Genomic DNA, 57,671 nt, shown 5'->3' on the forward strand with positions numbered 1-57,671 from the left:
TAAAACAGGTTTTTCGTGATAGACGGTAACGGTTACACTGAAAAAAATTTCCATCCCTCATAGTCACTTCTAAAACCAAAAATTGTCGAAGATTTTTATTTGGAACCATATAGCCATGATTTCCATCCCTCATAGTCACTTCTAAAACCGTGGAATATTCCATGTTTATCCGTGGGAAGACCCCAAGCTCTTATTTCCATCCCTCATAGTCACTTCTAAAACTCTACCGTAGATTGTAACTAAACTAACCGCTGCGGGAAATTTCCATCCCTCATAGTCACTTCTAAAACATTATAACCAACCGCTGCGGGAACGAAAGAGAGAACGTACCAAAATTTCCATCCCTCATAGTCACTTCTAAAACGAATATAAACAAACCCCAACCTACATCAAACGGCAAGAAGCAAATTTCCATCCCTCATAGTCACTTCTAAAACTCATCGCTATGGTATGTTAACATACCCCCGAATGTATTTCCATCCCTCATAGTCACTTCTAAAACAAGATTTTTCGAAATCAAAGACGACATCGCTACAAAGGTAGTATTTCCATCCCCCATAGTCACTTCTAAAACATACGCACAAACCCTTGCAAAAAACACACTCAATGAATTAGAATTTCCATCCCTCATAGTCACTTCTAAAACGAGGGTTTAATTCCTATGCCGATGGTAGCCTCGCATACTGGAAATTTCCATCCCTCATAGTCACTTCTAAAACGTCACATAGCACCATACACGATTTTACAAGGACGGTATGAATTTCCATCCCTCATAGTCACTTCTAAAACCTGATGGGAAACGCAACTTTGAAGTCGTGGAGTACCAAAATATTTCCATCCCTCATAGTCACTTCTAAAACAAAAAATATTGTGGTTCCAATTATATATCCATGATAGAAAATTTCCATCCCTCATAGTCACTTCTAAAACTGTATAATGGAAAGGAGGGATAGAGTGTGAACGTAAAGATTTCCATCCCTCATAGTCACTTCTAAAACGAGTTTAATCTATTTATTTTAATTGCAGGGAGGGCTTTATTTCCATCCCTCATAGTCACTTCTAAAACATGATTGGGACGTTGGAAGAAGGTGCTTTTGGTTTGGTTTGATTTCCATCCCTCATAGTCACTTCTAAAACATTGAAGAAATTCAACAACAACTTCAGTCTTTGAATTTCCATCCCTCATAGTCACTTCTAAAACTTATTTACATCATAGAAAGGGGGTGAAGTTGAATGGATTTCCATCCCTCATAGTCACTTCTAAAACTTATTTTAAAAAATAAAAATAATAAATATATTTAAAAAAATTTCCATCCCTCATAGTCACTTCTAAAACCTGTCAACGGCCAGCCAGCTATAAGCTCAACAAAAGTGCAATTTCCATCCCTCATAGTCACTTCTAAAACAAAGACAAGATACCAGAAAATTTGGTGACAGGAAGAAAAATAACGTAATTTCCATCCCTCATAGTCACTTCTAAAACATACATTCCGAGTGACAAACTCAGGCAGGACAGAATTGAGAATTTCCATCCCTCATAGTCACTTCTAAAACTCGTCAGATATGCATGAATACTATATCATATTTTTTGTTACAAGTCAACGTTACATTCGTAACAATAGAAAAGTTTCAATTTATGCGTGTTTTCGATTTCCTCGTTTCTTAGCAAGGAGCTCGAAAACAGAGACAGTTTTGCCTGTTTACTTAATAGTTACAAATATCTTTACAAACATATCGTATTTTAAGGCATATCCAATATGTGTTAACACAGTATGAAGTAAAAGAGGGAGTGTTCTTTTTTTGTCTTTTGTGTATGTATTGATTTAAAATTACTAAAAAGTTTTTATTATATAAAAAATGATGATAGAAGTTATAATCTGTTACAAAAAACAATTTATTATAGCGAATGAATAAACGTTCGCGTAAGTACACTCTTGAATTTGAGTACAAATGCAATCTTACAAATGCAATATAAAGTTATATGTTAATAATAAATATACAATGTAATGCATAAAAATTTATTTTAGACAATTTTAGTTTTTCCAAATTCTTTAATTGATATCGTTCGGACGAAGCTATAGATTCTACTTTAAAACTACCCTTCAAAGCCTTAGACAGCCTGGTGCAGTTCAGTACAATAAAGGAACATCTGTTCCTCAACTGAAACAAAAACATCCCTTGGCTTTTCACCAAGGGATGTTTTGCGGTCTTTGTATAGTTTACTTCAGATAATTCTCAAACCAACCCACAATTTCCTTCAACCTTCTCAACCTATGCAGCGGCTTACCACTCCTGCTCAGGTCGTGGTTTTCTCCTTTGAATATCACTAATTTTGCTTCAACACCGTGGTATTTGAGCGATGTGAACATTTGAATTGCTTCTACAAGCCAGCAGCGGTAGTCTTCGTTCTGAAGGAACAAGCACGAAGGCTCACAAGTTACTGCAAGAATAAGTAAGTACACGTGGAGAAAGTGCATATAAGATAAGAAGGTAAGCAGGCGAGAAGCTCTTGGGTCAGAAGGAATAGAGAGGTTTAAAGTGTGCATTATTAGGAGACAGAACTTGAGGAACTGTACGGTTGGATGTTGGTGATGGTGATGAGTGATAAAGAAGGAGTAGTACATGATATATGGTATCATCCAGAAAGTTTACATAAATTAAAATCATTGAGGGAAACATAAAGAAAAACAATCGGACTAGGTATGTGATACAAGGTAGTGGGGGTTTGGGAAATATGAGATACAGAGGAAGTGGGATGGTGAAAATGTGCAAGGAGAAAAGTAAAAGCCAAACGATAGAAAGAGTAAATTCGATAGTTAAAAGATTCAATAAATTGAGCGGATGGCGACTAAGGATGACGGTATACCGTATCTTTATGCAAACACGGTTGGATAAAGCCATCTCATAAATATTCTTAATTCCAAGTGTTTTCGAGTTTTTTATCCAACATATTTTTGATCTAAAAAGTTTGTATTGAAATATTGACAGATTGAAAAAGACATTTTATAATAAAAATCAATCACAACCAATCATATATAATCACAAACAATCAACAAAATGAGCTTAATCAAGAAAGGGTGATAATATGTTTGCAGAAGAAAGAAAAAGCAAGATTGCAAGGATAATAAAAGAAGGCAAGAGTGTCAGAGTTAATGAGCTTGCAAAATTATTTGGTGTTTCGGAGTCTACTATTCGAAGGGATTTGAATGAGCTTGAAAGTTTGGGAATAATAAAAAGGACCCATGGTGGCGCTATTAACAGTTTTGCTGCAACTTTTGAGTTGTCGTTTGCTGAAAAACAAGATAGATTTGCGAAGGAAAAGGAATATATAGGAAAACTCGCTGCAAGATATATAGAAGATGGAGATACCATAATTCTGGATTCTGGAACCACAACTCAGTATATAGCAAGAAGTATAACAGCTAAAAATGTAACTGTTATAACAAATTCAGTAACTATTGCTTACGAACTTTCAAACAGAGAGGATATTGAAGTAATTATGACAGGAGGAGTAATAAGATCCAAAACAAAAGCTCTGATTGGTGATATTGCACAAAATACCTTGAAGCAGTTCAGATGTAACAAAGCATTTATTGCAGCAAACGGTATTTCTCTTGAATTTGGTGTGACAACTCCGACCTATCTGGAAGCTGCCGTAAAAAGAACAATGATCGAAAATGCAAAAAAGGTATTCTTAGTTGCAGACAGTTCTAAGTTTGGCCAGGTTTCATTTGCTCTGATATGCCCCATTGAAAGGCTGGATTATATTGTTACCGATAAAATGGATGAAAGTCAAAAAAAGGAGTTTAGAGCCCTTGGTGTTGAAGTTATCACAGAATAAATAATAAGGTGGTGTTGAAATTGATATACACCGTTACTTTGAATCCTGCGATTGACATAACAATATATTTAAACAGGCTTGAAAAAGGACAGATAAACAGAAGCAACGGCTATGTGATAGACGCCGGTGGCAAGGGAATAAATGTATCCAAGGTTATAAAGGTACTTGGTGAAGAGTCGGTTGCTTTGGGTTTTCTTGGCAAAGAGAATAGCGGGTGGTTTTTGGAGTATCTTCAGAGGTTTAGTATAGAAAATGATTTTGTATTTGTAAATGGGCTTACCAGGACAAATATAAAGATTGTTGAGCTTGGTGATGGACAACACACAGATTTAAATCAGCCTGGCTTTGAGATAACTGAAATTGACAAGCTTGCCGTATTCGAGAAGATTGAATCCAAAGCTCGATATGGTGATATTTTTGTTCTTTCCGGCAGTCTTCCTACAAATGCTGATAGCAAAATGTATTTTGAAATCATCAAAAGCTTGAAACAAAAAGGAGTAACTGTAATATTTGACGCAGATGGACAAGCCTTAAAAGAAGGGATTAAGGCAAAACCGGATGTAATAAAACCCAACATACACGAGTTTAAAACTCTCTTTAATGTAGATGAAAGCGATACAAATTCCATTGTAAAGGCTGCAAAGAGCTTAGTTGCAGAGGGAATAAAAGTTGTTTTAATTTCTCTGGGTGCTAACGGTTCAATTTTTGTAACTGAGAATTTAGTGCTATATGCAAAACCTTTAAAAGTTGACGTAAAGAGCACAACTGGCGCAGGTGATTCAATGGTTGCAGCAATTGCTTATGGTTTTTCAAAGAAGATGTCCAAGCAGCAGTTGTTTAAACTCGCCTGTGCTTGTGCAACAGCTAAGGTTGTAGAAGAGGGTAACAAGCCACCTGAAATGAAACAGATAGATTATTTCTTTGAAAATGTGGAAATAGAAAGACTGGGGTGATTTGATGGAAATAAAACAGCTGTTTTCACCAAATCGTGTGTGTTTTGATTTAAAGTCTAAAACAAAGGAAGAGATTATTGAGGAATTGATTGATATTCTATACAAAGATGGTAAGCTAACAGATAAAGAAAGCTTCAAAAGAGCTGTTATGAAAAGAGAAGAGGAGTTTTCAACTGGAATAGGAATGGGAATAGCAATTCCACACGGAAAAGACAGATCTGTTTTAGAGCCTTGTATAACCTTTGGTATATCCAGAAATGGAGTTGACTTTGAGTCTATGGACGGGAAGCCGGCTCATATTTTCTTTTTGATTTCAGTTCCTGATAACGCTGATGATACACATCTTCATGTATTGAGTCTTATTTCAAGAAAGCTGATGCATGAAGATGTTAGAGAAAAACTATACAATGCTAGTTCTTTTGATGACATTATCAAAGCTTTTGAGTAAGACTAAGTTCGAAACTGCTAACTTAAAAAGGAAAGAAGATTATTTCATTATCTGTTTGTAGATATTAAGTGAGAAGTTTTGATGTCGAGCGAATCTCTCAGGGAGCTTTAGGAGACACTTTTGAAGTTGAGGACGTAGACTTCAAGGATTATAAAGACAGGGAAGCGGAAGAATTTGAAGTGTGCAAAAGAAGAAAAAGCTAAGGTAAGGTGTGAAGAACTCTGTTCTTAATGAGGCAGGATTTACAACGGAATAAAAAAATCCCATTTTGCTTTTTGTGGATTTCCGCGGATTTGATACGGATTGAGTTTTTGGGATAAGAGGAAGAAAAGAGCGTGTTCTTTTGAGTGGGAAAGTCTGAAGGTGTGCTTACAGTCTTTGCAGAAGTATTGTTGGTTGACGTACTTATCGTGACTGTTCTTATGAATGTTGGTTGAACCACTTTTTGGATGGAAAGGTGTTGAGTTTCGCATAGCGAGACATTTCATTGTTCTTAAATGCTGGTCAGGGGGGGTTGTACTTATAAGAAGATGGTACGTCCTTGGGAAATTTCCAGTACTTTTAGTTAACACCATCTTAAGTTAAAAAGGAGGGGTTAAAGATGAAGATTGTAGCGGTAACTTCTTGTCCGACCGGGATTGCCCACACGTATATGGCGGCAGAAGCTCTTCAGTTGGCGGCAAAAGAACTAGGGGTGGAAATAAAAGTTGAAACAAGAGGATCTGTTGGAGCTGAAAATGAGATAACAGCAGAGGATTTGAAGCAGGCCCATGCAGTAATTCTTGCTTGTGACACAAAAATCGATGAAGAAAGGTTCCAGGGATTGCCGATTGTACGGGCAAGTGTAAAAGATGCTATAAAAGACCCCCAAGCGCTTATCAAAAAGGCAATGAATATGGAAAAAAAGGATTATGTTGATGTGGTATTTGAAGCAAAAAAAGAAGCCAAAGAAAAGGCAACGGGTGCGTACAAACACTTGATGACCGGTGTCTCCTATATGATTCCCTTTGTTGTTGCAGGCGGTATCTTAATTGCTATATCCTTTGCATTTGGCATCACAGCTTTTCAGCAGAAAGGAACACTAGCAGCAGCGCTTATGGACATAGGTGGTAGTGCGTTCTCTATAATGGTTCCGATACTGGCAGGATATATTGCATTTTCAATAGCAGATAGGCCAGGGCTCGTACCAGGAATGATAGGCGGACTTTTAGCAAACAAACTCGGTGCAGGATTTTTGGGTGGCCTTGTAGCAGGTTTTGCAGCTGGTTATTTAGTTGCTTGGCTCAAAAAGACAATAAAACTTCCGAAAACAATGGAAGGATTGATGCCGGTTCTGATTTTACCGGTACTTTCAACATTGATTATAGGTTTGGGTATGATATATCTAATTGGTGAACCTGTTGCAGCCTTGAATAACGCAGTGACCGAATGGCTCAAGGGTATGAGTAGTGGTAGTGCCGTTTTACTTGGAATCTTTTTGGGGCTTATGATGGCATTTGACATGGGAGGACCTGTTAACAAAGCTGCATATACATTTGCGGTATCAACGCTGGCAGCGGGCCAACCATCAACAGTAATGGCGGCTGTAATGGCAGCTGGTATGACGCCCCCACTAGGACTTGCACTTGCAACTTTGATAGCAAAAGATAAGTTTACAACTGAAGAAAGAGAAGCAGGAAAAGCTGCATTCTTCCTTGGACTTTCATTTATAACCGAGGGTGCAATTCCATTTGCTGCGGCTGATCCGCTTAGAGTTATTCCATCTATTATGATTGGCTCAGCTGTAGCATCTGCACTCAGTATATTGTTCAGTTGTACGTTAGCAGTGCCTCATGGTGGGATATTCGTATTAACAATACCTAATGCAGTCGGCAATGCATTATTATACGCAGTGGCAATTTTGGCGGGTACAGTTTTAACAGCCTTTATAATTTCTGCTTTGAAGCCGAAAAGAGTATAAAGAGTATAAAGTGGGTAGGGTGTCCTGCCCTTTCTTCCCACATAATTGCGTGATACCGGTAACTTCCAGTGATGAAAAACAATAAGGCAAAGGTAACACAACTAATATCATAGTTATTCGCCCTTATGAGATTTAACACTACGCAAAAAAGCCTTTCATATTATTTGGAATACCAACAATGTTTTTCTTAAACTCATGCTTGGCTCGTACAAAGTCTATGAATAGGAAAAACTTTAATTGACATTAGTTGTTTTCCTAAGTTTCACAAACGATTCATTTAAATATTGCTTGAACCAAACTTAGGGCAAGAAGGAATTGTGTTTTGCATAGTGTGAAACCTTATCCTATTTATGAAACATCGATGATCGAGAGTTTTTCACTCATAAGAACGTAATGCTGTTTTCAAGGGTTTTGAATTCCTTTAGTTGATAGCATCAACCGTACGGAGGGAAAATTATGGTTGAAGCAAAGGTAACGTTGCAAAATCCATCAGGACTTCACGCAAGACCTGCTAGCATATTTGTTACTCAGGCAACCAGGTTCAAAAGCGATATTCTTATAGTCAAAGATGGCAAAGAAGTAAACGCAAAAAGCATACTAAACATTTTAGCGATGGGTGCTAAAAAAGGCGATGAGATTATTTTAAGAATTAAAGGTGAAGATGAAAAGGAAGCTTTAGATACTTTAGTAAAACTTCTTCAAAGTTTAAATGAGTAGAAGGAATGGAGGTCTTAGTACGCTATGCTCACTGGAATACCTGTGTCGGAAGGATTTGGAATAGGAAGAGCTATAGTTATTAAAAAAGAGATTAATATAAAGTACTACAAGCCAAACAGTACAGAAGAAGAGATAGAAAAGTTTAAAGAAGCTATTGAGAAAGCTAAGCAAGAGATTTCAGAGATAAAAGAACAGGCAGAACAAAACCTTGGTGCGAATAAAGCAATGATATTTGATGCCCACCTTTTGATTCTCGATGACCCTGAATTTGTTAAAATGGTAAAAGAAAAGATACAACAAGGAACAAATGCTGAGTGGGCAGTTGCCGAGACGGCTGAGTTCTATGCGAATTTACTTGCGAGTTTAGACGATGAGTATATGAAAGAAAGAGCAAATGATATTAAAGACGTTTCCGAGAGGTTGATTAGAATTCTCCATGGTGCAAGTGCTTTGTATATAGATTTAAAAAATATCCCTGAAGGAAGCGTTATTATAGCTGAGGATTTAACACCATCCGAAACTGCCCAGATGGATAAAACAAAAGTGGTGGGTTTTGTTACGCAGCAGGGTGGAAAGACTTCTCATGCAGCAATAATCGCTCGAACATATGAGATTCCTGCTGTAGCAGGTGTAAAGGGAGTGCTTGAGTATGTAAAAGATGGTGATATAGTAATTGTGGATGGTTATCAAGGTATAGTTCTAATTAACCCTGACCAACAGGTAGTTGAAGAATATGAAAAAAGAATGAAAGAGGAAAAAAAGAAGAAAGAGGAATTAAAAAGACTTGTCGTCTCCGAGGTTAAAACAGGAGATGGCAGAAAAGTAAAAGTATATTCAAATATCGGCTTTCCTGAAGAGGTTGAAATAGCATTAAAAAATGGTGCTGAGGGGATCGGGCTTTTTAGAACAGAGTTTTTGTTTATGAACAGAAATTCACCACCTTCGGAAGATGAGCAGTTTACTGCATATAAATATGTACTTGAGAAGATGAAAGGAAAACCTGTTATTATAAGAACTCTAGATATTGGTGGTGACAAAAATATTTCCTATTTAAACATAGAAAATGAGCTTAATCCATTTTTAGGTTACAGAGCGATTAGGCTTTGTTTAAATAACAAGGAATTATTTAAAACTCAACTAAAAGCGCTTTTGAGAGCATCCGTATACGGGAATTTGAAGATTATGTTTCCTATGATAACTACTGCTAATGAGGTAAAGCAAGCAAAAGAGATATTGCAAGAAGCGAGGGATGAACTTAAGAAGAAAGGAATTGACCTTTGTGATAAAATTGAGGTGGGTATAATGATTGAGACTCCCGCTGCAGCTCTTGCCTCAGATATTCTTGCGGATGAAGTTGACTTTTTCAGTATAGGGACAAACGATCTCATTCAATATACTCTTGCAATAGATAGGACAAACGAAAAAGTTTCTTATTTGTATGATCCATTAAATCTATCTGTTCTGAGATTAATCAAGATGACGGTTGATAACGCACATAAGAAAGGAAAAGAGGTTGGAGTTTGTGGCGAAATGGCTTCTGATGAGAAAGCTGTGCCAGTTTTAATTGGCATTGGAGTGGATGAACTTAGTGTAAATCCTTCTAAGATTCTAAGAGTAAAAAAGAAAATAGAAAATACTAATTATATCTCAGAAAAGGAAAAACTGGAAGAATATCTTTTGGGAAACTAAAAAGATAAGGCTGTTTTCAGATCTTTTAAAAGTACAGGTCAAGAGGACTTAGAGACAACCTAAAGTTTTAGGCAAGCGCGACTTTTTCATATTCACTTATTCCTCCGATAAAAAAACATCCCTTAGTTATGACTCAGCCAAGGGATGTTTTATAATCTTAATAAACATAGCTCACTTGATATACTTATCAAACCAACCCACAATTTCCTTCAACCTTCTCAACCTATGCAGCGGCTTACCACTCCTGCTCAGGTCGTGGTTTTCTCCTTTGAATATCACTAATTTTGCTTCAACTCCGTGGTATTTGAGCGATGTAAACATCTGGATTGCTTCAACAAGCCAGCAGCGGTAGTCTTCATCAGAGTGGATGAAAAGTGTTGGTGTTTTAGCTTTGTCTGCGTATTTCATCGGTGAGTGCCACCAGAGTTTTTCAAAGTCACTCCATGGTGTTGCTAATTGCTGGTCTTCGACAAAGAAGTATCCAATATCCGTCGTTCCGAATTTGCTTATCCAGTTTGAAATGCTTCTTTGGGAAACTGCCGCCTTGAATCTATCCGTGTGGCCGATAATCCAATTGGTCATAAAGCCGCCGTACGATCCACCAGTTACTCCTATCCTATTCTCATCAATGAATTCGTATTTTGCTATTGCCTCATCCACAAATTGCATGATATCTTCGTAGTCTATTGTGCCGTATTTTCCTCTGATGTCTGCGAATTGATTGCCTCTTCCGTCACTACCACGCGGATTGCAGAACATGACAACGTATCCTTCACTTGCAAGTAGCTGCATTTCGTGCATGAAGACTTCTCCATAGGCTGTCTTCGGTCCACCGTGGATTTCTAAGATGGCAGGGTATTTCTTCCCAGGTTCGAAGTTGAAAGGTTTCATGACCCAACCTTCGATGGGTGTACCATCTTTTGTGTTGAACGTGAACCGCTCAGGTCTTGATATGTACCTTTCTTTTTGCACCCATTCGTTGAACTGGCTGATTTGTTTTTCTTGTTTTCCAACAAGCTCGTAGATTTCTTGAAGTTTCATATTTCTCAAGCCAACGAAGAACACCTGGCCATTTACAACATCAAAACCATCGACCGAACCAGTTTCGAATGTGAGCTGCTCAATCTTCCCAGAGAGGTCTATTCTGAAAAGCTGAGCATCGTGCCATTGCGTGCTCACAAAATACAGGTACTTACCATCAATTTTAATAGCTCTGTTCCGACCAAATCTGCAGTCGCTGTTCACACTGTTGCCGATGCTCGCATCAAAATCGGGCGCTATCGGTTCTACCCGATTGCTTGAGATATCGAGTATGTAGAATTGCGGATTTTCGTTTATTCCATATCTTCGCATGTCACTTCCAGCGAAGATTACCTTCCCATCCACAAACTCAGCAAGTTCGTACATGAAGTGGTCGTGGTGAGTCAATTTAATCGATTCATCTTTTTGCGCATCGTAAAGGTACAAATCATTGGGCATTTTCATGACGTCTTTGAAGGTGTTGGAAACATACAGGACAGTATTTCCATCGGGGCTGTCAGAGATGTACTCTACGTTGGAATATTCGTCGGTGATGGGGCTGATTTGTTGGGTTTGAATATTGTATTTGAAAAGTCTCAATCGTTTCTTGTTCGTAAACCCAGAACCGTTTGCCCAGAAAGGTATTTCATCAACGACTTCGTAGTCTTTTTCTTCTTTCAAAGATTTGAGTAGCTTTTCTTTCTCTTCATCGCTCAATTTCCAAAACTCACCAAGTCTGTGGTCGTACACTGCTGTGAATAGAAAGACCTCATCGTTCAATTTCTTTAAGCGCTCGACAAAGAACGGCAGTTCGAAAGTGCGCTTTGCTTCCCCACCTTCAACGGTTATTTCGTAAAACGGTGTTACTGGCTCACCGTTTTCTTTCCTCTTTCTGTCTTTTTCCTCTCTCCATGAGACAAAGAGAATCCTTGAGCTATCCAACCAAATTGGTGAGCTGTCTTTGTTTGAAGATGTGAGCTGCGAGAGTGTACCTTTCTGAATATCGTAAATCCAGATGTTAGAGGTATAACCATTCTCATCTTTGTTCATATCATGAACAACAAAAGCAAGCTTTTCACCATCAGGAGAAAGTGTTAATCCAGAAATAAACTTGAATTTCAACAAATCATCGAATGTTATTTTTTCCACAAAAGCCACCCCCAATTAGTTCGTTGTTCGTACTATTATACCATATTTTCTCGCAAGAACAAAAAATGCTCAGAGTACATCTTATTGATTCACATATCGCTCTTTAAGCGTTCGCACATTCTTGAAAACAAACTGACGGACTGTTAAGAAAAAAAGGACGGTTGAAAGCACCGTCCTTTTTGAGCGTTTTCCAAAAATTTTGCACAAGAATGTGGCGCAAGTTTTTTGGATATGAGACGTTTCAAATGCGCAGAATTTTTTCACTGCTGATTTTTTGCTTCGCCAGAGTCGATAATTTTTACTGTTTCTTCTTCTACGTCTTTTAATTCATTGTAGATGTTGTATATCTTATCAAGATTTTCTAAAAACAACTCAACTAACTTGGGATCGAAGTGTTTTCCAGCTTGTTCTTGAATGATCTTTACTGAATCTTCAAACGAAAATGCATTTTTGTATGGTCTTTTCGTAGTTAACGCATCGAAGACATCTGCGATTGCAACTATTCTGCCTTCTATACTTATCTCCTCGCCTTTCTTTCCTCTCGGATAGCCGCTGCCGTCCCATTTCTCGTGATGGTCAGCTAGTATGTTTATTGCTGTTTGCAGGGCTTTTTCACTTATAAATTCCTGGCTGTTCTGTGCGAAATTTTTGAGGATCATCTCACCTATACCGACGTGCTTTTTCATTATTTCCCATTCATTTTCATCGAGTTTTCCAGGCTTGAGCAGTATTCTATCTGGTATGCCAACCTTTCCTAAATCGTGTAACGGAGAGAATTCGTATATTTCCCTAACCAGCTTGGGTTCCAACTTTAGTGCCTGCGCTAATATTCTGGAATATTCTGCAACTCTTTTGATGTGGTTTCCAGTTTCGTTGTCTCTGTACTCCACAAGGTCAAGGAACGACCCACCAAGGTTGGCTATTATTTTCTGGAGAGTCAACGCGTGGTAAAGCTTGGGAGAAACCAACAACGATATTATGTAAAACAGTTTTCCATCTTCCTCTGTGAAGTGGTTTGGTTCGCTGGCGGACAAAAATAAAAATCCTATCACACGATTGTTTACAACAGCAGGTACTGTTATATTCGACAAAAATCCCTCTTTGACTATGAGCTTTGCACTTATCGAGTCGACTGTTCTTAAATCTTTTATTATCCTGTATTTTATATCTTCTTTAATTATTCTTCCAAGGGAAGTCTCATCCAATTTCTGCGCAAAACCTTTGTCAAGAAATGGTACTTTGTCTTTTTCTACAAAATACACGCTTTCGGCAATGGCTAAATCCCCAGAAACTAAAGCAAATGAGAACCTTCCTGCATCGAAGAAACCACAAACATGTTCGCCTATTACTTTTACGTAGTCCTCGAGTGTCTCGACGTAAGGAAGTGACCTGAAATACTGGACTATATCGTAGCGTAAATTCGCTTCTCTTACTAATTCGTTTAAAATTGCATCTTCTTCAGATACTTCTGGTTCGATTTGTGGAATCTTATCTATGTACAGCGATTCATAAGTATTTTTAATTGTATTGTATGTCTTGGAAGCTTGTGAAATAACTTGCCGGTAAATTAACTCGAAGAGAAAGTAGATGAAAGCAAACAAAAAGAAATAAGACGCCAAGGACCACATGAAACTTCTGAAGCGGTTTGTCAGCATCTTTTGCTCATAACTGGTCATGTGCTTTGCAAATTCTCTGATTTGCTCAGCAACGACTTCCATTTGGTTTGACTTTAAAGCATTTTCGAAAACTGTGTAGTCGTATTTATATTTTTTCATATAATCTATCAAATCCGCTGCGAATGATTTATCAAGAACAGCACGGTTGATTATCCTGAACGTTTCTTTAATCTGCTGGTATTCTTTATTGGCTTTCAGTTGAAATATACCAGCTACAGATATGCTTAATAACAGTAATATGGCAAGTAAGAAAAGTGCTCTTCTAATCTTCTCCAAATTCTTGAACACAGACTTTTTCTTGTTACCTTCAGATTTTCTCATCATATTCTTACCTCCATCGGATTGTGTTACCTACGAAATATCCGTATCTTACTTAACTCAAAGCGTACTGCTCATTCTTAAAAAGTAAGGCAAAAAAGATTTTTTTAATTATACCACAAGATAGTGCAGAAAAATATTTATGTTTATTTAACATACGTTGAGTGAGAAATTCAAGAACACACGAAATCCAATAAATTTCTGAAATAGCTATATCCAATCGCATAAGCATAAAGGTACACAAGCAACGTTATCCCCAACCTCCAGCCACTTATCTTGTTGAATTTCTTCACTATCGAATTCACACTTTCCACCGGTTGCCTTTTGCTTTTCTCTTCTTTTCTCTCACATACGTCCACTACCAAGCTTCCTCTGTATCCTTTGTCTCCTATTACCTGTTTGCTTTCTATCGCTTTCTTCAAGCATCCACTTTTCTTTAGCTTTTCTCTCAACGATGTTAGTTCATGCTTGCTTCCTGGATGATACCATATGTCGTATACTACACCTTCTTTATCGCTCAACACCATCACTAAAACTTTGCAGCTTTTCAAATTCAATCTGTTTTTGATAAGGCACACTGTATAATTTCCTTCTTACCCAGAAACTTTTGCCTGACAGCCTTCTTATTTTATGTACTCTTGCTCTATTTGTACTTGCTACCGGCATTATTGTTCCATCAACTATCAGCCAATTTACCTTCCCTAACCTATCTTGTGCTTTATACCTCAGCTACTGCTGCAGTAACTTGTGTTCTCTTTGTGTTCGTTCTTTTCGAAAGATGTTTTATGATTTCACCTAATAGCCTTGCTACTTTGAATACTGGTGATGAGATAACGTATGAAAGCACATACAACGTAGCAATCTGGGCATCTGTTAGTTTGGGTTTTCTACCAGTACGGTTTTGCCCTTTCAAAACCTTCCTCTCAAACAGTTGGAATTCGTGAAAGATTGTGTGGTATAATTTTTCTAAGTACCTCCCTTGGGGTGATTTTTCGGTTCAGATATATTTTACTTTTCCCAAGGGAGGTTTTTACTACCTTTCTAATTTCTCACTCAACGTATTTGTTACTGAGTATTATATAATATAACTTTAAAGAAATGCAATAAGAAAAGTTCGTAAAACAAACTTTTAGTAGTTCCAATCTTACCTTTAAACAAAAAAGCCCATCCTGTGTCGGATGGGCTATATTTTTATTTCACATATCTTTTCCAATTTCTCATCTGTAAATGCGGATAATCCGGGAAATCCTTCCAACTTCCGCCCCACTCTATGCCTAAGCTCTGAGCTATTTTGCCACATTTGTTCCATAGCTGGTAATCATTCCAAACCGCTTTTCCATCGGTCAGTGGTACGAAATCGGCAGCTAAGCCGTGGCAGTGTGGGGAGTCTTTGAGCATCGTTACAACCTTGTTTTCGATTTCCTTAATCGGTCTTAATCCTGCCTTTCTTCTTGCTTGGTTCACCACTTCAAGAGGTGCCCTGCCTTGCAGATAGAGAGCGTACTGTTCTTCTTTGCTTCGGTACGTGTTGTAAATCAATACTTCTATATTTTCCATTCTGCACTTTTCAACAAACCGTTCGACAAGAATTCTAAATTCTGGCTTTAACTTTTGCAAACTCCTGTCCATGGTTTCACCCAAGAAGATGTATCTACCAATGCAAAAAGAAAAAGCCCGTCCACGTTCGGTATGGGACGGGCTTTTTGCTTTTTTGCGTACTAAATTTTCTCCAGCTCTGCTTTTAAACTTCTCAGTATTTCTTGGTAGTTTGCTTGTGCAGTTTCTACTTTGTCCATAAGCTTTTCCAATTCGCGCGTGAAGTTTTCGCTGACGAATTTGAATTTTTCTTTGTCTGAATTGAAGAACTGGTAGACCCTTTCTCCCAGTGGGGTTGGGAGCAAGAAACCATTTCTTTCTATCACATATCCTCGTTCAAGCAACCTACTCACGATTGTTGCGTACGTGGAAGGCCTGCCAAGTCCACGCTTTTTCATTTCTTCAACGAGCGAACCTTGTGTGAATGGATAGACCTTTGGAACCGCTCGAATGAATTTGTTGTTAGAAACGTCGATGCTTCCTTCCGGAACCTTCACAAGTTTTATCGGGAAGACTTTATTGAATCCTTCTTCTACAATATCTTCGTATACTTCCATCTCTTGCGTCTTGTTGACTACTTTGAATGTAACGTCGTAACCTTTTAGGATAACGTTCTTCATTTGAGAAGCGATGAAACGCTTGAATATGAGGTCGTAGATAGCAATGTGGTCTTTTGTGAATCCTTCAAGTTCGCCAGAATAAATCATGGATTTGATATCTTCAATATCCAAGGCTCTTGTTGGCCTGATACATTCGTGTGCGCCACCTTCGCCCCAAGTTCTTGGCTTGAAGAATGTTTCACCGAAGTTTTCTGAAATGTACTCTCGTGCGACGTTGATACCAAAGTCGGAAACGCGTGTTGAATCTGTTCTGTGGTATGTTATAAATCCGCGTTCAAAGAGGTCTTGTAGCACTTCCATCGTTCTGGAGACCGAGAGTCTGTATTTTTCCGATGCATCTTTCAAAATCACGTCTGTTGTGTAGGGAGGTAGAGGTGCTTTATCAATTGTTTTTTCTTCACCTTTTATTACTTCAGCTGTTTTTATTTCGTTATAGAACCTTTCAGCTTCTTCTTTGTTTTCGAATTCAAATTTCAACTCTAATCCGTCTTTTGAAATTGTCACGAGATATTTTTTCTGCTGACTTTCTTTTGCTCGTTCTATCACCCATCCAAGGACAGGAGTCTGAACCCTTCCAGCTGACAGGTTGCTGCGTCCAAATGTTTTTTGGAGCAGTTGGGATAGTTCAAATCCGACCCACCTGTCCGATATTCGCCTGACAACCTGCGCTTTTACGAGGTCTTCATCGACGTCCCTATGCTCCCGCAGTGCGTTCAAAATCGCACGTTTTGTAACTTCATGAAATTCCATACGCTTTATATTCATCGCATACACACTGCACAAGTTTTTCAAATCCCACGAGATCTTTTCACCTTCGGTATCAGGGTCAGTTGCGATGAGTATCTGCTCAAATTCTTTGCTTGCCTCTCTGATTGCATCAACGATGTTTTCTTTCCCTTCGATGGTTTCGTATATAGGGACGTATTTAACACGGCCGTTGGATGCATTTTCTAATACTCCGAAATAACCTTCCTCTTTGTTTAGGTCGAATACATGCCCGAAGGACGCGGTGATGACAACGTATTTGTCTTCGGTTATCACTTCGTATAGTTCATGCCCTTCGAGGCTTCTGGAAATTGGCTTTCCAAAGAAGTTCGCAATGGTTCTTGCTTTGTGCGGTGATTCAACGATAACAAGCACAGGCTTCAAGAAGTCGTCTCGTCTGCCTTCTTTCTTCCTCACACGTTCTCTATCGCTGTTGATTTGTTCGATGATACTTTCCAAATCAACGCTTTGTGCATCTTTGAACACGACATCCGAGCTGAACCACCAGCGCAGTTTTCTGATGAGGTTGTTGAAGACTTTCTTGTCGTCCACAAGTAAGTAGCTCAAACCCTTCGAGATACCACCAACGAAGAGTCTTGAAGTACGGCCTGAGGCTTGGAGATAACCGGTGACGTCAGCCACCACCAGATACCACTTGCCATCCTCTTGCCTAAGTGAAATATCGTCAGCGGATTTTATCTTTGAAGCAACCTTTTCTGAAAGGATGAAATTCTTAATCTCTTCTCTCAGTTTCTCAACACGTTCTTTTGGCGGATTTGCAATATTCCCAAGTTTACTGAGCTCTTTCATCCACCTATCTACCGTTGGTGTCCAGTTTTCCAATTCTCTATCCCTTGCTATAAGAGGTCTTAGTGTGGAAAGAGCAAGGAGGATGTGCTTTACATTTCCTTCCAAGTCCAAGCTCACTACGATTTTCGGAACGCCGTAGAATACGGCGTACCGAATTATTTCTGGAAGGTCCAAACCTCGTGCTAATGGGTTTCTGTAAGAAGAGATGCCTATCAGCACTTGTATTTCTTTATTTTTGTACTTCTCCAATATTTCTTCCGAGAAATTTTCATAGCTTTCGCTTGTGATTCCAAATCTTTGGAAAAGTGCTTTTAATTCGTCAACTTTTTCTTTTCCGTAGTCCGAAGAAACAAAAACAAGCCCACCATCACCGAATTGCTTTATCTTTTCAACGAGTACGCTTTCCAATTTGGCTTGGTCTGGACCGACATGCTCGTAGATATCCTCTACGTTTCTTAAATAAAACACTGGCCTACCTACGTCGAATGCAAGAAGTTCTTTGAAGAGTTTTATCCTTTCTGATTTTGGATTGCTCGTAGCTGATGACACAACCATTACACCTTTCGCTTTCTTTGAAATTCTTCTCACTTGCTCTCTTAATGAGTTAATCTCTTCAGTATTTTCTTCTGTGATATTTCTTCTCATTCTAATGTATTTCATCGCCAATTCAATATCCCTTGGCTCAAAGCCAAGCAAATACAACGCTTTGTCTATGTTCTTCGCTGTCTTCAAAAATGAATCCACATCGTCGACGAAAATGAAGCTGAAATCTCTGGGGATAAGGTCGACATTTTTGTAAAGGAACATGGACGTAGTGACAAGGACTTTGAATTGGCCATTTGCAAGTCTTTCTTTATTCTGGTCCTTTTCTTTCTTCGACTCTTCTATTCCAATAACGAGCAAGTCTTTATCTGGAACTTTGCCTTTTAGTTTTTCATAGCTTTGCAAAAGCAAAAGCCTTGTAGGAAGGACGATGTACGATTTTTTGTTGTGCTTTGCAAAGTATATTGCGGAGGCAAAACCCCAGGATGTCTTACCAATGCCGGTTGGTGCAAGAAGTGCAAATGACCTTTTCAAAAGCAATTTTTTCGCCCAGAATTTTTGCAATTCCCATGGCTCAAATCCTACGTATTTTTTGAATGTCTCTTCCCATTCGGTGTACTCTTGGTTTAGGTTGCAGAACTCTTTCAACCCTTCCAGATTACTTAAACGGCAAAGGGCTCCCTTGCCATCTATTTCTTCGCTTAAACACTTTTCGCAAGGAAGCCCTTTAATTAACCTTATTGAAGATATGTCACCACTGCAGTTCGGACAGAGGTTTTTGAATACAGCTTCTAATGTCGCATTCATTGACTGATTGTCCGCCATTTTCACACCTTCACTCCCCAAGCGACAAACCTATGTTGTGTGCACCGAGCAGTGGTGTTATCGAAGCGATAATCACCTGACCAGAGAGGTTCGATATGAACTTCTCAAGAAGATGAGTATCAAGCACGTTGAATGGTTCGTCAAACAAGAAGACAGGTTCGTAGTGCTTTGTCTCTTCAATCAGTTTCTTGAACGCAAGCACTATTGAGAGGTAAAGCAAACGTTTCTGACCTTCGGAAGCATAGTGTCTTGCAAGAAGCTCTTTGTAGTACAGTAAATAATCATCCTGAGAATGCGGACCTATTGTTGTTACCTGCTCGGCTATGTCTTGGTCAATGTAATCCAAGAAATTCTTTCCTTTGAAATCACTTTTGTATTCTATCCTAAAGATTTTGTCCAAGTATTCTGAAAGTTCTTGAACCATCTGTTCTCTTTTTTCCACAATCTTGTCAGCCATAATCTGCAGATCTTTAGCTGTTTCAATCAAGTATTCTCTGTTAATCATCGAAGGATCTTGTTTTAGATATTCATTCCTTTCATCCAAAAGTTTTTCATATGCACGAAGAGTTTCGTAATAGTCCAGGTCAAGCAAAGAGAATATCTCGTCAAAGAATTCCCTTCTCTGAGCAGGACCGCCATCTACCATGGAGTAATCCCTGAAACTGAACGGGATAGCGATAAAGACTTCCTGAATATCCCTGAATCTTTTGACCTTCGAACCATCGAGGTAAGCAACCTTTTCCTTCTTGTCATCTTCTTGCACGTAGACGATCTCTATCGTGTGCTTTTCATCACCGCTGACTATCCTACCTTTAATCTCGAAGTGCTTCTCTCCCATCTTCAAAATTTGGTAATCTCTCGCGCCTCTGAAAGAGCGGGGGTTGGACAAATACGCAACGGCCTCCAAAACGGAGGTCTTACCTGAACCGTTAGGACCATAGATAACGTTTATCCCGTCACTGAATTGAACAGTATGCTCCGAAAAGTTCCTGAAGTTTTTCACCGTGAGTTCTTTGATAACCATCTTTTTCTTTTCCATCCCTGTCACCCCCATACTCGAAAGTTTATCCGCTTATTCATTCCGAAACATATTTTAGCATTTTTATTCAAAAATTCAAAATGCGCACGAAATCTTGAGTTCTAAGTCTCTCATAAATCCGTGCGCTCCAAACACTTAACTTTCAGACTCGAATGATTTTTGAGCAATCTGAAATATTTCTACACCAAGATTTTGAAGGTATATTACCAAAAACTTAACCAAAGTGTTGAATCCCAATAGCTTAGGATAAAGAGGAAAGATTAGAAAGGCTGGACTCCAAACTTTACAGTACGTTAGCAAGACTATTCACATGGCTCTTCAAACGTTTAAAAATACCGGGCATCTCTGCCCGGTGCTGTTTTTTATCTAGCAATTCTGCCTTGTTGATAGCCCATGCTCGTTCTGAATATGTATTGTAACAAGAGTCCATTTTGTGCATATTCATATGATGCGATTTTTACTCCTTGAATATACACTCCCGTCTGTATTCCGCCCATCTGTCCTTGACCTTCAACCATCCATCTAAGCCCTATTTCAGGTATGCTTAGTATTTCGCCTTTCAGTAACTGCGGATTTATGTAGTTTGGTCCTATTAAGTCCGTTCCCAATACCTTAGACCGAGAGCTTGTGTAGTTTGTGATAGCAGCGCTGTCGAATGAGTAGATTCCATCGGAGACTTGTTTGTCGAAATTTATATTGACCTGAAAGTAGGTCATTATCATCCCCGTCATTCCTTCGATTATCGCGCCTTGGTAAGTGTAATTATTTCTGAGAATTTCTTGCGAAAGTCGGGAAATTGGGAATTGGACATTCGTTATTTTTATCAAATCCAATTGTCCAACTGATGAGCTTGTACCGGAAGTGTTTTCAAGAAAACCACTTGAAACCAATACTCCTTCTTTGCTGAGAGTATAGTTGTATCTGGTAAATCCGTAATAATCTCCGCTTGCGTAGGCAAAGTAAAAACCACCGTCTGGTAAGTATCCTCCTTGGACTTCGACACCCACAGGTGAAACACGTGCGATTTGTGAGAGAAATTCAGCGAGCGATTCTAATTCAGCAAACTGGATTTGTGCAATCTGTGAACTGAAATCGATGTTCCCTCGAAGGTCAAATGTGATACGCCATTGCAAACCAGCAACAAATCCGCTATTTTTATCAATACCTACCACTATTTTTACGTTATATCCTTGCGTGCTGTATGCATCTACCCCTTTTGTACCTGTTCCTACCTGCTCTTGATATACGAAAACCGTTCCCACTTTAACCCAGTCGGGCGGTTTTGGAAATCTACCGTAGGCTTTGTAGTATTCTTGGATATAGAGTGGTAGTGGTTCAACGCTCTGAGCAAGCAAGCTTACTGCGACAAATAGGAAAATCAAAAGTACCGATATTTTTGCGACCTTCCCTACCATGCTCTCCACCTCCACGTACTTCAAAGTGGCTCTTCTAATCATTTAGACCAAATTTTTCTGCGAACCGTTCTTTGGGAACATGAAAAAGATAAAAGCCAGTGGCTTTTGACCACTGGCTCTGGAAAATGTTCAATTATTGAATTATTGTTCGGTAGTAGTTCCACCCTGAGCTTGCTGTTTGTAGAGGTACTCGCCTATCTTCATGCTTTCTCTCTGCAAGTCGTCGAATAGTATCTTGACTTTTGCGATGTCATCTCTGTTGATTGCATCTTTCAAGTCTCTAATGATTTCTTCGAGTCTGTTCTTTGTATCTTCTGGTATCTTGTCACTGTTTTCTTTGAGCACTTTTTCAATGTGGTATGCAAGGTCGTCTGCTTTGTTCTTGAGTTCGACTTCTTCACGTTTTCTTCTGTCTTGTTCTTCGTACATCTGAGCTTCTCTAATCATTCTTTCGATTTCATCACTGCTGAGCTGGTGTCTACCTGTGACAACCATCGATTGTTCTTTACCAGTTCCGAGGTCTTTTGCAGAAACGTGCACTATACCATCTGCGTCGATATCGAATGTGACTTCGATTTGTGGTACTCCTCTCGGTGCTGGTGGAATGCCTACGAGTTGGAAGCTGCCAAGGAATATGTTGTCCCTTGCCATTGCACGTTCACCTTGGTAGACTCTGACTTCAACGCTTGTCTGTCCGTCTTCAGCTGTTGTGAATATCTTGCTCTTTTTAACTGGTATGGTCGTGTTCCTTGGAATTATTGGCTCGAGCAATCCACCTTTGACTTCAACACCAAGTGTCAGCGGTGTAACGTCTACAAGCACAACGTCTTTGTCTTTTGCACCTTCTGTTCCAGCCAAAATGGCAGCCTGTATTGCAGCACCGATAGCAACTGCTTCGTCTGGGTTGACGCTCTTGTTCGGTTCTTTTCCGAAGATGTCCTTGATGAATTTCTGAACCATTGGAACTCTTGTCATACCACCGACAAGGATGATTTCATCGATGTCTTGTGGTGATAGTTTCGCATCGCTAAGCGCCCTTTCTATTGGTTCTCTTGTCTTTTCAACGAGGTCTCTTGTGAGCGATTCGAACATAGCTCTTGTAAGTTTCATTTCAAGGTGCAACGGACCTTCAGCCGTTGCTGTGATGTATGGCAAGCTTATGTCCGTTTCAAGTTTTGTAGAAAGCTCAATCTTTGCTTTTTCCGCAGCGTCTCTGATTCTTTGTAATGCCTGCTTGTCGTTTCTCAGGTCTACTCCGTGCTGTTTTTTGAACTCGTCGATTATGTAGTCCATTATCCTCTGGTCGAAGTCGTCACCACCAAGGTGGTTGTTACCGCTTGTTGCGATAACCTGAATAACACCTCCACCGATTTCCAGTATGGAAACGTCAAACGTACCTCCACCAAGGTCGTAGACAAGAACTTTTCTTTCGCCTTCCATCTTGTCAAGACCATATGCAAGTGCAGCAGCCGTTGGTTCGTTGATGATTCTGAGCACTTCCAGTCCAGCTATGATACCAGCCTCTTTTGTAGCTTGTCGCTGAGCGTCGTTGAAGTAAGCTGGACAAGTAATAACTGCCTTTTTAATTTCACCACCGAGGTACTCTTCTGCGTCTTTTTTGAGCTTTTTGAGTATGAGCGCACTGATTTCTTGTGGAGTGTACTCTTTGTCATCGATCCTCACCTTGTAGTCTGAACCCATCTTTCTTTTGATAGATTTTATAGTCCTGTCCGAGTTCAAAATGAGCTGACGTTTCGCAGGTTCACCGACAAGAATCTCTCCAGTTTTCGTAAACGAGACTATAGATGGTGTTGTTCTGCTACCTTCTGCGTTTGGAATGACCTCAACGGTTCCATCCGGTTTCATCCACGCAATGACCGAGTTGGTCGTTCCAAGGTCAATTCCAACAACAAACTCCTTCTTTGCCATATATATCCACCTCCGTTATATTTTTGTTTTCTTTTGCTTGGCAGTTATATTCTACCAGATTAGCACTCTTTTGTCAAGAGTGATAATTGAAATTTTTAAAAAATTCGTCCTGGGAATTTGGACGGTGTAAGTCGTTTGTACCTTTATTAATTAGGCGATCAGCCTATGTAGAACACTTTGTCTATTCGGTTTAGCCAACCGTTTAGATATCTTGGATTTTTGATGCCAAGCTGTTTGGCATGTTGTCGAAAGGCAAGTCTGAGCTGTTCAATTACCTGTGGGAACTCGGGATCGGAATCTCGTAGGATGATGAGTTTGCTTTTTGGTACTATAGAATAAGCAATGGAAAAGGCTTTGTTGCCAAAGAGAACACACATGTGCATGAGAGCAACCTGGAGTCTAACACTATGGTACTCATATAGTTTGTTTGGAACATAGTAGCGAACGTAAAGGATGTTGAAGGCGTCTTTCCTTGTAACTCTGAAGACGTCTATATCTGGGTTGTGCTTTGAAGAAATCCCATACTTTGTAAAACCACCCAGCTCATCAAAAGTGAGTTCGTCTCCTTCGTAGTCAACCACACTGTAGATTACGTATTCGACTGTTCTATCTCTTGCCAGTGCTTGTTTTATCCTTTCCAACTCTTCATGCATTTGGTTGTACCGTTCAAGTATTGTTGATGTGTCGTCTTGAATATCAGTTTCAAAATCAGTCTTGCTAGAAACAACGCTTTCTTCGGTTTCTTCAGAGGGACTTTCTGTTGATGAAATATACAGTGCAGCAGTGGCAAGCTCAGTAGGTTCGGCTTGGGCTTGCGAGGATTCGTTGTTTAGGAAGATTAAAATAATTGAAAAGATGATAATTAGGCTTCCTGTGATTATTGCATAAAAAAGGATATTTTCAAGCTTTTTGGAATCGCCCACTCTTTAACCTCCGAACATGCACAATTTGGAGTTTTTCAGTATTTAAGATTATACCATAACACGCAATGTTGGAAAAAACTGAACGATTCTTCCTCACACAAGGTCAAAAGTTATATAGGGCCACGTGGAGCAGCCATGTGACCCAAAAAACTACGAAAGAAGGCGATAGTATGTTGAACCGTGGCAAGTTTAAGGTTGTTTTTGGAGTTTTAGCTATTATTTTCGCTGTTGTCTTGGTGTTCTTTTCTTGTGTTCCTGTTACCCCGCCTTCTGCTTCCAAAGAGGTGGTCATCCAGACATCAAGGCACGGGCATATTACAAATGCGCACCTTGTGTATGCAAGAGATGGGTTAACAGGGACATGGACGAAGTTGACGGGAACGAACGGTGTCTACAAGTTCACCGTGAACGATCCAAAAGGTATCTATTCCATAGCTGTTGCAGAACCTGAGTTTGGCTATTCAGAAAAGACGGTCTACTTATTTCATGCAAAGCTCAGTGAGACTAACTTTATCCCCGTGGATGTTGGAAATCCAACTGATGAAGACGCTGCTACGTTGACCATTAACGTACCAGCTCAATATTCAGGAAAGCAACTGAGCGTGTTCTTTTCACATGAACACAGATTTCCCGAAGTAGAAGATGGAAAAGCAGTAGCTTTCGGATTGCCAAAAGCAAAAGGTGATTTAGTGATTTTTGTGGGTAGTCCGTGGAGTGATGAAGGTATAGAAAAAGTAGCGATCAAACGCAGTTTCATGCTTGATTCGGATAAGAGTTTGGATATTACGGAAGCTGACTTGAAAGTTATTGAACCTTTAGAACCTTTTGAAGGTATTTTTACGGACTGGCTCATCGGCGGAAATTGTTATGTTTTTGGTGGATACAAGATACCAAGTTCGTTGAAGAGCGATAAAGATCTGTATGTCTTCAGCTATACTGATTATTCAGTGAAGCGTTTTTCTTATTCTGAATACAGAAAAGACTTCCCAACAACTACACCGTTCGCAACAAGTTCCATTAATCCTGCGAATTATCCTACCACTCCTTTTAGTACTTCAACTACATCTAACAGTGTGAAAGTCACTGTTAGTCCTTACTCCCCCGGAATTAGCGGAATAGACACGATTTTGTACAGTTTCATGCTTTATTCATACACTGGTGTCAATGAAGGGGGCTGGCCTAACAGGGATGTAACGTATGTTGTAGATTTATCAAGTGGATATCTTGCCGAACTCACAAATAACGAGTATACATTACCTATCATAGGCGGCGATTTTGCAGAGTTTGATATCGATTTAGCTAAAAGTATAATTGTTGATGAGTCATTTTACCTTCCTAATTACATTGCTTCGAACAAAACATTGAAAGACTATTTCATTCCAGTTGACGGATTGAAGGTACTGGAGAAATTTAGGTAATAATCAAAGAAAAGCGGCATCGCCCAACGATGCCGCTTGCTTGTTTTTATCTTATTTTCTTGAATTATACGCCTTTATCCCTTCTCCAAGTATTCTTACAGCGTCTGCAAGTTTTTCTGCTTCAAGTACGTAAGCTATCCTTATCTCGCTCATTCCAGCTCCAGGTGTTGCGTAGAATCCGCTGAGTGGTGAAACCATGGTGGTTTTGCCGTCCACGTTGAATTCTTTTAGCATCCAGATGATGAAGTCCTCGGCGTTATCTACGGGAAGTTTTGCAGACAGGTAAAACGCACCTTCTGGTTTGTGGACTACGACACCGGGGATTTCTTTCATAGCTTCGTAGGTTGCATCTCTTCTTTTTTGGTATTCATCGCGCACTGAGTCGGTATAATCTTCTCCGAGCGTGAGCAAGCCTATGGCTCCAAACTGCGTTGTTTCCGCTGGGCAAAGTCTTGCTTGAGCAAATTTGAGTGCGTTTTTGTAGAATTCTTTGTTTTTGGTGACAAACGTTCCTATTCTTGCACCACATGCACTGTAGCGCTTGGATATGCTGTCAACCATTATTACTTGTTCTTCGATACCTTCGAAATGGAATATCGATACGTGCTTTCTGCCATCGAATGTGAATTCTCTGTAGACTTCGTCGGAGATTATAACCAGCCCGTGTTTTTTTGCAAATTCAACGATTGTTTTCATTTCTTCGTACGTGTATACGGTCCCTGTTGGATTGGACGGGTTTGAAAAGAGTATGGCTTTTGTTTTCGGGCTGACGACTTTTTCAAATTCGCTCAGTGGTGGAAGTCTGTAACCGTCTTCTGGATGAGCTGTGACAGGAACGAGTTTGACGTTTAAATAGGATGCAAAGCCGAGGTAGTTCGCGTAAAATGGTTCGATGGTTATAACCTCATCACCCGGGTCACATACAACACCGAGGGCAAACATTATAGCTTCACTTCCGCCGTTGGTAACCATTATCTCATCTGGTGTGACGTGTATATTGTGCCTTGCGTAATATTTTGAGAATGCTTCTCTTAATTCCAGCAAGCCTTGCGAATGAGTGTACGCCACAACTTCGGGTTTGTATTTTTCTATGTACTCATACCAAACCTTCGGGGTTTTAATGTCCGGCTGGCCGATGTTTAGATAATAAATCTGGATACCCCTCTTCTTCGCCTCATCGGCGTACGGTACTAATCTTCTTATCGGACTTGCTGGGGTCTCTATTGCCCTTTTTGATATCTTAGAAACCATGCCAAATTCCTCCTTGTATTTGCTGTTATATATATACTAATTCATTACTTAGAACTTCTGGCATGTCCAGTGGCTCAGAGTGAAGCAGTTCAATTAAAGCATATTCTTCGGTATACGAAATATCAAGTATGGTAACCCCTATATAGCTCAGTTGTTGCATTCTTTTGCCGTACGAAAGGAAATCAATCTTTAGTTTTTGCTTGTATGCTCTTTTTTTCTCATGTATACGTCCCTCATTGTGCGCTCGCTCGATAGCCATTTCCACCGCTTTTGAATACGCATCTATGAGTCCTCTAACACCAAGCTTCACTCCACCGAAATACCTCGTCACTACGACTGCCACGTTGAGCAGTTGGTGTTTCCGAAGTGTGTTTAACATCGGTAGACCTGCAGTTCCAGAAGGCTCACCAGCATCTGAGGAAAATTCGATGATGCTACCGCTCGAAAGTACCCTGTAAGCTGGGCAATTGTGCGTTGCATCTGGGTATTTTTTGTTCATCTCACTGATGAACGATTTTGCCTCTTCTTCCGATTGAACCTCACAAATAGTAGCGATAAATATTGAACGCTCTATATTTATCTTGGCCTCAATTATTCCTTTAACAGTTTTGAATCTATCAAGCTCCATTTTGATTCCATATACACCTGCCCGGTATCAAGGTTATAGAACTTCGCAGCTAAGTTGTTATTATCGATTTCAAGAACAAGAACGCTCCTTGGAGAGTTATTCTTTGGTAGGGAAGTGCTGCCTGGGTTTAGAACGTATTTACCGTTTATTTCTTCTACCTTCGAGACGTGCGTGTGGCCATGGATGATGAACTGAGCATGGCTATTTTTTGTAAATTCCGCAATATCGTTTTCTTCAAAAAGCTCGCCGTGGACAAGTATGAATAAGAAATCGCCAAAAGATTCCATAGATATCCTGGGCATCTCTGGTATTTCGAGCACTTTCAAATCGATATCTGCATCGCAGTTCCCTCGTATGTAGTTGATTTTGTATTTCCTGAGTTTGTCAACCAATTCTTTGGGGTTGTATCCCTCTGGAAGAGGGTTCCTTGGGCCATGGTAGAGTATGTCACCCAAATGGAAGATGCTTGTGAATGAAGTTAGATCGAATAATTTCTCTATTTCTTCCCAAGCCTTCACCGACCCGTGCGTGTCACTTACTATCAACACTTTCATCCGTTCCATGCTTCCATCCTCCTGATTCGTGTGCGTTTTTCTTTTCGCTATTTGATTTGTCTTCCTTTTTGGCTTTCGATTATTTTTCTGTACTTATTTACCGTTCTGCGCGATATTTGTATGCCTGCCGATTTGAGAACGAGTGTGATATGAAAATCTGTAAGATTGTCGTCCATATTGAGGAGTTTTTCAATCTCCTGCAGGACGATCTTTTTATTGATTGTTCTTCCAAAGAAGAACCTCAGCGGAAGTATCCCAAATGGGGTGCTGACGTACTTATTCCTTACTGCCCTGCTTACAGTTGAAACGTGCAATCCGAGAAGTCTTGCCATGTATCTCATGGTGAAGACCTGTGGATATTTCCTGTAACCCCTTAGGAAATACTCGTTCACCTTCCGTATTTCTTCGCAAATCTTTGCGATGGTCTCTTCTCTCATATGCAATGCTTTAGCTATTATCGGATCTCTCACGTCTATTTTCCTTACCTCAACCTTCTCAGGAGTCATTATCACATCGGGCTCGATGTACGCTTGATCTTCGTTAAATGTATGTTGGGCAATTTCTTCAGAGAATTCTGTGAGAATCAGCTCAACCATTTTTTGAGCATGCAGAAGGTCTATCGAAAATTTTTCGGTTAGTTCTTCTGGTGTTATCCTTAACTTCCCCGTACTGTCAATGTTGTAGATTATGTATTCAGCTATTTGTTCTTCTTGATCAGACAATCCAAGGTATGGCAACAACTTAACTAAGACCTCGTGCAGGTCTTCCGCATGTGGGTGATATGTATCATCCAATTCCACCACAGGTAGATACTTTTCGCGCAATACATGGTAAGGTGCCTCGAGTATGTTGAGATAGAGTTTTTCTGTTCTTGTGAGTAAAAGCTTCTGTTCTAACCTTGGACCTTGAGATTGACTATTTCTTTTGCTATCTGGCATGCTAACCTCACATTATTTTTTAAAAGTTCAATATTCGCTCGCAGTGTTTTGTAGTTGCTCAGCTCAGCTACGCGGGAAAGAATGTACGGTGTGACCTGTTTACCCGTGATGCCCTTTTCTTCGCATTCTTTCAAAGCCTGCTCTATGTACTTTTGAACTTCGCTTTCTTCAATTGCATATTCTTGAGGGATTGGATTGGCAACTAAAACCGCCCCTTCTATTCCAAGTTCCTTCTTTGTTAGATAGATCTTCGCAACCTCATCTGGTTGTTGGACTACATGTTCCAGCGCAAAAGAAGATAGCCCTTCGTAGAATATTGGGAACTTATCGGTTCTGTATCCAAGAACAAGTATCTGGAAAGTCTCCATGAACTCGACGGTCTTTTTTACATCGAGTATAGACTTACAACCGGCGCTCACAACAACCAGATCCGTTTTCGCCATTTCCGTTATGTCCTGCGAAACATCCCAATCACCTACGTGTACACCTCCGATTCCACCTGTTGCAAAAACATCGATACCTGCCATCTTTGCTATGCGCATCGTCGCACTGACCGTTGTTGCTGCACTCTTTTTCATCGCAACCACGTACGGTATCTCACGCGTGCCTATCTTCAGTGGTTCATCGTTCAGCATTTCATTGATTTCTTCCTGAGTCATTCCTACGATGATTTCACCCTTAAGTACTCCTATCGTGGCTGGAACAACACCGTTTTCGGCGCATATATCTTCCAAAAGCTTTGCTGTTTCGACATTGTGAGGATAAGGCAAGCCATGTGCTATTACCGTGCTTTCAAGAGCTACAACTGGTTGACCATTTTCAAGTGCTTCTTTAACTTTCTTTTCGATTCTTAATTCTACCATCTGAATCTCACTCCTAAATTTTTCGAGTATTTTTCTTGCTTTCCCGTTGTTAATTATAGCATATGCAAAGATGTTGGGCAAAGATTAGGAAGTTAAAAAAGGAGCCGAACCACTCGGCTCCATACTGCACTCGGAATTTATCCAATTAGCATATTACTTTACATTAAAAATCGTTCTGAACTCACCTAAGTTTTTTACATTAACAACCAGCTCGTATTGCCCGGCAGGAAATTTGCCAAGTTCTATCGTTTTTGTTGGTGTTGTAAACGCCTGAGTTACCATATCACCGGGACCTGGCTTGTAGAATGTTCCTGTCAGGGTTATTTTTCCTGGATTATTTCCAACTGGATACACGATATCCGGTTCATCCAGTTCGATTCTGTAGCCACCCGTTGGGAAAGTACCAGCTATGATTTGGAGAAGTACAACATCATCTTTTGATATTGTTTCACCTTCTGAAATAGCTCTGTATCCGCTTTGTGTTTTGACCAAAAGCACCATTCCTGCTTCTGATTTATCACCAAAGATTGGCACGTTGACATCACCACCTGAAGTTTGTTTGGATTGCTCAACGATCTGGTTGTCGACGTACAATGTATAATTGGAAGGCATGATAACGAGGACAAGAGGTAAGCGAAGGTACAGCTTGTCACGTTCTGCTTTGAGCTCTTCGACGTATTCTTTTTTACCATCAGCACTAACAGCTCGGATTTTGAAAGTGTTTTTTGTTTCCTGAACATTTACAGATTGGAATAGCCAAGCTTTCAAGATATAACCTTTGCTTTCTTTATCCTCATATAACTTGATGTATTGCACAGAAAACGTTTTAGTTCCAACAGATTTAAAAAGTGGGTCTGGGAAAGTGACAGTTAATTTCTTGACAATAAACTGAGTGTTTTGTGCTAACGATACAGTAGAGAACGCAAACAGCAGCATCAAAATCAGCACTCCAACCAAACCGAAAAATTTCTTTCCTCGCATTTGAGCACCTCCTCCTTGTTGGTCTTTTAAATACCGTTTCATCTTTTTTCTCGCTTTTTCAGTTCCTGAGCATACTTTTCCATCTTTTTTTCGTACATCACTTTATCAGCCGTTTCGTACGCTTTATCGAAATCATCGAACGGAGCTGTTCCGTACGAAAAGCCTAGGTTGAGTTCGTTACGACAGTCGTTGTACAAGCGAATGATGATTTTATGCACATCTTTTTCCTCTACCGAATTAAAGATCAGACAGAACTTGTCTCCTCCCAACCGTATAAAGTAATCTTCACTTCTAATGTGCGATTTCACAATCTCAGCGAACCTTTTCAAAACTTGGTCACCATAAACATGGCCATACTTGTCGTTTATAAGTTTAAAACCGTCAAGATCAAGAAGTACGAACGTTCCCTTCTTTGGAACAAGGTCTATTACCTTTCTATTATACACCCCTGTGAGTGAATCAATAAGGTTTTCATTTTTCAGTCTTTCGTGAGAAGCAGAAATCTTTTTGAATCTTCCCATAGTTACAGTCCCCACGTACACTAAGAAAACAAAGCGACCGTAGTGGATCATGAGTTCATTTGATTTGTTGAATGAAAGCACGTACAAAGTTTCGATACCAGTCATCACCAAAAACGAAATAGGAAATACGAAATCAAGGATTTTGTACCTAAAAACAAAAAATAAAACAGAAAAGATAAGAGCTAATGAATAAAGTTCTGAAAGCGTACTTGCAATGTGAATGTATTTTACCTTAGTGGAAAATAGAGCCAATGCAAGCAAGACCACAGGGAAATATTTCAAGAATGCCTTTAGCTTTCTGTTAATTGCTTTATCAGGTACTGAAAGAGTCCTTATGGCAAAAAATAGGTAAGTAATAATAAAAGGTGAGGCAGTTACTCCCAACTCTTCAAAAATTAAATACATCTCGGGACTCCCAGAACTCTCACGATAGACAAACTGAATGAGGGAGGCTATCATGAAGCTGGAAGCTATCATCAAATAGCGATAAACAAGCTTTTCATCTCTGCTTAAGCTTTGATAAGCAATAATCAGTAAGTATAGTATTAGAGCAGTCATTCCTATCCCAATAAGAGTTATATTATTTCTAAACAAATCTATCAAAGCAGCTCTCTGGACGGCTACTTGCGGAATTGTGGCATACGGTTGTCCATATATCCCAGCTCCGACCAAACCGTAGAGTGTAACCTTTATCTTATTAGCAGACTGTTGACAAAGTATAACTTGTTCAAGTATAATCTCTTCAAAAGAGGATCCTTTCCAAACAGGATCCTCTTTTTTTACACAAATAGTAGGAGGAATATACATGCTGACCATCAACAAAGATAAATCACGCAGAGAACAAATCGAATCCGTCTCCATCGAGCAACTCGTCCCTCATGACCACCTCGTCAGAAAAATCGAATCCGCCATCAATTTCGATTTCATCTACGACCTTGTCAAAGACAAGTACTGCCTCAATAATGGCAGACCTAGTATTGACCCCGTTGTGTTAATTAAAATTACCATTATCCAATATATGTTCGGCATAAAATCCATGCGTCAAACCATAAAGGAAATACAAACAAACGTCGCATACAGATGGTTTCTCGGATTCGGGTTTTCTGATACCATCCCTCATTTCAGCACGTTCAGTAAAAACTACGAACGTAGGTTCAAAGGAACCGATTTGTTTGAGCAAATCTTCAACAAAATACTGCAGCAAGCAATCGAGCATGGCTTGGTAAATATGGATGCCGTGTTCATGGATTCAACACACATCAAAGCAAGTGCGAACAAGAAAAAGTACGAGAAGGTATTTGTAGAGGAGCAAACCAAGACATACAAACAAGCTTTAGAAGAAGAAATAAACAAAGATAGGCAAAAACACGGATTGAAGCCTTTGGATTTCACACATGAGAAAGTAAAACTGAAGGAAATAAAAATAAGCACGACAGACCCAGATAGCGGGATGATAAACAAAAATGAAAAAGAACACCAGTTCGGATATTCTGCACACATAGCATGCGATAAGAACGGGATAATACTAAGCTGTATAACAACACCAGCAAATGTCCACGACAGCATGGTGTTTGAGAACTTATTCAATAAAACAAAAAAGAACGCTGGCAAATCGAAAAGGGCAGCTTTGGATGCAGGATACAAGACTCCACCGATATGTAAGCTATTGATGGACGAAGGTATAGTCCCGTGCATGCCATACACACGTGCACAACACAAAGAAGGGTATTTCAAAAAAAGACAATTCGTATACGATGAATATTACGATTGCTACATATGTCCACAAGGGCAGATATTAGAATACTCAACAACAAACAGAAAAGGGTACAAAGAATACAAATCGGATCCGAAGGTATGTGAGAAATGTGAAGATTTAGGTAGATGTACAAGCAGTAAGAATCACACGAAGATAATCACCCGACATGTATGGGAAGAATACATGGAAGAAGTAGAGTATTTAAGGCACACGAAAGAATGTAAAGAGTTGTACAAAGAAAGAAGCAAGACGATAGAGAGGGTATTTGCGGACTTGAAGGAGAAGCACGGTATGAGGGTGACGATGCTGAGGGGGATAGAAAAGGTGCACATGCAAGTGTTATTGACTTGCACATGTTTTAACATGAAAAAATTAGCGAATTGGATATGGAAAAAGGGGAAGGGAGGTCCAGGGAAGGGCAAAAATTTGGAAGTTTTATTAGAATTTTTCTCAAAAGTTGTATTGGCGATAATAAAACCCCACCTTTCGTTTATCGAAAAGTGGGGGTTTGTCAACAATCTGATCTTATTAGTTCTATTCTCTTGCAATAGTACTTTTGGCACTCTAACAACACGAGACCTTGGCCAAAGATTGCCAGTCCCATCACCAAACGAAACAACATGGTAACCGTTGATGTAGACATCCATCTTCGTTGCCAAGACTTTTTGAAAAACAATATAGTTATTAACCCCATCGAACTCGAAGGTTCCATTCAAAACGATTTTGGAAGGTTTGTGAAATTCGTAGTACTTTCCCAGCTCCTGATTCCATTCAATAACTGTTCCGCAAGGTGCATTAACTATTCCTAAGGTGATGTAAAGTACGAAGAAAAGCGAAAAAGACAAGAGTATCAAGAGTACAGCTCTGAAACGAAAAGAACTCCTGAAGTTGTTCTTAGCAAGCACTTTGACTTCCCCCACTATTCCACCCCGACTCAGCTCTTCAAGAAAGTCCCTTTAAAACTTCTTATTTTGTCGTGGTTTGCTACCCCTCGATTGTAATTATACCACTTCTTACCTTGATGGGACATTGTTCATACATTCTTAACATTTTTGAGTTCACTAGAAAAACTTTCTGATATAACATTAAGAGCTGATTTTCTTTTTGACAGAAACCAACAAAAAATAAAAAAGCCTCTGCGATATACAGAGGCTTTTTTGAGCATATAGGAATCCTGGGCACTACCTACTCTCGCAAGGGGTCGCCCCCTTACTACCATCGGCCCACGGTGGCTTAACGGCCAGGTTCGGAATGGAACTGGGTGTTTCCCACCGCGGTATCGGCACCCAGGGTCATTCAAAAGTGCATAGGGTCAAGGTGAAGGAGTCGGCCTATTAGTACCGGTTGGCTCCACACATCGCTGTGCTCCCACCACCGGCCTATCAAGGTCCTCTTCTCGGACCGGCCTTGGAGGCCTCATCTTGGAGCGCGCTTCCCGCTTAGATGCTTTCAGCGGTTATCGCTCAGGAGCGTGGCTACCCAGCGTATGCCCTTGGCAGGACAGCTGGTACACCAGAGGCTCCCTCACCCTGGTCCTCTCGTACAAAGGGCGACCCTCCTCAAGCCTCCTGCGCCCGCAGCAGATAGGGACCGACCTGTCTCACGACGGTCTGAACCCAGCTCACGTACCCCTTTAATAGGCGAACAGCCTAACCCTTGGGACCTGCTTCAGCCCCAGGATGGGATGAGCCGACATCGAGGTGCCGAGCCTAGCCGTCGATGTGAACTCTCGGGCTAGACTAGCCTGTTATCCCCGGGGTAACTTTTGTCCGTTGATCGACGACCCTTCCACTCGGAGTCGCCGGGTCACTAGGACCGGGTTTCCCCTCTGCTCGACCCGTCGGTCTCGCAGTCAGCCCGGCTTTTGCCCTTGCACTCTTACGGTGGATTTCCAACCCACCTGAGCCGAGCTTTGCGCGCCTCCGTTACCCTTTAGGAGGCGACCGCCCCAGTCAAACTGCCCACCTGGCACTGTCCCTCGCGTGCTCTCCACACGCGTAGGTTAGAACTCCGCTGCGACGAGGGTGGTATCCCACCGGCGGCTCCCCGCACCCTGGCGAGCACGGTTCTCAGCCTCCCACCTATCCTGTACACGCCGCAACAGAGCACAATACCAGGCTACAGTAAAGCTCCACGGGGTCTTTCCGTCTAGCTGCGGGTACTGGGCATCTTCACCCAGACTGAAATTTCACCGGGTCCCCTGCCGAGACAGTGCCCCAGTCGTTACGCCATTCATGCAGGTCGGAACTTACCCGACAAGGAATTTCGCTACCTTAGGACCGTTATAGTTACGGCCGCCGTTTACCGGGGCTTCGGTTCGGAGCTTGCACCCCTCCCCTTAACCTTCCGGCACCGGGCAGGCGTCAGTCCCTATACTTCCTCTCATCGAGTTTGCAGAGACCTGTGTTTTTGGTAAACAGTCGCCAGGGCCTTGTCACTGCGGCTACCTCGGCCTCCCCCAGTTTCCACCTTGCGGCTTCCCCTGGGTTCAACCTACCGTAGCACCCCTTCTCCCGAAGTTACGGGGCCAATTTGCCGAGTTCCTTGGCAAGGGTTATCCCGCTCCCCTTAGCTTTCTCAGCCCGCCTACCTGTGTCGGTTTGCGGAACGGGCACCCACGTATCACTACACGCGGCTTTTCTTGGCAGTCTGGCGTCAGTCCCGTTGAGCCCGAAGGCTCTCCCCTTCACGGCTCAGCTCAGGCTGCGGACTTACCTACAGCCCTCTTCGCCTAACCGCTTGGAGGGATTTGCCACTTATCCCCGGAACTTAGCCTCCTGCGTCCCCGCTTGCAGTTTCGATACGCAGGTGGTACCGGAATATTAACCGGTTTCCCATCGGGTACCCCTTTCGGGTTTCCCTTAGGTCCCGACTCACCCTGGGCGGACGACCCTTCCCCAGGTACCCTTAGGCTTTCGGGGGGATGGATTCTCACCATCCTCTCGTATACTCATGCCTGGATTCTCACTTCCGCCTCGTCCAGTAGCCCTCACGGGTCTACCTTCTCCCTACCGCGGAACGCTCCCCTACCAACCAGCTTCCGCTGGTTCCGTGGCTTCGGAGGGTGGCTTCAGCCCCGCACATTTTCGGCGCAGTGCGTCTCGACCGGTGAGCTGTTACGCACTCTTTAAATGATGGCTGCTTCTAAGCCAACATCCCGGTTGTCTAGGACGCACCACATCCTTCCTCTTCACACTTAGCCACCTCTTGGGGCCCTTAGCCGACGGTCTGGGTTGTTCCCCTCTCGTCCGCGGAGCTTATCCCTCGCGGGCTCACTCCCGGCATCTAGTGTGGTGGCATTCGGAGTTTGACAGGGTTCGCAGGTAACCCCACTAGCCCTATCAGTGCTCTACCTCCACCACAGAACTGCCGAGGCTGCACCTCAATGCATTTCGGGGAGAACCAGCTATCACCGAGTTCGGTTAGCTTTTCACTCCTACCCACAGGTCATCCGAGGATTTTTCACGATCCACCGGTTCGGACCTCCAGTGGGTTTTACCCCACCTTCATCCTGCCCATGGGTAGCTCACCCGGCTTCGGGTCTACCGTACCTGACTTCCGCCCTCTTCGGACTCGCTTTCGCTTCGGCTCCGCCTCTACCGGCTTAACCTCGCCAGGTACGGTAACTCCCAGGCTCATTAATCAAAAGGCACATCGTCACCCTCGCGGGCTCCGACTTCTTGTAGGCACGCAGTTTCAGGTCTCTTTCACTCCCCTTCCGGGGTGCTTTTCACCTTTCCCTCACGGTACTGGTTGCGCTATCGGTCGGCAGGTAGTATTTAGCCTTGGAGGGTGGTCCCCCCTGATTCACGCGGGATTCCTCGAGTCCCGCGCTACTCGGGATCACAGCCACTCCTGCGCGTTGCGTTTCGCCTACGGGGCTATCACCCTCTACGGCCAGCCTTCCCAGACTGTTCGGCTACACAACGCCTCAGAGCGGTCTCAGCCTAGCTGTGTCCCACAACCCCAGCACTAAGGCTGGTTTAGGCTCCTCCCCTTTCGATCGCCTCTACTCAGGGAATCTCGTTTGATTTCTTCTCCTCCGGGTACTGAGATGTTTCACTTCCCCGGGTTTCGCACCCTTTCGGGCGCACGGGATTGCTCCCGTGCAGGTTGCCCCATTCGGGAATCCTGGGATCAACGCTCGCTTGCAGCTCCCCCAGGCTTTTCGCAGCTTGCCACGCCCTTCCTCGCCTCCTGCCGCCTAGGCATCCACTGCGTGCCCTTAGTACCTTCACCTTACCCTATGCACTTTTCAATGACCCTCCACCCATTGGTGGAGACAAGGGGATTCGAACCCCTGACCCCCTGCTTGCAAAGCAGGTGCTCTCCCAGCTGAGCTATGTCCCCACCCATGGTGGGCTCGGGAGGAATCGAACCTCCGACCTCACGCTTATCAGGCGTGCGCTCTGACCATCTGAGCTACGAGCCCGATCACTCAAATCCGAATAGCAGCCACCAACCTCTCCTTAGAAAGGAGGTGATCCAGGCGCACCTTCCGGTACACCTACCTTGTTACGACTTAGCCCCCCTCACCACGTTCACCCTCAACGGCGCCCCTAAGGGTCACCGTCTTCGGGTGCCCGCGACTCGGGTGGCTTGACGGGCGGTGTGTACAAGGCCCGGGAACGTATTCACCGCGGCGTGGCTGATCCGCGATTACTAGCGATTCCGGCTTCATGTGGGCGGGTTTCAGCCCACAATCTGAACTGGGGGATGGTTTCAGGGTTTTGCTCAGCATCGCTGCCTCGCTTCCCGCTGTCCATCCCATTGTAGCGCGTGTGTCGCCCAGGACATAAGGGGCACGAGTATCTGACGTCATCCCCTCCTTCCTCCGGCTCGTCGCCGGCAGTCCCCTTAGAGTGCCCGGCCTTACCGCTGGCAACTAAGGGCAGGGGTTGCGCTCGTTGCGGGACTTAACCCAACACCTCACGGCACGAGCTGACGACGACCGTGCACCACCTGTGCTGGCTCCCTACCTTACGGCAGGGTCCCTCACCTTTCGGCTCGGTACCACCAGCATGTCAAGCCCTGGTAAGGTTCTTGGCTTAGCTTCCAATTAAACCACACGCTCCACCGCTTGTGCGGGCCCCCGTCAATTCCTTTGAGTTTCACCCTTGCGGGCGTACTCCCCAGGCGGCTCACTTATCGCGTTCGCTTCAGCACGGAGACTTCCGTCCCCACACCTAGTGAGCATCGTTTACGGCTAGGACTACCCGGGTATCTAATCCGGTTCGCTCCCCTAGCTTTCGTGCCTCAGCGTCGGTTACGGCCCAGCAGACCGACTTCTCCACCGGCGTTCCTGCTGATATCTACGGATTTCACCCCTACACCAGCAGTTCCGTCTGCCTCTGCCGCACCCAAGCCGAGTAGTTTCCAGCGCATACCCACAGTTGAGCCGTGGAATTTTACGCCAGACACACTCGGCCGCCTACGCACCCTTTACGCCCAGTGATTCCGGGTAACGCTCGCCCCCTACGTATTACCGCGGCTGCTGGCACGTAGTTAGCCGGGGCTTATTCGTCGGGTACCATCAGTCCTTTTTCCCCGACAAAAGGAGTTTACACCCCGAAGGGCTTCGTCCTCCACGCGGCGTCGCTGGATCAGGCTTTCGCCCATTGTCCAATATCCCCCACTGCTGCCTCCCGTAGGAGTAGGGCCCGTGTCTCAGTGCCCTTGTGGCCGGCCATCCTCTCAGACCGGCTACCCGTCGTAGGCTTGGTAGGCCGTTACCCTACCAACTACCTGATGGGACGCAGGCCGCTCCCCTGGCGCCTTTCGGCCTCTACTCTCCCGAGTCTACGGCGGTTTACCCGCAGTTTCCCACGGCTATCCGCCTCCAGGGGGCACGTTCCTACGCGTTACGCACCCGTCCGCCGCTATGCAGCCTTCGGCAAAAGCCTCCAGCTGCACCGCTCGACTTGCATGTGTTAGGCACGCCGCCAGCGTTCACCCTGAGCCAGGATCAAACCCTCCAAGCTAATCCTTGTCAGGCTCAACCCTGCTCTTTTCTTTTTTCGGTGGCTGCTATTCGTATTTCAATGACCGGACTCTTTTTTTACCTTCATCGAGTCGCTGCTGTGCGCTTTGCTAATTTATCACACTCTATTAGTTTTGTCAAGACCTCAAATTTTTCCGCTTAATTTTTCTTAAGCGTTCTTAAGCGTTACTTAATTTACCACATGCTTTTGATTTTGTCAACTGCGCTTTTTGTTTTCCTTTTTGCCTGTCTTTTTTCAGACGGCGAATGCCATTTTACTATGGTTTGTGTTAACTGTAAAGTCAATCTCAGTAACGGATTATCCGAATCTTCTGTTACACATTCCAAACACTTTCCTATTCCTCAGGCGTTTCGAAAGACTCTAGAATTAGCTTGTTTTGATTCTTGTAAGAAGCCATTATTATTTTGTGCCTTATTTAGGCAATTGGTGTATAATTTTTCCGAAAGTGGTTTTCCTGCACTAAGGAGTCAACTATGCAAAATTAAATTTTTGTTTTGAGTGTGAGATAGCATAATCAATATTGAACTTCTCTTTCTTTCTCAACATTGCGTACAACGTTCGCAATAACTTGTGTACTACTGACATTATCGCTTTTTTGTACGGTAAACCTTGCTGCCTTTTTCGTTCATAGTATGTTCGGAAATATTCGTTGTGAATCACTACACTCACTGCCATTAGCCATAGTATTCGTCTTAGGTGGGCATTGCCCCTTTTCGATATGTGTCCTTCTACTTTGCTTTTGCCTGATTGGGCAATGCTTGGATCGAGTCCACAATACGCAATGAGTTTTTTGTATGTACTAAATCTTGAGATATCTCCAACTTCTGCCAAGAAATGCATCGCGCTGTTTTCACCAATACCTGGTATTGACGTGAGTATCTCGATATCAAGGTTTATCGCACTACATTCGCAATATTCTTTCATCATCTTGTCGTATTCTTCAAGCTGTTGCTGTAAAAATTGTAGTTCTTTGATATTTTGCACAAGAATCTTTTCTTTCATCGGCCAATATTGAGCAATCGAGTTATTAGCGAGTTCTTTAAGTTTTTGAGCATTAAGTTTTGTACTTCTGCCACGGTCTTTGGAAAAGAACACATCCAGATTACGAGCCTTTTGAATAGCCTTGGCAGAAGGGAAATGAGAAAGAAGATTGAGGATAGTGTCACTGTAGATATTGGTAACTCTTTCGAGTTCAGGGAAAAGAACGTTGAGCAGTTTTTCGATATTGCCTTTAACTTTTGCGATGCGGTGGATAATGTTTTCGCGTGCTCTGACAATATCACGAAGCTCAGAGTTGACAAAAGCAGAAGAAGGAATTTGATGTTGTAGGTAAAACAAAGCAGTAGCGATAATGCGAGCATCGATTTTGTCGGTTTTGGTCTTTCGAAGAGAAGCAAAGTTTTTAACAGTTAGAGGATTAAAAACAGCGCAAGCAAAGTCGTTGGAAGAAAGGAAAGCCAGAAGGTTGAGATGATAACAGCCAGTAGATTCCATAGCGATGATGATGGATTGTTTTGGGAAGGCAGAGAGTTTGTTTGCGAAGGAGGAAAAGCCTTGCTGGGACATATCGAAAGAAGATTCGAAGATGATGGAACTGGGATTAGAGATAGCGCAGACGTTGAACTTATCCTTGGAAACATCGATGCCGACGAAAACAGGGAAGTTATCCATGAAAAATCCTCCTTTCGAATGATGAGGGCAGGGAGCCTGCTGAACCAATCCTCCATGCTGACGAGGGCTGAAAGCCCAACCAACTAATCATGGTTAAAGGCAGGCAACAGACTCCTTAAATGGCTTAAAAGCCAAGGTGACATAAGTTGTCCTGCCCTCAATTTTTTTAAGCTAAATTATTTATACCATATTTTTATGTAGGAGGCTGTTTATGTTTTCAATCCAATATGAAAAAGAGTTTGATTATTTCATAGGCATTGACCCATCTTGGACTGGAAGAAACCCAACGGCAGTTGTTGTATTGAGAGAAGATAGGGAAATTGGGAAGCTAAGTCTTTACAGATATGTATATGCAAAGGCTCTGGAAGAGATTGTTGAAGTTGTTTCGGAGTTGAAGAGACCTTCCGTAATAGGTGTTGACGCTCCATTGATTGTCAAAAATTTGCAAGGTCACAGGGAAAATGAGTTGGAATTCTTGAAAAATTATCCAATAAAGGTGCCGCTTTATCCAGTTAACACGGAAAGGTATCCAGAATTTTTTCCTTCGGCGCTGTACGAAAAGCTAAACGAAATAGGTTTTAGCTTCGCTAATAACAATGTATACGAAGTGTATCCACACGCTACTTTAGCAGCTAAATTCTTTGGGAAGTTGTTCAGTTACAAAAGGGGCAAGAGAAAGGAAAGATTAAGAAAATTGGAAGAGATTGAGCGCAAGCTTTCTGAGTACATAGAATTTTGTGGGACGTCATTTGGCTGTGTTAAGGAACGAGAAGATTTTGACGATGCGCTAATATGCGCTTTGACTGTTTATTTACCAACCAAAGAAACATGCCTTGGGTTCGGTAGTTTTTCAGACGGTATACTGCTTGTGCCAATTCCAACATCTGTTCAGAAAGAACAAAGAGAGGATATTCGATGAGAGGTGCGTATGTTATTGTTCTAACACTCGATGTCTCAATTAAGCTAAATGTAGGAAGAAATTGCTGGAAGTTGAAATGCGGCACGTACGCTTATATCGGCTCAGGAATGGTAAACCTTGAAAAAAGGGTGCTCAGACATTTTTCTTCCAGCAAGAAATCGCATTGGCATATTGATTATTTGACGCAATTTGCTAGACCGCTCTTTGCAGTTTTGATTCCTTCCGATAGGAGATTAGAAGAGGAAATTTCGTTATCTTTCCAAAAATTTTTCGAATGCATTGAAGGTTTCGGTGCTTCCGATTTGAAGGTCCCATCTAATTTGTACAGAATCCATGATTTTAAAAAATTCTCAGAAATTTTGCATTCTTTTCTAGACACTGTTGAAAAGTGAGGAGGTGAATGGTTGTGGATTACAAAGAGGTGTTCTGCGACAAAAGAAGGATTCGGAGCCTCGAAGATTTTGAAACCAGCGCTGAGCAATCAAAAGGTCCCGTGGTTTACTGGATGCAGCGAGAGCAAAGGGCACACGACAACTGGGCGTTGCTGTACGCTCAAAAGCAAGCTTTAAAACACAACTCTGACTTAATAGTGGTTTTCAACATCGTTCCGAAGTTTTTGGATGCCACGCTCAGGCAGTACGATTTTATGCTAAAAGGTCTATTCGAAACCAAAGGTGTACTCGAAGAGTTCAACATTCCATTAGTATTCACCTTCGGAGAACCTGAGAAGGAAATACTTAACATTGTTGATATTGTCAAAGCAAGTATGATCGTCACCGATTTCAACCCATTAAAAGTTGTAAAAACCTGGAAGAGTAGTTTAGCACAGAAGTTGAACATACCTATTTACGAAGTTGATGCTCACAATGTTGTTCCAGCTTTATTTGTCTCACAAAAGCAAGAATACGGTGCGTACACTTTGAGGCCGAAAATTCATAGGTATTTGCATGAGTTCCTCACAGACTTTCCGCAACTAAAAAAGATGCCGGTGTCGAATTTGGAGTATGAAAAGTTAAGTGTGTTTAAGGAAATAGGCGAAGTGATACCAAAGCTAACCATCGACTTTTCCGTCAAACCTGTCGAATGGTTGAAACCGGGATACAGCTCTGGAATGTCGGTTTTGAAAGAGTTCTTAGAAAGAAGTTGAAATGGTACGGTGAACAGCGCAACGACCCAACAAAGGATGCAACATCGAATCTTTCCGCTTACCTTCATTTCGGCCAGATCGCTCCGCAACGAGTAGCTTTTGAAACTCTCAAATACGAACACGAATATCCAGAGAGTGTTGCAAGTTTTCTGGAAGAGCTCATAGTTCGACGCGAACTTGCCGATAATTTTTGTTTCTACAACGAAAACTATGATTCTTTCGAAGGATTTCCCGACTGGGCGAAAAAGACGTTGAATGAGCACAGACAAGATAAGCGACCATACATTTATTCTTTGGAAGAGTTAGAACAGGCAAGAACACACGATGAACTGTGGAATGCAGCGCAAAAGGAGATGGTAGTGAAAGGTAAGATGCACGGCTATATGAGAATGTACTGGGCGAAGAAGATTCTTGAATGGACAAGCTCGCCCGAAGAAGCTTTGAAATATGCGATATATTTAAATGATAAGTACGAACTTGACGGCAGAGACCCGAATGGATACACTGGTATAGCTTGGGCAATAGGTGGTGTTCACGATAGACCTTGGCAACCAAGACCCGTCTTCGGAATGATCAGGTATATGAGTTACGAAGGCGCTAAAAAGAAATTCGATGTGGAGAAATACGTTCAGTACGTCGAGAGTTTATCGAAAAGTTAGCCCAATAATTTCAAAAAGAAGTTCACGAAAACAGGTACCAATAGAGAAACTATAAACCCATGCCCAAATGAAACTAACGCGGTTTCCCTGTCGCTGTACATGGCGATGATTCCCAGGAGTGTGTCCATCGAAGTGGCACCAGCAACGGATATTGTTCCATATCTTGTGTGCTTTAACGCAAACGGAGATATAACTATGGCTATCAGTTCTCGGAATACGTTTGCAAAAAATGAGATACTACCTATGTAAGCACTGTAACTACTTGTAATCAATATTGCAGACAGACTGTACCAACCAAAACCTGAGGCAGCAAGTAATGTTTCAAGCTTTTTCAGTGGGATGAAGAAAGAAAGTATAAACGCAAATAGTAGCGTTCCCAACAGCGTTGATAAGATTACAAGGAGTATGTCTTTGAAAAACTTCTTCTCAATTTTCTCTTTACTTAAGTCCAATCCTACGAGTGCTACAAGCATGTACAAAACGACTTCAACAGAACCACTTGGGAGTTGGAAGTGAGTTATTCTTCCAACAAGCACACCAACGACAACAGAACTGATTAGAAAAAGGACCGCCACTTTACTGCTCCCCCTCTTCATTTAGAAGTTTCTTACTGTTGTTTTTAGACTTTTCGTCCCCAAATGTTTTTTCAAGAATTAATCCAAAGATGAAGCTTCCCAAACTCCCAGCAACTGCTATCGAAAGTCCGTAGAGTAATATGGTGTCAATTTTTCGGAATAGTTCATCGTTACTGCCGATTTCTAATCCGAGTGAGAAAAGTAATAACATAGTCAATACGAGCACGAGTTTGTATTTACCTATCCAATCCGTTCTTATAAGTTTTCCTACAAAAAAGCCCCCGAAAAATACTATCAACACCCACCATATCATTCCTGTTCACCTCATAATAAGCTTTTTTATAAAACGGGAGGCACAAAGCCTCCCGCTCTTTGTTTTTCCTTCATAACTGTTTTATGGATGCACTCTGTAGAGCGTTCTCGCAAAAGGTATGGCTTCTCGAATGTGCTCAAGACCAGCGATCCACGCTATCGTTCTTTCAACACCGAGTCCAAATCCGCTGTGTGGGACTGAACCAAATTTCCTTAGGTCAAGGTACCAATCGTATTTTTCAACAGGTAGATTGTTTTCTTTAAGTCTTTCGACGAGCAAGTCGTAATCATGGATACGCTGTGAAGCACCTATAATTTCACCGTAACCTTCTGGTGCGAGTAAGTCGTCACAGAGCACAACTTGTGGATTTTCTGGGTCAGGCTGCATGTAGAATGCCTTTGCCTGTCTTGGATAGTGGGTTACGAACAACGGACTGTCGAATTGTTTTGCCAATACAGTCTCTTCATCGCCCCCAAAATCATCTCCCCATTTGATATCAAATCCCTGGTTTTGGAGGAATTTAACAGCTTCTGTGTAGGTCATCCTTGGGAATGGTTTTTGGACTTTTTCAAGCTTTGATACATCTCTTCCAATAGCAACAAGGTCATCGTATGCGTTGTTGAGAACGTATTGGACGATATAGTAAACCAGATCTTCTTGGAGTTTTACGTTGTCTTCGTGCTCGTAATATGCAACCTCAGCTTCGTTCATCCAGAATTCTATAAGGTGCCTTCGGGTCTTTGATTTTTCCGCTCTGAATGTTGGGCCAAGGTTGTAAACCTTTCCGAATGCCATACAAGCAGCTTCGAGGTAGAGCTGTCCTGTCTGCGTGAGATAAACTTTACCGTAGTCAAAGTAATCAACTTCGAAAAGGTTGCCTGCAGTCTCACCGATAGCACCTGTGAAAATTGGTGTATCTATTTGTACAAAATCCCTTTCCCAGTAGAATTTTCTAATTGCTTTAATCACCGCATCCCTTATTCTCATAATGTGGAACTGGCGCTTTGCCCTGAGCCAGAGATGGCGGTGCTCCATAAGGTAGTCGATACTGTGGTCTGGTTTTTGGATGGGGAAATCTTCTGTCGGGATTTGAACGGGGATAACTTCCGTTGCGAGAACTTCAACTCCGCTTGGTGCCCTTTCATCTCTTCTGACCTTACCTTTTATGATAACCGAAGATTCTAACCTCAACTTGTCAGCAGCGGTGAAATTTTCATCACCAACCGTGCTCTTTTCAACAACTACCTGAACAAAACCCGTGCCATCGCGAAATTCGATGAACATTATCTTCCCGCTGGATCTTTTTCTTCTTACCCAACCGCGTAGCTCAACTTCTTTATCAATATAGTCTTTTAAGTTCTTTATATACACCCACTCCATCACCTTAAACCTCCTTTTGTATCTTTTATTGAAATATGTGTTACTTACCTAAGATTATACCACACAACGTGGTTTTTCAACACGGGATGTATGTGGTATAATCCATAGTAGTTATTCTATTCCTCGGAGGCTGGATACTATGCGCAAAACGTACATTCTAATTAAGCTCGCACTATTCATCGTCATTTTGTTAATTTTCACATCTTTGAGTTTAGCTTTTCCAACACGTGAGTTATCAAAAACAGAGATAGATAAAATGTTTTCCGAATTGAAGAGATTGCAAGGTCTTCCTTACGTTTGGGGAGGAATCGATAGCACTGGTTTAGACTGTAGTGGATTGGTTCTGTATTTACTTAAGCTCCTTGGTCACGAAAGGTTTATATACCAAGGCTTTCTTGTGTACGACGTGACAGCAGATAATCTATATAAGTACAACACCAAACCTATCTCTGATCTGAAAGACTTAAAGAAAGGAGATCTAATCTTCATTGACACAAACGAAGATACCGTTTACGACCACGTGATGATCTTCGAAAAAATCGATGGTTATGGAAATATATGGGTCTGGGATGCCGCAGAGATGCCGGATGGGATACATCAAAATAAGGTAGACAGAAGACCGATATCCCTGCTTTCCCTCAGAAAATACGTATTCGGCAGGATCGTTGTCTTGAACAAGTAATTCTCGACAAATCCAACAAATTCGCTGTTAGGAGATAACCTAGTCAATCACTCATCGTTGAAGTGACGAGCTTGTGAAAACCTTGGTTAACTACCCTTAGAACGAAAGGTCAGATCGCTACGTCTGGAAAAAGCAAGGCACTGATGTTCGAAAGGAGGGAAGTGGCTGTTTTTTGACACAACTAAAGTCGCATGTGTCGGCAACTACAAGTGTATGAATGAGCTGAATGGGTTCCTCATAAGTTTTTTTGGACTAATCTTGAATTTGTTCAAAAAGTTCTTCAGGTTCTCGAGAATCCTTGGCAAACAAAAAAGCCAGACATTAACTTTAGCTATTATCCATTACGATGGGAGAGATTTGCAAAGTGTGTTGAAGGAATTTTCATTAGAGCTGAACACGGCTGACGTAATTGTAGCACGAAACTTCACTCAAGCAGATTTGAAGACTACGAAAAGACTTTTGAAAAAGGATGTGGTGTTCCTAGATAAAAACGGTGTTTTAATTTTCAAGCATGGAAATAGAGCCAACTTCATATCTTCTTTTGATGTTCACAAACTGCGCAGCTTTGAAAAACACGGAGCTAAGATTGTGGTTAGCCTTGATAAGAAAACTGCATGGATGATTAGTCAGATGTTCCCATTTTACTGCGTTGTCCCAGGAGAACCTTTTCAGGACACTATCATAACCGCTCCTATCCCCCTCACAAGGAGTTCCGACGGATTTTACTTCTCGAAGATCGCCTACCGAAATCAGGTAACATTAATCGATCTGAACGTCGACATCTTAAAAGACTTCAAAGCAGGTTAGCTATAGGTTTATATAGCTTTTCCTTCCTTTGTTTTGGTCTAAAAACGGTATTTTTAGACGAACCTGTGTAAAATTTTTCAGTATGCTTTCGTACAGCTTATAATATTCTTGTATGCATTATAATGTAACAATTACATTACTCGCTACTCGAGTGCTACAATTTTATAGTCAGAACAAAAGAGGGGGGAACGGTATGGAAAAGGAGATAACATTAGAACTTGTTAGGGTTACCGAAGCTGCGGCTTTGATGGCAAGTAGATACTTGGGACGCGGAGACAAGGAAATGGTAGACAAAATGGCGTCAGATGCTATGCGCGGTATGCTTGACTATATCGAAATGAAGGGAACAGTTGTGCTCGGCGAAGGTGAAAAGGACAAAGCTCCCATGCTCTACCTTGGCGAGCAAGTTGGTAGATGGGCGGATGACGACCCAGAGTTGGACATCGCAGTTGATCCTATCGATGGGACAAGACTCGTCGCATACGGCCTTCCAAACGCCATCAGCGTCATCGCCGCAACGGAAAAAGGTGGTATTGAATTTTTGCCAACGTACTATTCGTACAAACTCGCCGTTGGACCTGAACTAGCTGGAAAGTTGGACATAAACGCAACTATAAGGGAAAATCTCAGAGTAGCGGCGGCTATTTTGGGTATGGAGATTTCGGAACTCACATGCGTTGTGCTGAATAGAGACAGACATAGGGAAATTATAGATGAGATAAGAAGGGTAGGAGCGAGGATAAAGCTCATCAGCGATGGTGACATAGCTGCTGCGATAGCAACCGCTCTTCCAGAAAGCAATGTCAACATATACATCGGTATCGGTGGCTCACCTGAGGCACTTCTCGCAGCTGCTGCACTGAAATCACTTGGCGGTGAAATACAAGTAAAACTCTGGCCTATGGATGAAAACGAGAGAAATAAGTTATTAGAAATGGGATACGATCTTGAGAAGGTCTACAAGACAGATGACCTTATCAAATCCGACAACGTGATATTCGCTGCTACAGGAGTTACCGATGGAGATATGCTCAAAGGTGTCAGATTCTACAAGAATACCGCAATCACAGAATCGATAGTCATGAGGTCAAGAACAAGAACAATACGAAGGATCATCGCACAACATAATTTGAATTATAAAACGATACCTCTGAAGAGCTCTGGAGAAATCAAATACGTTAACGGTCTTAGGAGAAATTTGTAAAAAATAAAGGCTACTACCGGTCGGGTAGTAGCCTTTTTTGTTTATAGCTGAAATTCATTCTTGCCAGCTATCAATTTGCGTTTCTCACCTTTTATCCTTATTTCAAGCTCTGAAGGTGAAACGATAGTTATTCTGCCCTTTTCGATAGATACATTCAGTAGATTACCCCTGTAGTTTACGTTAAATGCGATACTCTTCCAATTTTCGGGCAACCAGGGTGAAAAGTTGAGAATCTTGTCGCTTCCGAGGGTCATTCCACCAAAGCCGTTGACAACACACTGCCATGCACCACCAGCACTTGCTGCGTGGAACCCGTTGTTCGTGTTTCCTTGGTTGTCTTCAAGGTCTACAAGAAGCGTTTTCATAAAGTATTTGTACGCGTTATGGGTGTCACCAACCTTAAGCCCCATGATGGAGTACATCGATGGACTTAGAGATGATTTATGCATGGTTCTTTTCTCGTAGTATTCGTAGTTTATTTTCATTTCTTCTTCGTCGAATTCTTCGGGTAAAACCAGCATTAGCATGACAACATCGGGTTGTTTGATTAGCTTAGTTTCGTTCAGTTTCGTTAGATCAAGGCCCTTTGGCCATTTAGGTAGCCCGTTCTCATCCCACTCGGTTATTTCAACTTCTTCCAGTTGGAAGTAACCTTCGAACTGTTCTATCAGCTTTTCGCCTTCTTTTCTTGGAATGTAGATTTTCTCCGCCAATGACTTCCAGTTATGAACCTCTTCTTCGGTAAGGCCCAACAGAGTTTTTAACTTCTCAAATTTCAACGGTGATTTTTGTGAGAGCCATTCATAGTATTCCACAGCTTTCAACATGTTCCATTTTGCAAGGTAGTTCGTGTAAACGTTATTGTCGACATGTTCGTGGAATTCGTCTGGACCTATTACTTTACGTATCTCGTATCTATCTTTTTCTGAGTTGTACTCAAGTCTCGATGCCCAGAACCGTCCAGTTTCAAGCAGTAGCTCCACGCCGTAATCTATCATGAATTGGTCGTCTCCTGTGACGGAATGGTAGTGAACCAAGGCAACTGCAATATCAGCGTTTATATGAAATTCTTCATCACCGGTCCAGATCCTCACGGGATTCCCAAGATAGTCTTCTCCCCACTTGGGGGTAACTTCGAGTCCGTCGTCTGCTGACTCCCAAGGAAATTGAGCACCTTTATAGCCGTTCATCTGAGCATTCCTTCTTGCACCATCGAGTGTGTTGTATCTGTACAAAAGCAAGTTCTTCGCGTATTCTGGTAATGTGTACAGGAAAAATGGGAACATGAATATCTCCGTATCCCAGAATACGTGTCCTTTGTATCCCTCACCGTGTATTCCCCTTGCTCCAATGCTCACTCTTGGGTCATCTGGAGCGCAGGCATAAAGGTGGAATAAGTTGAACCTTATCCCTGTCTGCGCAGTTTCATCACCGTCTATAACTATATCCATCCTCTGCCAAATGTCGTTCATATGTCTTGTGTGCGCTTCCAGCTCTTTTTCCAAGCCTAAGACTATAAAGCTATCAAGCTCGCACGATGTTTTGGCAACCACTTCGTCTTCTTTATCTTCGCTTTTCAGTCCGATATCTCTTGAGGTGTAAATAACACCGTATTTTTCTAAGATTACCGGCTCTCCTTCAGAAAGGAAAATCGTATAACTTTCCTGTGGATTTTGACCTATATTTCTGTATTTTCTGTACATAAGTACGTTCTCTCCGAATCGATTCTTACCAGTTAGAGATGTGGCTAAGGAGACGATGTGTCCTTTGTCGTACGTTTTAACAGACGCAAGTACACCTGGCTTAAGGTCGAAAATCTTTGTTACAAAGTAGTGCTGTATTTTGTTGAGCGGATCTAAATGACCATTGTACGTGGCTGTATCTATACAATTTTCTACAATGATTTTCCCAGAGAAGTTCACAGGGGTAATCGTGTACTTGATCCCAAATCTGTGAATGTTTGCGCGACTTACAAATCTTTGAGATTCAACGCGAAGTACCTTCCCATTAACTTTGAACTCGTAGACCGAATTCAGCGTTCCGTTTTTCATGTCGAGCTTACGTTCATATTTCAAAAGCTCAGAGTAATCAAGTGAAATTTCTTCGTTGTCCAAGTAGATCTTAAAAACTAATGGATCCGGCAGATTCACTAATTCAGTAACTTGTGCCAAGTGTTTGTCAAATACGCCAGCAACGTAAGTACCTTTCATTGTAACCTTTGAAAATTCTTCTCTACCACGCAGACTCATGTAGCCGTTTGCTAATGTGAAGAGCGTTTCGTAAACGAGGTTTTTCTCAGCAGCGTACTTGTCTCTTACAACCGTCCACACAGTTCTTCCCTCCGTTTCTAATATCAAAATTCTATCAATTCAATACCTTGACCAACGAACGACTGAATAACTTTGTCCGCACCTTTTAAAATTGAAGGATCTCCAACACCTATGACTTTCATTCCTGCGGCTTTTGCAGCCTCGATACCTGCAACCGCATCTTCAAAAACACAGCACTCTTCCGGCCTTACGTTCAGCTCTTGAGCAGCTTTTAAGAAGACTTCTGGGTCTGGCTTGGCTTTTGTTATCTTTGTTCCATCGATGATCGCATCAAATATGTCCTTGATGCCTATCCTGTTGAGAATCGTCATCGTGTTTTTGCTTGCTGAACCTATGGCTATCTTTATTCCATTCTCTTTCAACATCTTAAGAAAGTCTTCAACCCCAGGTAATATCTCATCTTTGGTCATTTGGCTGATGTATTCTACATACCATGTATTTTTCTTATCAGCGAGTTGTTCCTTAACACTTGCGTCGTCAATTTGAATGCCACCTACGGATAGAAGAATTTCTAAAGATGCCATCCTACTAACGCCTTTCAGTCGCTCGTTATCCTTTTCTGTGAACTCAAAGCCAAGTTCTTTAGCCAGTCTTTTCCATGCCAAGTAGTGGTATTTGGCTGTATCGACAATAACACCATCAAGATCGAATATACAAGCCTTCGGTCTCACTAAGAATCCCTCCTCGTAGCCTCTATACCTTCTTTATATTTCTCTTTGCTTTTATTTTTTCATCCTTTCACTGCTACCGCTTTTCCAGTTTCAATGAAGTACCTCTGGAACGACAGAAAGATGATGAGCATTGGTACTGTCATAAAGATCGACGCAGCCATCATATACTGCCAGTATGTGTAGTAAGAGGTCTTAAAGAAGTTGAGACCAAGTGTGAGCGTGTACATTTCTTTGTTGCTCAAAATGATAAGTGGCCACTGGAAGTCGTTCCAAGCTCCAAGAAATGTGTAAATAGCCAAAGCACTGACCGCTGGCAAGGCGTTCGGTAAGACAATCCTGAAATAGGTTCTAAGTATCCCTGAACCATCGATTCTTGCTGCTTCTTCAAGCTCTTTTGGAAAATTTAAGAAAAATTGCCTCATCAGGAACAAACCGAACACGTTGGTAAGTTTCGGGAGGAACAATCCAGTGTACGTGTTCACAAGACCGTATCTGACAAGCAAATTGTACTGCGGAATCAATGTCACTTGACCGGGGACCATCATCGTAGCAAGAAACATAGTGAACCAAAAATTCTTCAGCGGGAAATTCAACCTCGCAAACGCATATCCACCGAGAGAATTTAGCAAGATGTTTCCAAGCGTCAAAAGACCAGCATAGATGATTGTGTTCAATAACCACCTTCTGTACAATGGAACAACTTCAAATATGAGTTTGTAATTTGCAAAAGTAAGTGGTGCACCAAAAGCTGAAGGCTTTGGAAAAAGCTTGATTTTTGGAGGCCAATCGAATATGTTCACGCCTTTTTCATTTCCCTGGGCATCAATGTAAGTTATCGGCGTAAGTGAAATAAGAATTGCCCACGTAAACGGAAAAAGTGTAGCAATCGTGTAAGCTATTAATATTAAGTAAGAGATGATGACAGCGGTACTATTCCTTTTTTCAGTCATGATAACACCACCCAGTTGCCTTTTTTTACTCTCTAATATTCTTCTTTGATAACTTTACGTTGAATGAGAGAAAGCGCCAATATTACTGCAAATAGTACAACAGCGAGCGCTGAGGCGTAACCCATTTTTCCGTACTCGAACGCGTTCTTGTAGATATAGTAAGATATTGTTATGTTTCTCAAGTTCCTGATCAAGAAATAGATCTGGTCAAACACCTGCATACAACCGATCGTTCCCATTATAGAAACAAAAACTATCTGCGGCCTTAAAAGAGGGATAGTTATCTTCCAAAAAATCTGAGTGCCCGTGGCTCCATCGATTCGAGCTGCCTCGTAAATACTCGAGGGTATATCCTGAAGACCAGCTAAGAACGTGACCATGAAATACCCTGCGGTTGACCAGATATTCATTGCCATGATTGCAAAGAGAGCTACTTTCGGTTCGTTGAGGTAATCTACAGGCTGAAACCCAAGCCGTCCAAAAAGTGCGAGTAAGATTTTGTTGAGTACGCCTGGTTTAGAATAAATCAGCCAAAATATCATCGAAAGCGCGGCTGAAGATGTAATAGCCGGTAAGAAAAAAACAGATTTAAAGAAGTTAACTCCTCTTATCTTTGAATTAGCCGCAACCGCCAGTATTATTGCCAAAAGTGTTTGAATGGGGACAACAATTATTGAGTACAGTAGTGCGTTCCAGAAGGATGTGTAGAAATACATATCTTTAAACATCTCTTTGAAATTCTGAAGTCCAACAAAACGGGGAACGTATTTCGTGAACCGTTCTGAATGGCCTTTCATATATTTCTTCATGAAATCAGATATCTTGATTTGCTTTGGTAATTTTCCTTCCTTAAAATCGTTCAGTAAATTCAGCGAGTCAAAATAATCTTTTACAATCTTTTTTTCTTCTTCACTCAGCTTCACACCGACATCAAGCTCGACAAAAGTAACCGGGTCGAAGTATTCTTTGAGTTCATCCACCGTATAATCTTTTGCCTCTTCTTTAAGCACACCGGTATGCAGTTCAAGTGCGTCGTAAGGGTCGAATGTGTATGTAAATTTTCTTGCTTCCAAGGGTTGATAGTCAGTTAAACTATAATAAAAGGCGGCTATTATTGGATAAATTGTGAAAATCAGTACGGTGAGTATAATTGGTGTTGCGAACAAATATCCCACGAGTGCTTCCTTTGTCCTATATTTCATAAGTGCACCCCCGAAATTTTAAATAAGCGGGAGGTGAGAGCCCCCCCGCAATGAATTATGTACGTTCCTTTAGTTTATCTTCCAATCCATTTGTTATAGTTGGACTCTATAATCTTCACTGCTTCGTCAACTGTGAGTTTCTTGTAGAACAGGTCTTTAAGTAGTGAATTAATCTGGTCATTTGCAGTTGCGAACAAACCAGTTGGCGTTGGAACTCTCCAAGGTACACCGTATTCTGCACCTTTGTAAAATACTTTTTTAACAGGATCTGTATCCTTTGCTGCAATTGATTTTCTGGAAGCAAGAACACCGGCACCGTCAACGAATATCTGCTGGCCTTCCGTAACGAGGAATTTCAATACTTCCCATGCAGCATCTTTGTTCGGAGTTGCCCGGTTGATTGACCACGCGACTGTGTAGATCATCGTTGCCTTCTTTATTCCTTTTGGCATTTCAACAATTCCCATCTTCTTGAATGTATCTGGGAATGAGCCTTTCATAAATCCAATCGTCCATGGACCTTCCATAACAACCGCACACTTTTCCGTTGCTATTGCTTCGCCAAGCCAACCAGAACCAAGTGCTGAAGGCTCTTTTGCTACATTGTACTTTGTGACCAAGTCAATGTAGAACTGGATAGCTTTTTTGGAATTTGGCTCGCCAAGTGCTGTGGAAAGATCAGGCTTTACAAGTCTTCCACCGAAGCTTATAATAAATGGTATGACCCTGTTGAAATCTGGTGCCAGTGCTAACGGGGTCTCGTAACCAGCTGCTTTGAGCTGTTGGAGTTTTTTGAGGAAGGAGTCCCATGTCTCATCGTTGGTGAGATATGGGACTTTGTATTTATCGAAGATCTCCTTGTTAAACCAGACTGCGAGCGTAGAGAAGTCTTTTGCTATACCGTAAAGTCTGTTCTGATACTTGAAAGCATCAACGAGTGATGGGTAGAAGTCGTTAATATCGAAGTTGTCTCTTTTCACGTACGTATCAAGTGGAAGGAGCACATTTGCTCGTGCAAGTTCTTCAAAGACGTAAACGTCGACGTAGAAAAGATCTGGTCCTGTACCGCCTGAGAGCCTTGTCATCAAAACCTGTTTGTAATCACCGGCAATGGGTTCCCACACGACTTCGATGCCTTTTTGTTTACCGATCGTGCTGTTAAATGTGTCAACTGCCTTTTTAATAGCACCTTCCTCAATGGGGTTACCCGGCCATCCTGAAATCGTGATCTTTGTTGCGGCGAAAAGCCCAACCGTCAAAAGTACCGCCAACACTACCGCTAGAACCCTTCTCATACACCTCTACCTCCTTTCGAAAAGTTGAGGAACTTTTTCGTTCCTCTGACGACCAACTGTGTATTGATTACCTCTGATTCCACTTGTTCACCAGAAACCATTTCATGGACTTTCTGAGCAACCTTTTCTCCTACAAGATGAATGTTCTGATCAACGGTTGTGATATTTGCTATTTCTGACAGTAAAATATTGTCGTAGCCGACTATAGGGATTTCCACACCGTTTCTTTCACACACCCTCAAAGCTGCGTAAGCTATGACATCCGATGTACAAAAAATTCCGTCGATCTTATCCAAGTACCGTTCGACAATTTTTTGGGCAATTTCTTGATCGTAATTTGCATACTCTTTGTAAAGAGTGCCTTTAAAACCTTCTAACCCGGAGACGAAACCTCTTAAACGTTCCTTTTCAAACGGTAGTGAAGGATCACCACCTATGAAAAGAATATTTTCACACCCGAGTTCTTTGAGATGTTCTCCTGCTTGACGTCCACCTAAGTAGTTGTCAGTGTCAACGTACACAAAATTGTTTTTGTTGTTTCGTCCCACGCAAACGAAAGGCACGCCAAGTTCATTTAACAAGTCAACCCTTACATCATCGTCTTTTATGTCCATCAGTATGTATCCATCGACAAGTTTTGAAGAAACAATTTTCCTATAGTAGCCCACTATATCTCCTTTTGTAAAAACATCGATAATAAGCTTGAGTCCATTTGAGGAAAAGTACTTCACGGCACCTCGCAAAAATTTGGACACATAAGAATCCTCAAAAACGAGCTCGACACTACTCATCACTGTAAGCGAATAAACACCCGTCTTTTTAGTTCTTAAAGACTTTGCAATTGCATGTGGCATGTATCCGTATTTCTGTGCTACTTGCAAGACCTTTTCTCTGGTCTCCGGTTTTACTTTCTCCGGCTCGTTGAAAACCCTTGAAACTGTTGCAACGGAAACCCCACACAGATTGGCAATCTCCTTCACAGTCATTTGTCTCACCTTCTTAAACTTACAATCGAATGTCTTAACATAAGTGTGTTTATTGCAATGTAATCGATTACTGTAATCGATTACATTGCAAATTTAACATTTTTCAGTGCAAATACAAAACTCCGTTATATGGCAAAAACATCTGCAAATTTTCGGATTTGACATTATATTAATCGTTTTTTTGTGTTTCTAATTTTTTCGCTGTTTTTCGTAAAACAATTTTGAACAAGTTGGTGAATTGTTCATCGCTTCACCCTATAACTGATGTATGGTATAATTTTGTTAGTAATGTAAATTTTTTCTCTTCTTTTGTACTTGTTTTTTCACTATCAGCTGAGGTGATTTATTTTGGAAGTTATAAGAAAAGCCGAAATTTCAGATGCTGATGTTATTGCAAGCTTAATTCTTGAAACAGGACGCTCATTTTTGCCATTGCTTTTTGGTCCATATGTGAAGTTGATACTTGGTAGGTTAGTTAAAACTCCAGGGACCGTTTTTTCCTTGGACAACACTCATGTGCTTGAAATCGATGAAGGTAAGGTTGTCGGGATAATCGTTATGTTCGAAGGTAACACCGTTAGAAAACGAGCATTGAAGACCGGATTCGCCCTCTTCCAGTTGATGGGATTCGAGCTTTTTAGAAGATTGCCGATGTTCAGATACGTTTGGATGCGTAATAAAATTAGACCTGATGAGTTTTATATTTCGAATGTTGCCGTTGATAAAAACTACAGAGGTCGAGGCTACGGGCGAAAGTTGATGCTTTTTGCAGAAGAGGTGGCAAAACAAAAGAAATTCAAGAAGATATCTTTAGATGTTGAGAATACAAATGTTCAGGCAATAGAGCTCTACAAAAGACTTGGGTACGTAGGTACCAGAGTGAATAGGATAAACCTTAAGAACGTTCGTTTTACATTCATTAGAATGGAAAAGCTTCTGGTAGAAACGGGAAGTTAAGGACTCTTATCGTTTTAAAAACCTTTAAGGATGGTGAAATTGATGGCTAAATGTCCAGGTTGCGGTGCAGAAATACAGTTCGACCATCCTGGCAAACCAGGTTTCATACCGTACGAAGTCTACACCAAAAGATACGAAGAGGGCAAAGAGATACTCTGTCAAAGATGCTTTAAACTGAAGCACTATGGGATGCTTATAAGTGAAGCGGATGAAGAGGAGATAATGGAGTTCATAATGAAAGTGATAAAAAAGTTTAAGTACATCATCTACATCTTTGATGTTTTTGACTTCGAAGGGACATACAGACCAGAGATCGTGGAGTTATTATCCGATGCTAACGTTGTCTACGTTGCAAATAAGTTTGACACACTACCAAAAACAGTGAGTGGTAGCCAACTAAAAGAGTGGCTGAAAAAACGCATCCCAGCTAAGAATTCCGAGATATTTATCACAAGCACGAAGAACGGATTTGGAATTAGTAAATTAAGAAAAGAACTGGAAACTCTGAAAGGTAGTGCACTGGTGCTGGGTGTTACAAATGTTGGTAAGTCATCAATACTTAAGGCAATAACGGATTCCACAGCAACAGTCTCTCCTTATCCTGGAACAACCATCGGACTGATAGAACACAAATTGGGCGGTCTTAAGCTCTTTGATTCCCCTGGAATTGTTGTTAACGACAGGATGATAGACCTTTTCGATCCCGAATGCCAGTCGAGGATTTTGGCAAAAGGAGAGGTTACAAGAAAGACGTTCAAACCATTCCCGGAAGAGA

General features: G+C 41.7%; 46 protein-coding genes, 2 tRNA genes, 3 rRNA genes and 1 CRISPR repeat array (2 of these 52 cut by a window edge). Of the genes, 17 read left to right on the forward strand and 34 right to left on the reverse strand.

The features are described 5' to 3' along the window. Positions 1 to 1,554: a CRISPR direct-repeat array (repeat unit 30 nt) (it extends 1,788 nt beyond the left edge of the window). Positions 1,555 to 2,219: 665 nt separating this feature from the next. Further along, entirely contained in the window at positions 2,220 to 2,420 is a 201-nt protein-coding gene (locus tag CBS1_RS05190; protein ID WP_241685576.1) for a prolyl oligopeptidase family serine peptidase, read from the reverse strand. Positions 2,421 to 3,085: 665 nt separating this feature from the next. On the opposite strand from CBS1_RS05190, the gene CBS1_RS05195 reads away from it, so the two are divergent. The 3 genes from CBS1_RS05195 to CBS1_RS05205 are packed head-to-tail and all read left to right on the forward strand — an operon-like array spanning position 3,086 to position 5,242. Then, positions 3,086 to 3,841, forward strand: a complete 756-nt coding sequence (locus CBS1_RS05195; RefSeq protein WP_090223064.1) for a DeoR/GlpR family DNA-binding transcription regulator — start codon at positions 3,086 to 3,088, stop codon at positions 3,839 to 3,841. 20 nt (positions 3,842 to 3,861) lie between these two features. After that, positions 3,862 to 4,794 carry a 1-phosphofructokinase gene (pfkB, locus tag CBS1_RS05200; RefSeq protein ID WP_090223062.1) on the forward strand — a complete coding sequence of 311 codons (933 nt, stop codon included), beginning with the start codon at positions 3,862 to 3,864 and terminating at the stop codon, positions 4,792 to 4,794. Between the two features lie 4 nt (positions 4,795 to 4,798). Further along, positions 4,799 to 5,242, forward strand: coding sequence for a PTS sugar transporter subunit IIA (locus tag CBS1_RS05205; RefSeq protein WP_090223060.1), 444 nt, complete (start codon positions 4,799 to 4,801; stop codon positions 5,240 to 5,242). 242 nt (positions 5,243 to 5,484) lie between these two features. Here the strand turns inward: CBS1_RS05205 and CBS1_RS10915 are convergent, their stop codons facing one another. Then, entirely contained in the window at positions 5,485 to 5,817 is a 333-nt protein-coding gene (locus CBS1_RS10915; protein ID WP_479680584.1) for an IS1/IS1595 family N-terminal zinc-binding domain-containing protein, read from the reverse strand. A gap of 26 nt (positions 5,818 to 5,843) precedes the next feature. Between CBS1_RS10915 and CBS1_RS05210 the strand changes: the two genes are divergently transcribed. From CBS1_RS05210 to ptsP, 3 genes are all read left to right on the forward strand, one after another. Beyond that, complete coding sequence (locus CBS1_RS05210) at positions 5,844 to 7,202, forward strand: PTS fructose transporter subunit IIC (RefSeq protein ID WP_090223059.1); 1,359 nt, start codon at positions 5,844 to 5,846, stop codon at positions 7,200 to 7,202. A 456-nt stretch (positions 7,203 to 7,658) separates the two neighbouring features. Beyond that, the gene (locus CBS1_RS05215; RefSeq protein WP_090223057.1) at positions 7,659 to 7,919 is read left to right on the forward strand and encodes an HPr family phosphocarrier protein; all 261 of its coding nucleotides are present in this window, start codon (positions 7,659 to 7,661) and stop codon (positions 7,917 to 7,919) included. Between the two features lie 24 nt (positions 7,920 to 7,943). Next, positions 7,944 to 9,608 (forward strand): phosphoenolpyruvate--protein phosphotransferase, encoded by a 1,665-nt coding sequence (gene ptsP / locus CBS1_RS05220; RefSeq protein WP_090223055.1) that lies wholly within the window; start codon positions 7,944 to 7,946, stop codon positions 9,606 to 9,608. A 171-nt stretch (positions 9,609 to 9,779) separates the two neighbouring features. Here ptsP and CBS1_RS05225 read toward each other — a convergent pair whose 3' ends face one another. The 10 genes from CBS1_RS05225 to CBS1_RS05270 form a co-directional block, all read right to left on the reverse strand. After that, positions 9,780 to 11,777, reverse strand: coding sequence for a S9 family peptidase (locus CBS1_RS05225; protein WP_128998112.1), 1,998 nt, complete (start codon positions 11,775 to 11,777; stop codon positions 9,780 to 9,782). Positions 11,778 to 12,037: 260 nt separating this feature from the next. Then, entirely contained in the window at positions 12,038 to 13,777 is a 1,740-nt protein-coding gene (locus CBS1_RS05230; RefSeq protein ID WP_206732144.1) for an HD-GYP domain-containing protein, read from the reverse strand. A gap of 167 nt (positions 13,778 to 13,944) precedes the next feature. Next, a complete protein-coding gene (locus CBS1_RS05235) occupies positions 13,945 to 14,298 on the reverse strand; it encodes a hypothetical protein (protein ID WP_128998114.1) in 354 nt (117 codons plus the stop codon). A gap of 191 nt (positions 14,299 to 14,489) precedes the next feature. After that, positions 14,490 to 14,684 carry a hypothetical protein gene (locus tag CBS1_RS05240; RefSeq protein ID WP_033192124.1) on the reverse strand — a complete coding sequence of 65 codons (195 nt, stop codon included), beginning with the start codon at positions 14,682 to 14,684 and terminating at the stop codon, positions 14,490 to 14,492. Positions 14,685 to 14,962: 278 nt separating this feature from the next. Continuing rightward, positions 14,963 to 15,400, reverse strand: coding sequence for a M15 family metallopeptidase (locus CBS1_RS05245; RefSeq protein WP_090223227.1), 438 nt, complete (start codon positions 15,398 to 15,400; stop codon positions 14,963 to 14,965). Between the two features lie 89 nt (positions 15,401 to 15,489). Beyond that, a complete protein-coding gene (gene rgy / locus CBS1_RS05250; RefSeq protein ID WP_206732145.1) occupies positions 15,490 to 18,930 on the reverse strand; it encodes a reverse gyrase in 3,441 nt (1,146 codons plus the stop codon). 10 nt (positions 18,931 to 18,940) lie between these two features. After that, entirely contained in the window at positions 18,941 to 19,969 is a 1,029-nt protein-coding gene (gene recF / locus CBS1_RS05255; RefSeq protein ID WP_090223228.1) for a DNA replication/repair protein RecF, read from the reverse strand. 362 nt (positions 19,970 to 20,331) lie between these two features. Then, positions 20,332 to 21,384: a hypothetical protein gene (locus tag CBS1_RS05260; protein WP_090223230.1), complete on the reverse strand. Its 1,053-nt coding sequence runs from the start codon at positions 21,382 to 21,384 to the stop codon at positions 20,332 to 20,334. 141 nt (positions 21,385 to 21,525) lie between these two features. Continuing rightward, positions 21,526 to 23,313, reverse strand: coding sequence for a molecular chaperone DnaK (dnaK, locus tag CBS1_RS05265; protein ID WP_090223232.1), 1,788 nt, complete (start codon positions 23,311 to 23,313; stop codon positions 21,526 to 21,528). Between the two features lie 158 nt (positions 23,314 to 23,471). Then, positions 23,472 to 24,236 carry a lysozyme family protein gene (locus CBS1_RS05270; RefSeq protein WP_090223233.1) on the reverse strand — a complete coding sequence of 255 codons (765 nt, stop codon included), beginning with the start codon at positions 24,234 to 24,236 and terminating at the stop codon, positions 23,472 to 23,474. Positions 24,237 to 24,406: 170 nt separating this feature from the next. Between CBS1_RS05270 and CBS1_RS05275 the strand changes: the two genes are divergently transcribed. Beyond that, complete coding sequence (locus CBS1_RS05275) at positions 24,407 to 25,654, forward strand: hypothetical protein (RefSeq protein ID WP_090223235.1); 1,248 nt, start codon at positions 24,407 to 24,409, stop codon at positions 25,652 to 25,654. Between the two features lie 51 nt (positions 25,655 to 25,705). On the opposite strand, the gene CBS1_RS05280 is transcribed toward CBS1_RS05275, so the two are convergent. The 7 genes from CBS1_RS05280 to CBS1_RS05310 all read right to left on the reverse strand — a co-directional run bounded on the left by CBS1_RS05280 (position 25,706) and on the right by CBS1_RS05310 (position 32,251). After that, positions 25,706 to 26,905, reverse strand: a complete 1,200-nt coding sequence (locus CBS1_RS05280; RefSeq protein WP_090223237.1) for a pyridoxal phosphate-dependent aminotransferase — start codon at positions 26,903 to 26,905, stop codon at positions 25,706 to 25,708. 25 nt (positions 26,906 to 26,930) lie between these two features. Then, positions 26,931 to 27,533, reverse strand: a complete 603-nt coding sequence (locus CBS1_RS05285; protein ID WP_033192133.1) for an IMPACT family protein — start codon at positions 27,531 to 27,533, stop codon at positions 26,931 to 26,933. Beyond that, positions 27,497 to 28,096, reverse strand: a complete 600-nt coding sequence (gene yfcE / locus CBS1_RS05290; RefSeq protein WP_090223239.1) for a phosphodiesterase — start codon at positions 28,094 to 28,096, stop codon at positions 27,497 to 27,499. Before yfcE ends, CBS1_RS05285 begins: the two co-directional genes overlap by 37 nt. A 38-nt stretch (positions 28,097 to 28,134) precedes the next feature. Beyond that, on the reverse strand, positions 28,135 to 29,025 hold the full coding sequence (locus CBS1_RS05295) for an RNA polymerase factor sigma-54 (RefSeq protein WP_033192134.1): 891 nt from the start codon (positions 29,023 to 29,025) through the stop codon (positions 28,135 to 28,137). Then, complete coding sequence (locus CBS1_RS05300; RefSeq protein WP_090223240.1) at positions 28,980 to 29,888, reverse strand: pseudouridine-5'-phosphate glycosidase; 909 nt, start codon at positions 29,886 to 29,888, stop codon at positions 28,980 to 28,982. Before CBS1_RS05300 ends, CBS1_RS05295 begins: the two co-directional genes overlap by 46 nt. Positions 29,889 to 30,041: 153 nt before the next feature. Next, positions 30,042 to 30,869: a protease complex subunit PrcB family protein gene (locus CBS1_RS05305; protein ID WP_033192135.1), complete on the reverse strand. Its 828-nt coding sequence runs from the start codon at positions 30,867 to 30,869 to the stop codon at positions 30,042 to 30,044. A gap of 38 nt (positions 30,870 to 30,907) precedes the next feature. Then, complete coding sequence (locus CBS1_RS05310; protein ID WP_090223242.1) at positions 30,908 to 32,251, reverse strand: GGDEF domain-containing protein; 1,344 nt, start codon at positions 32,249 to 32,251, stop codon at positions 30,908 to 30,910. Between CBS1_RS05310 and CBS1_RS05315 the strand changes: the two genes are divergently transcribed. After that, entirely contained in the window at positions 32,196 to 33,773 is a 1,578-nt protein-coding gene (locus CBS1_RS05315; protein WP_241685577.1) for an IS1182 family transposase, read from the forward strand. The two genes, CBS1_RS05310 and CBS1_RS05315, sit on opposite strands and share 56 nt — an antisense overlap. A gap of 546 nt (positions 33,774 to 34,319) precedes the next feature. Here CBS1_RS05315 and rrf read toward each other — a convergent pair. The 6 genes from rrf to CBS1_RS05345 form a co-directional block, all read right to left on the reverse strand. Beyond that, a 5S ribosomal RNA gene (rrf, locus tag CBS1_RS05320) occupies positions 34,320 to 34,436 on the reverse strand. A 24-nt stretch (positions 34,437 to 34,460) separates the two neighbouring features. After that, positions 34,461 to 37,385: ribosomal RNA gene (locus tag CBS1_RS05325) — 23S ribosomal RNA — on the reverse strand. A 35-nt stretch (positions 37,386 to 37,420) separates the two neighbouring features. Beyond that, positions 37,421 to 37,496 (reverse strand) — tRNA-Ala (locus CBS1_RS05330). A gap of 5 nt (positions 37,497 to 37,501) precedes the next feature. Next, positions 37,502 to 37,578, reverse strand: a tRNA-Ile gene (locus CBS1_RS05335). A 41-nt stretch (positions 37,579 to 37,619) separates the two neighbouring features. Continuing rightward, positions 37,620 to 39,127 (reverse strand): 16S ribosomal RNA (locus CBS1_RS05340). Together the 16S, 23S and 5S rRNA genes with 2 tRNA genes alongside form the textbook arrangement of a ribosomal RNA operon. Positions 39,128 to 39,619: 492 nt before the next feature. After that, positions 39,620 to 40,819, reverse strand: a complete 1,200-nt coding sequence (locus tag CBS1_RS05345; protein WP_241685479.1) for an IS110 family RNA-guided transposase — start codon at positions 40,817 to 40,819, stop codon at positions 39,620 to 39,622. Positions 40,820 to 41,030: 211 nt separating this feature from the next. Between CBS1_RS05345 and CBS1_RS05350 the strand changes: the two genes are divergently transcribed. From CBS1_RS05350 to CBS1_RS10460, 4 genes are read left to right on the forward strand one after another with little or no spacing between them, the layout of a single operon-like run. After that, positions 41,031 to 41,738: a DUF429 domain-containing protein gene (locus CBS1_RS05350; RefSeq protein ID WP_090223171.1), complete on the forward strand. Its 708-nt coding sequence runs from the start codon at positions 41,031 to 41,033 to the stop codon at positions 41,736 to 41,738. Next, positions 41,735 to 42,130: a GIY-YIG nuclease family protein gene (locus CBS1_RS05355; RefSeq protein ID WP_090223173.1), complete on the forward strand. Its 396-nt coding sequence runs from the start codon at positions 41,735 to 41,737 to the stop codon at positions 42,128 to 42,130. Before CBS1_RS05350 ends, CBS1_RS05355 begins: the two co-directional genes overlap by 4 nt. Positions 42,131 to 42,144: 14 nt before the next feature. Further along, positions 42,145 to 42,885 (forward strand): deoxyribodipyrimidine photo-lyase, encoded by a 741-nt coding sequence (locus CBS1_RS10455; protein ID WP_206732127.1) that lies wholly within the window; start codon positions 42,145 to 42,147, stop codon positions 42,883 to 42,885. Next, on the forward strand, positions 42,882 to 43,544 hold the full coding sequence (locus tag CBS1_RS10460) for a hypothetical protein (protein WP_206732128.1): 663 nt from the start codon (positions 42,882 to 42,884) through the stop codon (positions 43,542 to 43,544). The genes CBS1_RS10455 and CBS1_RS10460 overlap by 4 nt, the downstream gene beginning before the upstream one ends. On the opposite strand, the gene CBS1_RS05365 is transcribed toward CBS1_RS10460, so the two are convergent. The 3 genes from CBS1_RS05365 to asnS all read right to left on the reverse strand — a co-directional run bounded on the left by CBS1_RS05365 (position 43,541) and on the right by asnS (position 45,812). Next, on the reverse strand, positions 43,541 to 44,119 hold the full coding sequence (locus CBS1_RS05365; RefSeq protein ID WP_052107210.1) for a LysO family transporter: 579 nt from the start codon (positions 44,117 to 44,119) through the stop codon (positions 43,541 to 43,543). The two genes, CBS1_RS10460 and CBS1_RS05365, sit on opposite strands and share 4 nt — an antisense overlap. 1 nt (position 44,120) lies before the next feature. Then, positions 44,121 to 44,432, reverse strand: a complete 312-nt coding sequence (locus tag CBS1_RS05370) for a LysO family transporter (protein WP_090223174.1) — start codon at positions 44,430 to 44,432, stop codon at positions 44,121 to 44,123. Positions 44,433 to 44,513: 81 nt separating this feature from the next. Continuing rightward, positions 44,514 to 45,812 (reverse strand): asparagine--tRNA ligase, encoded by a 1,299-nt coding sequence (gene asnS / locus CBS1_RS05375; protein WP_090223176.1) that lies wholly within the window; start codon positions 45,810 to 45,812, stop codon positions 44,514 to 44,516. 139 nt (positions 45,813 to 45,951) lie between these two features. Between asnS and CBS1_RS05380 the strand changes: the two genes are divergently transcribed. From CBS1_RS05380 to glpX, 3 genes are all read left to right on the forward strand, one after another. Continuing rightward, positions 45,952 to 46,494, forward strand: coding sequence for a C40 family peptidase (locus tag CBS1_RS05380; protein WP_090223177.1), 543 nt, complete (start codon positions 45,952 to 45,954; stop codon positions 46,492 to 46,494). Positions 46,495 to 46,851: 357 nt separating this feature from the next. After that, positions 46,852 to 47,301, forward strand: coding sequence for a hypothetical protein (locus tag CBS1_RS05385; protein ID WP_241685480.1), 450 nt, complete (start codon positions 46,852 to 46,854; stop codon positions 47,299 to 47,301). A 193-nt stretch (positions 47,302 to 47,494) separates the two neighbouring features. Then, a complete protein-coding gene (gene glpX, locus CBS1_RS05390) occupies positions 47,495 to 48,505 on the forward strand; it encodes a class II fructose-bisphosphatase (protein WP_090223180.1) in 1,011 nt (336 codons plus the stop codon). 41 nt (positions 48,506 to 48,546) lie between these two features. Here glpX and CBS1_RS05395 read toward each other — a convergent pair whose 3' ends face one another. From CBS1_RS05395 to CBS1_RS05420, 6 genes are all read right to left on the reverse strand, one after another. Next, on the reverse strand, positions 48,547 to 50,835 hold the full coding sequence (locus CBS1_RS05395; protein ID WP_090223182.1) for a glycoside hydrolase family 65 protein: 2,289 nt from the start codon (positions 50,833 to 50,835) through the stop codon (positions 48,547 to 48,549). A 23-nt stretch (positions 50,836 to 50,858) separates the two neighbouring features. Further along, positions 50,859 to 51,506, reverse strand: coding sequence for a beta-phosphoglucomutase (pgmB, locus tag CBS1_RS05400; RefSeq protein WP_090223183.1), 648 nt, complete (start codon positions 51,504 to 51,506; stop codon positions 50,859 to 50,861). 59 nt (positions 51,507 to 51,565) lie between these two features. Beyond that, the gene (locus CBS1_RS05405; RefSeq protein WP_090223185.1) at positions 51,566 to 52,456 is read right to left on the reverse strand and encodes a carbohydrate ABC transporter permease; all 891 of its coding nucleotides are present in this window, start codon (positions 52,454 to 52,456) and stop codon (positions 51,566 to 51,568) included. A gap of 32 nt (positions 52,457 to 52,488) precedes the next feature. After that, positions 52,489 to 53,658: a carbohydrate ABC transporter permease gene (locus tag CBS1_RS05410; protein WP_090223187.1), complete on the reverse strand. Its 1,170-nt coding sequence runs from the start codon at positions 53,656 to 53,658 to the stop codon at positions 52,489 to 52,491. A 74-nt stretch (positions 53,659 to 53,732) separates the two neighbouring features. Continuing rightward, positions 53,733 to 54,953 carry an ABC transporter substrate-binding protein gene (locus CBS1_RS05415; protein ID WP_090223188.1) on the reverse strand — a complete coding sequence of 407 codons (1,221 nt, stop codon included), beginning with the start codon at positions 54,951 to 54,953 and terminating at the stop codon, positions 53,733 to 53,735. Continuing rightward, positions 54,950 to 55,939: a LacI family DNA-binding transcriptional regulator gene (locus CBS1_RS05420; RefSeq protein ID WP_090223190.1), complete on the reverse strand. Its 990-nt coding sequence runs from the start codon at positions 55,937 to 55,939 to the stop codon at positions 54,950 to 54,952. Before CBS1_RS05420 ends, CBS1_RS05415 begins: the two co-directional genes overlap by 4 nt. Before the next feature lie 348 nt (positions 55,940 to 56,287). Between CBS1_RS05420 and CBS1_RS05425 the strand changes: the two genes are divergently transcribed. Both CBS1_RS05425 and yqeH read left to right on the forward strand, forming a co-directional pair. Beyond that, on the forward strand, positions 56,288 to 56,896 hold the full coding sequence (locus CBS1_RS05425; RefSeq protein WP_033192147.1) for a GNAT family N-acetyltransferase: 609 nt from the start codon (positions 56,288 to 56,290) through the stop codon (positions 56,894 to 56,896). 42 nt (positions 56,897 to 56,938) lie between these two features. Beyond that, a protein-coding gene (yqeH, locus tag CBS1_RS05430; protein WP_090223191.1) for a ribosome biogenesis GTPase YqeH crosses the window boundary here: on the forward strand, positions 56,939 to 57,671 show its 5' portion. 392 nt of this gene lie beyond the right edge of the window; 733 of the gene's 1,125 nt are visible here — the first part of the coding sequence; the start codon lies at positions 56,939 to 56,941; its stop codon lies off the right edge, out of view.

It is taken from the genome of Fervidobacterium changbaicum, assembly GCF_004117075.1.
GTDB lineage: Bacteria > Thermotogota > Thermotogae > Thermotogales > Fervidobacteriaceae > Fervidobacterium > Fervidobacterium islandicum.

Coding starts and splice junctions, on each gene's coding strand:
- CBS1_RS05195 (WP_090223064.1), top strand. CDS start 3,086: ATGTTTGCAGAAGAAAGAAAAAGCAAGATTGCAAGGATAATAAAAGAA.
- CBS1_RS05205 (WP_090223060.1), top strand. CDS start 4,799: ATGGAAATAAAACAGCTGTTTTCACCAAATCGTGTGTGTTTTGATTTA.
- CBS1_RS10915 (WP_479680584.1), bottom strand. CDS start 5,817: ATGGTGTTAACTAAAAGTACTGGAAATTTCCCAAGGACGTACCATCTT.
- CBS1_RS05210 (WP_090223059.1), top strand. CDS start 5,844: ATGAAGATTGTAGCGGTAACTTCTTGTCCGACCGGGATTGCCCACACG.
- CBS1_RS05215 (WP_090223057.1), top strand. CDS start 7,659: ATGGTTGAAGCAAAGGTAACGTTGCAAAATCCATCAGGACTTCACGCA.
- ptsP (WP_090223055.1), top strand. CDS start 7,944: ATGCTCACTGGAATACCTGTGTCGGAAGGATTTGGAATAGGAAGAGCT.
- CBS1_RS05230 (WP_206732144.1), bottom strand. CDS start 13,777: ATGATGAGAAAATCTGAAGGTAACAAGAAAAAGTCTGTGTTCAAGAAT.
- CBS1_RS05235 (WP_128998114.1), bottom strand. CDS start 14,298: ATGGTGTTGAGCGATAAAGAAGGTGTAGTATACGACATATGGTATCAT.
- CBS1_RS05245 (WP_090223227.1), bottom strand. CDS start 15,400: ATGGACAGGAGTTTGCAAAAGTTAAAGCCAGAATTTAGAATTCTTGTC.
- rgy (WP_206732145.1), bottom strand. CDS start 18,930: ATGGCGGACAATCAGTCAATGAATGCGACATTAGAAGCTGTATTCAAA.
- recF (WP_090223228.1), bottom strand. CDS start 19,969: ATGGAAAAGAAAAAGATGGTTATCAAAGAACTCACGGTGAAAAACTTC.
- CBS1_RS05260 (WP_090223230.1), bottom strand. CDS start 21,384: ATGGTAGGGAAGGTCGCAAAAATATCGGTACTTTTGATTTTCCTATTT.
- dnaK (WP_090223232.1), bottom strand. CDS start 23,313: ATGGCAAAGAAGGAGTTTGTTGTTGGAATTGACCTTGGAACGACCAAC.
- CBS1_RS05275 (WP_090223235.1), top strand. CDS start 24,407: ATGTTGAACCGTGGCAAGTTTAAGGTTGTTTTTGGAGTTTTAGCTATT.
- CBS1_RS05280 (WP_090223237.1), bottom strand. CDS start 26,905: ATGGTTTCTAAGATATCAAAAAGGGCAATAGAGACCCCAGCAAGTCCG.
- CBS1_RS05285 (WP_033192133.1), bottom strand. CDS start 27,533: ATGGAGCTTGATAGATTCAAAACTGTTAAAGGAATAATTGAGGCCAAG.
- yfcE (WP_090223239.1), bottom strand. CDS start 28,096: ATGGAACGGATGAAAGTGTTGATAGTAAGTGACACGCACGGGTCGGTG.
- CBS1_RS05295 (WP_033192134.1), bottom strand. CDS start 29,025: ATGCCAGATAGCAAAAGAAATAGTCAATCTCAAGGTCCAAGGTTAGAA.
- CBS1_RS05300 (WP_090223240.1), bottom strand. CDS start 29,888: ATGGTAGAATTAAGAATCGAAAAGAAAGTTAAAGAAGCACTTGAAAAT.
- CBS1_RS05305 (WP_033192135.1), bottom strand. CDS start 30,869: ATGCGAGGAAAGAAATTTTTCGGTTTGGTTGGAGTGCTGATTTTGATG.
- CBS1_RS05315 (WP_241685577.1), top strand. CDS start 32,196: ATGCTGACCATCAACAAAGATAAATCACGCAGAGAACAAATCGAATCC.
- CBS1_RS05310 (WP_090223242.1), bottom strand. CDS start 32,251: ATGGAGACGGATTCGATTTGTTCTCTGCGTGATTTATCTTTGTTGATG.
- CBS1_RS05345 (WP_241685479.1), bottom strand. CDS start 40,819: ATGGATAACTTCCCTGTTTTCGTCGGCATCGATGTTTCCAAGGATAAG.
- CBS1_RS05350 (WP_090223171.1), top strand. CDS start 41,031: ATGTTTTCAATCCAATATGAAAAAGAGTTTGATTATTTCATAGGCATT.
- CBS1_RS05355 (WP_090223173.1), top strand. CDS start 41,735: ATGAGAGGTGCGTATGTTATTGTTCTAACACTCGATGTCTCAATTAAG.
- CBS1_RS05370 (WP_090223174.1), bottom strand. CDS start 44,432: ATGATATGGTGGGTGTTGATAGTATTTTTCGGGGGCTTTTTTGTAGGA.
- asnS (WP_090223176.1), bottom strand. CDS start 45,812: ATGGAGTGGGTGTATATAAAGAACTTAAAAGACTATATTGATAAAGAA.
- CBS1_RS05380 (WP_090223177.1), top strand. CDS start 45,952: ATGCGCAAAACGTACATTCTAATTAAGCTCGCACTATTCATCGTCATT.
- glpX (WP_090223180.1), top strand. CDS start 47,495: ATGGAAAAGGAGATAACATTAGAACTTGTTAGGGTTACCGAAGCTGCG.
- CBS1_RS05405 (WP_090223185.1), bottom strand. CDS start 52,456: ATGACTGAAAAAAGGAATAGTACCGCTGTCATCATCTCTTACTTAATA.
- CBS1_RS05410 (WP_090223187.1), bottom strand. CDS start 53,658: ATGAAATATAGGACAAAGGAAGCACTCGTGGGATATTTGTTCGCAACA.
- CBS1_RS05415 (WP_090223188.1), bottom strand. CDS start 54,953: ATGAGAAGGGTTCTAGCGGTAGTGTTGGCGGTACTTTTGACGGTTGGG.
- CBS1_RS05420 (WP_090223190.1), bottom strand. CDS start 55,939: ATGACTGTGAAGGAGATTGCCAATCTGTGTGGGGTTTCCGTTGCAACA.